Source organism: Pseudomonas syringae group sp. J309-1, from assembly GCF_032582135.1.
In the GTDB taxonomy this organism is placed as follows: domain Bacteria; phylum Pseudomonadota; class Gammaproteobacteria; order Pseudomonadales; family Pseudomonadaceae; genus Aquipseudomonas; species Aquipseudomonas quasicaspiana.
This window is the reverse complement of sequence record NZ_JAWHNU010000050.1, coordinates 1-52,607: the sequence shown is the minus strand read 5'-3', so window position 1 is coordinate 52,607 and position 52,607 is coordinate 1. Positions and strand designations below refer to the sequence as shown.

Sequence of the window (52,607 nt, the reverse complement as noted above, 5' to 3'; positions counted from 1 at the left end):
GCTCACTCCTACAGTAAAAAGCATTCCAAATCAGATAGTTATATTTTGTTTGATAGGAGCGGTGCTTGCCCGCGATACAGGCACCTCGGTGTTTGATCTGAAACCGAGGTGCCTGTATCGCGAGCAAGCTCAGCTCCCACAAGGATAGCGTTCCAAATTAGATGATTGCGGTAATTTCAATCGGTGCAGGCTCAACCCTGCTGTTCCCGTAACCGCTTATAAAAGCGTATTCCTGCTTGCTCCCGGGCGGTTGGCAGATTGATTCGCTGACTTTGATCCTTGCTGTGTTGCTGACACAGCGCGGTCTCGCAGAAGATGCAAAACTTTGTGGGAGCTGAGCTTGCTCGCGATACAGGCACCTCGGTATTTGACCTGAGACCGAGGTGCCTGTATCGCGAGCAAGCTCAGCTCCCACAAGGATGGCGTTCCAAATTAGATGATTGCGGTAATTTCAATCGGCGCAGGCTCAACCCTGCCGTTCCCGCAACCGCTTATAAAGCGTATTCCGGCTTACCCCCAGGCGCTTGGCCAACTGGGAAATATTACCGCCAGCTGCCCGCAACAGCTCTTCCAGATTCTCCACCTCGCGCACCTGTGCTTTATCGCCATGGACCGGCTGCATATCCTGTAAGTCCATCTCCAGATCCGCGAAGAAATCATCCGGAAGATGCTCCGTACCGATCACCTCATCGTCGGCCAGCGCCAATGCCACCTGAATCACATTGCTGAGCTGGCGCAAGTTGCCCGGCCACGGGTGGCGATCAAACAACTCCAGCACTTTCGGCTCGAAGCCTCGAGTCTGCTGCACTTCGCGATGCTGCTCCCAGAGCCGCTGAATCAGTGCCGCCTTGTCAGTACGCTCACGCAGCGGCGGCAGCTCCAGATTCAGCCCGCTGATCCGGTAATACAAATCCTGACGAAAGCGCCCGGCCAGTACTTCGTCGCGCAAGTTGCGGTTCGTCGCGGATATCAGTCGCACATCCACCGGATGCAATTCGCTGCTGCCTAACGGCTGCACGCAACGTTCTTGCAGAACCCGCAACAGACGAGCCTGAACCGGCAGCGGCATGTCGCCGATTTCGTCGAGGAACAGCGTGCCCTTGTCCGCTTTACGAATCAGACCGATGCTGCCTTTATGGTGCGCGCCGGTGAATGCGCCTTTTTCATAGCCAAACAGCTCCGACTCCACCAGTTCGGCCGGAATGGCTGCACAGTTGACCGCGATCAATGGCTTGGTGGATCGGGAGCTGGCGTTGTGCAGCGCTTTGACGAACACCTCTTTACCCACACCGGTTTCGCCATGAATCAACAGGGCAATGTTTTTCTCAAGCAGCCGTTCGGCCTGGCGCACGGCTTTGTCGACTCTTGCATCTCCAAGGCTGACCGCCGACAGAGGGACGCCGTCGTGCGATACCGGTTTCGGTGCGGGCTGAAAAGCGTGAATGTTTAGCGGATTACGTTTGGGCCGTCTCAATACGCCATGAAATCGGTTGTTGCCCGAGGCCAGTAGCGAGAAGGGCAGGCCTTCAGGTTGATTGAGCAGAAAAGCCGTCGGGTTATTGAACAGCGCCTCGATACTGGTCCGCATCAGGCTGACCCCCAACAAATTGTCGGCGCGACGGTTCGCGCTGATGATCCGCCCGCTTTCATCAAATATCAGCAAGCCTGCCCACTGGCTGTCGAGGTTGTTCAGTCCGGTGTTGAAGGTCAGCTGAAAGTGGCTGTCCTGAAACTGGTCGAGGATCAGTCGGTTCTCCACCGACTGACTCATCATTTTCACCATGCCCAGCGTGTGGGAAGGCGGCAGGAAGCTATCGCTGGAAACATCCAGTACCGCAACCAATCGTCGCGCCGCATCGTAAATCGGTGCCGCCGAGCCGGTCATGAAACGGTTGGCTTTGAGAAAGTGTTCGTTGTGCTCGATATGTACGGCCTGTTCGCAGACGAGCGCAGTGCCAATGGCATTGGTCCCCGTGGCGCTTTCGATCCAGCTGGCGCCTGCCATGAAACCATGCGCGTGGGAGGGTTCGACAAAACGCTGGGTGCCCCACGACTTGAGCAACTGACCACGATTATCGGCCAGCATGATCAGGCAGTTGGAATTACTGAGGATGTTTTCGTAAAACGGCAGGACTTCCTGGTGGGTGGTGTGCACCAGCGCCTGATGGCGCTCCAGTAACTGCGATACCTGATCCGTCGGCAACTGGCCGAAAGAGGGTCTGGACTGATGACTCAGACCAAAGTCCCTACAGCGGGACCATGAGTCTCGGATGATGGCGTCATGAGCAACGGATGCACGGTGTATGGCCATGGTGGATCCTGCATGTATTTTTATTTTTCTTATTGATCTGGCACGGGCGTCCAATCCCGTGCGTGCGTCCAGTGTCGCTCAGGATTGTTCAAAGTCAATGTTCAGTTTGTTCAGGTGTTCAGTTTTTATTGTTCACTTTTGTTCAGCACTGAACGCTCGTCAGGCCCGTTATATCGGGCCGAGGCTCTATCTCGGGCCTGTGCGCAGCAATGCCCGGTTTGGCACGATTGTCGCTATCTCCTGACAAGAATTCGCGCACACCCTGAATAAGAACTGACAAAAAAGGGCAAGCCATGTCTCTAACGCTGGAGCACGTCAGCCGTGTGGTCGACGGCCAAACCTGGATCGACGACGCATCGTTGAGTTTCGAACCCGGTTCTTTTAATGTCTTGCTGGGCCGTACACTGTCCGGCAAGACCAGTCTGATGCGGCTGATGGCTGGGCTGGACAAGCCTGATCGGGGTCGCATCCTGATGAACGGCAAGGACGTCACCCAGACGGCCGTTCGCCATCGCAATGTGTCGATGGTGTATCAGCAGTTCATCAATTACCCGAGCATGACCGTTTTCGAGAACATTGCCTCGCCATTGCGTCAGGCCGGTGTCGCCGCTGACGTGATCCAGAGCAAAGTGCTGGAAACCGCAAAGATGCTGCGCATCGAGAAGTTTCTGACCCGCTATCCACTGGAGCTGTCCGGTGGTCAGCAGCAGCGCACGGCCATGGCCCGGGCGCTGGTCAAGGATGCCGACCTGATTCTGTTCGATGAGCCGCTGGTCAACCTCGACTACAAGCTGCGCGAAGAGCTGCGTCAGGAAATGCGTGAGCTGTTCGAAGCACGCCACACCATCGCTATCTACGCCACCACTGAACCCAATGAGGCCTTGGCCCTGGGCGGCACGACCACGGTGCTGCATGAAGGCCGGGTGATTCAGAGTGGCCGGACGCCGGAGGTTTACCACCAGCCGCAAACCGTTCTGGCAGCAGAACTGTTCTCCGAGCCGCCGATCAATTTGATGCCTGGTCGTATTCAGGGCAGTGAAGTCAGCTTTGCCAATTTCGTCCATTTCCCCCTCAACGTTGATCTGCGCAAGATCGGCGATGGCGAGTACCGCTTTGGCGTTCGCCCCAGCCACCTGAGTCTGGTGCCATCCAATGATGATGATCTTGAGCTGGCAGTGACGGTAGAGCTGGCGGAAATCAGCGGCTCTGAGACGTTTCTGCATGTGCGTAACGAGCATTTCCCGCTGGTGCTGCACTTGCCGGGGGTGCATGCCTACGACGTTGATGCGTCGATTCGGGTGTACATCCCGACCCATAAATTGTTTGTGTTCGATGAGCAGGGTCGCCTGATTCAGGCACCCGGCTTGCGTATGGCGAGGGTTGCCTGATGGCCGAGATTCGACTGCAAAACCTCGCTCACAGCTATAGCAAACATCCGAACGGGCCAGAGGATTATGCGATTCGTGAGATGAGCCATATCTGGGAGCAGGGCGGGGCGTACGCGCTATTGGGGCCTTCCGGGTGTGGTAAATCGACTTTGCTGAACGTCATTTCCGGGCTGCTCAGCCCTTCCGAAGGCCAGGTGATGTTTGACTCCAAAGTGGTCAACGACCTGTCGCCGGAGCAGCGCAACATCGCTCAGGTTTTCCAGTTTCCGGTGGTCTACGACACCATGACGGTGTACGACAATCTCGCCTTTCCCTTGCGCAATCAGGGCATGGACGAGAAGAGGATTCAAACCAAGGTTCATGAAATTGCCGATGTGCTGGACCTGCAGCCTTTACTGAAGAAAAAGGCCCGCAACCTCACCGCTGACGAAAAGCAGAAAGTCTCCATGGGTCGTGGTCTGGTGCGTGATGACGTGTCGGCGATTCTGTTCGACGAACCACTTACGGTGATCGACCCGCATTTGAAGTGGAAGCTGCGGCGCAAGCTCAAGCAGATCCACGAGCAATTCAACATCACCATGGTTTACGTCACCCATGATCAGCTCGAAGCTTCGACCTTCGCTGACAAGATCGCAGTCATGTATGGCGGTGCGATTGTCCAGTTCGGTACGCCACGAGAACTGTTCGAAAAACCACGCCACACATTCGTTGGTTATTTCATCGGTAGCCCGGGGATGAATCTCATTGAAGTCACCCCGCAAGCCGGCGGTGTGGGCTTTGGTGATGCTCATCTGCCGCTGTCCGAATCCATGCAGCAGCTCATCGCCGAGAAAAAATGGACCAGCCTGAAAGTCGGCATCCGGCCCGAGTTTGTGCATGTCTGGGACGGACCGGTGGACGATGCGTTATGCGCTGAGGTCAGTCATGTTGAAGACCTTGGCACTTACAAGATTTTGACCCTGCGCCTCGCCGGGCAAGCCTTGAAAGTGCGGCTGCAGGAAGACAAACCGGTACCCGTGGGCCAGGCCTGGATCAGCTTCCCGAGCCAGTGGCTGATGGTCTATGCGGACGATTACTTGCTGGAGTCAGGCCATGAATAATAAGGTTCAGAACAACAAGGCGTGGTGGTTGGTATTGCCGGTTTTCCTGTTGGTGGCGTTCAGCGCCATTATCCCGATGATGACCGTAGTCAATTATTCGGTGCAGGACATCTTCGATCAGTCCAGCCGTTACTTTGTCGGCACCGACTGGTTCAGGCAGGTCCTGCAGGACCCGCGTCTGCATGACTCCCTACTGCGTCAGTTCATCTATTCCGCGTGTGTGCTGCTGATCGAGATTCCGTTGGGGATAGCTATTGCGCTGTGCATGCCGAGTAAGGGGCGCTGGTCCACGGTCTGCCTGATCGTCATGACCATTCCGCTGCTGATTCCATTTAACGTCGTCGGCACCATCTGGCAGATTTTTGGGCGTGGCGATATTGGTTTGCTGGGCTATACGCTCAACAACGTTCTGGGCATCAATTACAACTATGCGGCCAACGCATCGGACGCTTGGGTGACGGTGTTGATCATTGATGTCTGGCACTGGACATCGCTGGTTGCGCTGCTTTGCTATTCCGGCTTGCGGGCGATCCCGGATGTTTACTACCAGGCAGCACGCATTGATCGGGCCTCCAGTTGGGCGGTGTTCCGACATATCCAGTTGCCGAAGATGAAAAGTGTGTTGCTGATCGCCGTGATGCTGCGCTTCATGGACAGCTTCATGATCTATACCGAGCCCTTCGTGCTGACCGGCGGCGGGCCGGGCAACTCCACCACCTTCCTCAGTCAGACCCTGACGACCATGGCGCTGGGCCAATTCGACCTGGGCCCTGCAGCGGCATTCTCGCTGGTGTATTTCCTGATCATCCTGCTGGTGTCGTGGGTGTTCTACACCGCCATGACCCATAGCGAAAAGAACTGAGGAGGCGGACATGAATCTGCGCAAAATCATACCGCTGTGGATTTACCTGCTGTTTCTGCTGGTGCCGATCTACTGGCTGGTGAACATGTCGTTCAAGACCAACACTGAAATCCTCGGCGGCCTGACCCTGTGGCCGCAGGATTTCACCCTGGCCAACTACAAAGTGATTTTCACCGACGAAAGCTGGTACAGCGGCTACATTAATTCTCTGTACTACGTTTGCCTCAATACCGTGATCTCGCTAAGCGTCGCCTTGCCCGCCGCTTATGCGTTTTCCCGCTATCGTTTTCTGGGCGACAAGCACCTGTTCTTCTGGCTGCTGACCAATCGCATGGCACCGCCTGCGGTTTTCCTGCTGCCATTCTTCCAGTTGTATTCGTCCATCGGCCTGTTCGATACCCACATTGCCGTGGCGCTGGCTCATTGCCTGTTCAACGTGCCATTGGCGGTGTGGATTCTGGAGGGTTTCATGTCCGGTGTGCCCAAGGAGATCGACGAAACCGCCTACATCGACGGGTATAGCTTTCCCAAGTTTTTCGCCAAGATATTTGTGCCGCTGATTGGCTCGGGTATCGGTGTGACGGCGTTCTTCTGCTTCATGTTCTCCTGGGTTGAGCTGCTGCTGGCTCGCACCCTGACGTCGGTCAACGCCAAGCCGATTGCGGCGGTGATGACGCGTACGGTATCGGCTTCGGGGATTGATTGGGGTGTCCTGGCGGCGGCGGGGGTGTTGACCATCCTGCCGGGCATGCTGGTGATCTGGTTCGTTCGTAACCACGTGGTCAAGGGCTTTGCTCTTGGTCGGGTCTGAGGAGTCGAAAAAATGGAGTGGATGTCCTGGACACTGCCCACCGCGATCTTCTTTGGCAGCATTGCGTTGCTGCTGGCAGGGATGACGGTGTGGGAATTGCGCTCGGCCAGTCTTGAGCGTCGTGGTTTTCTGCCGATTGCCACTACCCGTGGCGACCGACTGTTCATCGGGCTGTTGGGTAGCGCTTACCTGCATCTGCTGGTGATCGGCGCGACTGACTGGAGTATCTGGGTTGCTTCAGGGATTTCTCTGGTGTGGCTCCTGGTAGTAATGCGGTGGGGTTAGAGAGCGGATGGGCGCAAATGCCTGGCTGATCCGCCAAGTGGTATTCGAAGCGGGACTACATAAGAAACAACACTGGAGGTGTCTATGTTCAATAAGAAAAACAAGCTGCGACATAGCGTGACGCTGGCGACAATGGTGATGCTCAGCGGATTGAGCGTTTCGGCATGGGCCGATCAGTATGAAGATGCGGCCAAGAAGTGGGCGGCCAGCGAGTTCAAGCCGAGCACGCTGTCCGATGCCGAACAATTGAAAGAACTGGAGTGGTTCATCAAGGCTGCCGAGCCGTTTCGCGGCATGGACATCAAGGTGGTTTCCGAAACCTTGACCACCCACGAGTACGAATCTAAAACCCTGGCCAAGGCGTTCACCGAAATCACCGGCATCAAGGTCACCCATGACTTGCTGCAGGAAGGTGATGTGATTGAAAAGCTGCAGACCGCCATGCAATCGGACAAGAGCATTTACGACGGCTGGGTGAATGACTCCGACCTGATCGGTACCCATTTCCGTTACGGCAAGGCGATGTCCCTGACCGATCTGATGGCCAGTCCGGAAGGCAGCAAGGTCACGTCTCCAACGCTGGATCTGAAGGATTTCATCGGTACTTCGTTCACTACAGCACCGGACGGCAAGCTCTATCAATTGCCCGATCAGCAATTCGCCAACCTTTACTGGTTCCGCGCTGACTGGTTTGACCGCGCAGACCTGAAAGCGAAATTCAAGGCCAAGTACGGCTACGAGCTGGGCGTGCCGGTCAACTGGTCGGCGTATGAAGACATTGCCAAGTTCTTTAGCGAAGACGTCAAGGAAATCGACGGCAAGAAAGTCTACGGCCACATGGACTACGGCAAGAAAGACCCATCGCTGGGCTGGCGCTTCACCGATGCCTGGTTCTCCATGGCGGGCAGTGGAGACAAGGGGCTGCCTAATGGTTTGCCGGTGGACGAGTGGGGTATTCGCGTAGAAGACTGCCATCCGGTGGGTTCCAGCATTACCCGCGGCGGCGACACCAACGGGCCAGCAGCTGTGTTTGCAACCCAGAAATACATCGATTGGCTGAAAGCCTACGCACCGCCTGAAGCCGCAGGCATGACGTTCTCCGAATCCGGGCCGGTACCTTCCCAGGGCAACGTTGCTCAGCAAATATTCTGGTACACCGCTTTCACGGCTGACATGACCAAGGCGGGTCTGCCAGTCATGAACGCCGATGGCACGCCGAAATGGCGTATGGCGCCTTCGCCGAAAGGCCCGTACTGGAAAGAAGGCATGAAGCTGGGTTATCAGGACGTGGGTTCCTGGACCTTCCTCAAATCGTCCGACGAGAAAAAACGCCTGGCTGCCTGGCTCTATGCGCAGTTCGTGACGTCGAAAAGCGTCTCTCTGAAGAAAACGATCGTAGGCCTGACGCCGATTCGTGAGTCGGACATCAATTCCAAGGAAATGACCGCACTGGCGCCCAAACTCGGTGGTCTCGTAGAGTTCTACCGTAGCCCGGCCCGCGTTCAGTGGTCGCCTACCGGGACCAACGTGCCGGATTATCCGAAACTTGCGCAGTTGTGGTGGAGTCACGTTGCCGAAGCTGTAACCGGCGAGAAAACCGCACAGCAGGCACTGGACGGTCTTGCCAAGGATCAGGATGCGATCATGACGCGTATCGAGCGCTCCAAGGTTCAGGAGGCCAGCAAGTGCGCGCCTAAAATGAACCCGGAAACCTCTGCAGAAGAGTGGTACACCAAAGCCGAGCAGAGTGGTGGCAAGTTCCTGGCCCCACAACGCAAGCTGGCCAATGAGAAACCGAAGGGCGAAACCATTGCCTATTCAGACTTGTTGAAAAGCTGGGAAGCGGCCAAGAAGTAAGGCTGTCGAGGAATGAAAAACGGCACCCTTGGGTGCCGTTTTTTATTGCATGACGCGGCGCATCAACCGTGCAGGGTTTCCGCTGCGTACAGGGTGTTTTCAAGCAGGCAGGCGCGAGTCATCGGGCCTACGCCGCCCGGTACCGGGGTGATCCAGCCAGCGCGGGGCAGGGCGGTTTCATAAACCACATCGCCAACCAGCTTGCCGTCGTCCTGACGATTGATGCCAACGTCGATCACGATAGCGCCTTCCTTGATCCACTCGCCTTTGACCAGCCCTGGCTTGCCAGCAGCGACCACCACCAGATCGGCCCGGCCAACGTGGCCAGCCAGATCCTTTGTGAAGCGGTGGGTCACGGTCACGGTGCAGCCGGCGAGCAACAGCTCCATGGCCATCGGGCGACCGACGATGTTGGATGCGCCCACAACAACGGCGTCCAGACCATACAAATCAACACCGGTGCTTTCCAGCAGGGTCATGATGCCTTTAGGTGTGCAGGGGCGCAGTAGCGGAATGCGCTGTGCCAGACGACCGACGTTATAAGGATGGAAGCCATCCACGTCTTTGTCCGGGCGAATGCGCTCCAGCAACAGGGAGGCATCCAGATGTTCGGGTAGTGGCAATTGCAGCAGTACGCCGTCGATGTTCGCGTCGTCATTGAGGCGATCGATCAGGCCGGTCAGTTCTGCTTGTGACGTCTGGGCGGGCAGGTCGTAGGCCTGAGAGACAAAGCCGACTTCTTCGCAGTCTTTACGCTTGTGCGAGACATAGACCTGGGAAGCGGGGTCGCTGCCCACAAGAATCACTGCGAGGCCGGGTGTGCGCAGGCCTTGCTCGCGACGTTCGGCGACCCGTTTGGCGATCTGCTGACGCAGGCTGGCTGCGATCGCTTTGCCGTCGATTAGTTTTGCAGTCATTACGCGTGATTAACCATCGAGAGGGATCGGAAAAGAGCGCGCATTCTCGCATGTCATCGCGCGTGGGCAAAGGCGCTTGGTCTGCATATTCTCCTAACTCCTTTATCTAGCTGAATTTTTTTCTAAAAAAGAGTTGACGACCTTTAGGGTCGTCTATAAGATTCGTCGCACTTGCCGGGTACAACCCAGCACTGGTTAAGCTGGCACTCATAACCAAGTCGATGTTTAGATGAGGTTCGGTGTTGAATCAGGCGGAGCGGTTACTTAGCTCAGTGTGATTAAAAAGCCTTTTAATTTGTAATCGTTAAAGAGTACAGATTATATAAGTGCCCGTAGCTCAGCTGGATAGAGCATCCGCCTTCTAAGCGGATGGTCGCAGGTTCGAGTCCTGCCGGGTGCGCCATCAAGGCAGCTTTGGCAAGTGCAAGTAAGATGTCACGGTTACATGCAATATGGTGGGCGTAGCTCAGTTGGTAGAGCACGGGATTGTGACTCCCGTTGTCGAGGGTTCGATCCCCTTCGTCCACCCCATATTTAGAAAGGCGCCAGACTTATAATCTGGCGCCTTTGCTTTAAAAGCTTGTACGCGGATGTGGTGGAATTGGTAGACACACTGGATTTAGGTTCCAGCGCCGCAAGGTGTGAGAGTTCGAGTCTCTCCGTCCGCACCAGGATTAAACGCGTCACAGCTGCTATGCGGTCGTGACGTTTGAAAAAAAGCCGCCTAGTGCGGCTTTTTTTGTTTCAGGATTATTGTTTTTCGTCTCGCTGATCTGCCAGCCTGGCTGCCGTCGGTCGTGCGGGGTGTGCTTCGCGGAATGGAATCGACGCTGAGGCCGGGTGCGTGACGCCTTGTGCAAGGCCGTGCCAGACGCGTTTCGGTCGGTCGAGAGTGGCTGCGGTTACCTGTCGCAGATCGTCTGATTCCTTCCTTTATATGCGCCCTTTTTCAGTAGGGTGACTTCTTGAGTTTGACCCACTAGAATGCATGCCCTTGATTCTGGGGTCGGAAACGCCGGCTAACGTCTGTGCAACGAGGAATATCCATGCAAGTTTCTGTTGAAAATACTTCCGCTCTTGAGCGCCGCATGACCATTGGCGTGCCTGCCGAACGCATCGAGACTGAAGTCAACAAGCGTCTGCAGCAGACCGCACGTAAAGCCAAGATCCCTGGCTTCCGTCCAGGCAAAGTGCCTATGAGCGTGATCCGTCAGCGTTATGAAGACGGCGCGCGTCAGGAAGCGCTGGGTGATTTGATCCAGGCTACTTTCTACGAAGCTGTGGTTGAGCAAAAGCTGAACCCGGCTGGCGCACCTGCTGTAGAGCCAAAGACCTTTGAAAAAGGCAAAGACCTGGAATACATCGCTACTTTCGAAGTGTTCCCTGAATTCACCGTTGCCGGTTTCGATTCCATCGCCGTTGAGCGTCTGTCTGCAGACGTGGCTGATGCCGATCTGGACAACATGCTGGAAATCCTGCGCAAGCAGAACGTTCGTTTCGAAGTGGCTGATCGTGCTGCCCAGAACGAAGACCAGCTGAACATCGATTTTGTTGGCAAGGTTGACGGCGAAGTATTCGCTGGCGGCTCCGCCACTGGCACCCAGTTGGTACTGGGTTCCGGCCGCATGATTCCTGGCTTCGAAGACGGCCTGGTTGGCGCCAAGGCTGGCGAAGAGCGTGTTCTGAACCTTACCTTCCCGGAAGACTATCAGAACCTTGAACTGGCAGGTAAAGCTGCCGAGTTCACCGTTACTGTCAACACTGTTTCCGAGCCTAAGCTGCCTGAGTTGAACGAAGAGTTCTTCAAGCAGTTCGGTATCAAGGAAACCGGTATCGACGGCTTCCGCACCGAAGTTCGCAAGAACATGGAGCGCGAGCTGCGTCAGGCCATCAAGTCCAAGGTCAAGAATCAGGTAATGGACGGCTTGCTGGCCGCCAACCCGATCGAAGTGCCAAAAGCCTTGCTGGAAAACGAAGTGAACCGTCTGCGCGTTCAGGCTGTTCAGCAGTTCGGTGGCAACATCAAGCCTGATCAACTGCCGGCCGAGCTGTTCGAAGAGCAAGCCAAGCGTCGCGTTGAGCTGGGTCTGATCGTTGCTGAAGTGGTCAAGCAGTTCGACCTCAAGCCTGATGACACCCGCGTTCGCGAGATGATTCAGGAAATGGCTTCTGCTTACCAGGAGCCTGAGCAGGTCGTGGCCTGGTACTACAAGAACGAGCAGCAAATGAACGAAGTACGTTCGGTTGTGCTTGAAGAGCAAGTTGTGGATACTGTTTTGCAGAAAGCTAGCGTGACCGAGAAGTCGGTCTCCTACGAAGAAGCAGTCAAGCCGGTGGAAGCACCACAAGCTGACTGATCTGTTTTTTCGTTAGAAAACACCTACAAGCCAGCCTTCGCGCTGGCTTGTGCGTATTCAAGAAATGACTATTTGGGAGTGAATGCGAGACATGTCCCGCAATTCTTATATTCAGCAGCACTCTGACATCCAGGCCGCCGGCGGCCTGGTCCCGATGGTTATCGAGCAGTCCGCCCGTGGCGAACGCGCCTATGACATCTATTCGCGCCTTCTCAAGGAGCGAGTGATCTTTCTGGTAGGCCCGGTAGAAGACTACATGGCCAACCTGATCTGCGCGCAACTGCTGTTCCTTGAAGCGGAAAACCCGGACAAGGATATCCATCTTTACATCAACTCACCGGGCGGTTCGGTGACGGCTGGCATGTCGATCTACGACACCATGCAGTTCATCAAGCCGAACGTATCGACTACCTGTATCGGTCAGGCGTGCAGCATGGGCGCATTCCTGTTGACCGCAGGTGCTCCGGGCAAGCGTTTCTGCCTGCCGAACTCCCGCGTGATGATTCACCAGCCATTGGGCGGTTTCCAGGGCCAGGCTTCGGATATCGAAATCCACGCCAAGGAAATCCTTTTCATTCGTGAGCGTCTCAACACGCTGATGGCCAAGCACAGCGGGCACACTCTGGAAGAGATCGAGCGTGACACCAACCGCGATAACTTCATGAGTGCAGAGGCTGCTCGTGAGTACGGCTTGATCGACGAAGTCATCAGTCAGCGTCCCGCTTAATTAAGCACCTCAAATAAGGCTGGTCGGCTGTTCTGATCACTTGCGGGCTTGAAAAAGCCCGCAATAGCCTTCATCTTGTGTTGCAAGCCTATCGGATTTGGATCGAACGAATGACTGACACCCGCAACGGCGAGGACAACGGCAAGCTGCTCTATTGCTCCTTCTGTGGCAAAAGCCAGCATGAAGTACGTAAGTTGATTGCCGGCCCCTCGGTCTTTATCTGCGACGAGTGCGTCGACCTGTGCAATGACATCATCCGCGAGGAGGTGCAGGAAGCCCAGGCCGAGAGCAGCGCGCATAAATTGCCTTCGCCTAAAGAAATCAGCGGCATCCTTGATCAGTATGTGATCGGTCAAGAGCGTGCGAAAAAGGTTCTGGCCGTAGCGGTGTACAACCACTACAAGCGCCTGAATCAGCGTGACAAAAAGAATGACGACGTCGAGCTCGGCAAAAGCAACATTCTGCTGATCGGCCCGACAGGCTCGGGTAAGACCCTGCTTGCCGAAACACTGGCCCGCTTGCTGAACGTTCCATTCACCATCGCCGACGCAACCACCCTCACCGAGGCGGGTTATGTAGGTGAGGATGTGGAGAACATCATTCAGAAGCTGTTGCAGAAGTGCGACTACGATGTAGAAAAGGCCCAGATGGGTATTGTCTACATCGACGAGATCGACAAGATCTCGCGCAAGTCTGATAACCCGTCGATCACCCGAGACGTTTCCGGTGAAGGCGTGCAGCAGGCCCTTCTCAAGCTGATCGAAGGCACGGTCGCTTCCGTTCCGCCTCAAGGTGGTCGCAAGCATCCGCAGCAGGAATTCCTTCAGGTTGATACCCGTAACATCTTGTTCATCTGTGGTGGTGCGTTCTCTGGTCTGGAAAAGGTTATTCAAAACCGCTCCACCAAAGGCGGTATCGGTTTCAACGCAGAAGTACGCAGCAAGGAAGAAGGCAAGAAGGTTGGCGAATCCCTGCGTGAAGTCGAACCTGACGATCTGGTCAAGTTCGGTTTGATTCCGGAATTCGTGGGTCGTCTGCCGGTTCTGGCAACGCTGGACGAGCTGGACGAAGCTGCGCTGATGCAGATTCTGACCGAGCCGAAAAATGCGCTGACCAAACAGTACGCCAAGCTGTTCGAGATGGAAGGTGTGGACCTCGAGTTCCGTACCGACGCTCTGAAGTCCGTCGCTCGTCGTGCGCTTGAGCGCAAGACAGGCGCACGTGGCCTGCGCTCCATCCTCGAAGGCGTTCTGCTCGACACCATGTACGAGATTCCATCGCAGACTGATGTGAGCAAAGTGGTGATCGACGAAAGCGTAATTGAAGGCACGTCCAAGCCGCTGTTGATCTACGAAAACAGCGAGCCACCTGCCAAGGTTGCGCCCGACGCGTGAGTGATACTGCTGCATGAATAAAATGCTGCACAAATAGAGAGGGGCCTTCGGGCCCCTTTTTGCATTTCCTGCTTAAAGGCTTGTTTTTTCAGGTGTCTACCCCCATCTTGGACTCAAGCTCATTCCAGTCCACGGCCACATGGCCGCCGTAGAGGCGAAATCATGAAAACGACCATCGAATTGCCTCTCTTGCCATTGCGCGATGTTGTGGTGTATCCGCACATGGTTATCCCGCTGTTCGTGGGGCGCGAGAAGTCTATCGAAGCCCTGGAGGCGGCGATGACAGGCGACAAGCAGATACTGCTGCTCGCACAAAGAAATCCTGCTGACGATGATCCTGGTGAAGACGCTCTTTATAACGTCGGCACCATTGCAACCGTATTGCAACTGCTCAAGCTGCCTGACGGCACGGTCAAAGTGCTGGTCGAGGGCGAGCAGCGCGGATCCGTTGATCGCTTTATCGAAGTTGATGGCCACTGCCGGGCCGAAGTTACCCTGATCGATGAGGTCGATGCGCCTGATCGTGAATCTGAAGTGTTCGTGCGTAGCCTTCTGGCGCAGTTCGAACAGTATGTCCAGTTGGGCAAGAAAGTCCCTGCTGAAGTCCTGTCTTCACTCAACAGCATTGATGAGCCTGGTCGTCTGGTCGACACCATGGCGGCGCACATGGCGCTGAAAATCGAGCAGAAGCAGGAAATCCTCGAAATCATTGATCTGCCAGCCCGGGTCGAGCACGTGCTCGCGTTGCTGGATGCGGAAATCGACCTGTTGCAGGTTGAGAAACGTATTCGTGGCCGCGTCAAAAAGCAGATGGAGCGCAGTCAGCGCGAGTACTACCTGAATGAGCAGATGAAGGCCATTCAGAAGGAGCTCGGCGACAGCGAGGAAGGCCACAACGAAATCGAAGAGCTGAAAAAGCGCATCGATGCTGCCGGTCTGCCCAAAGACGCTCTGACCAAGGCCACTGCCGAGCTGAACAAGCTGAAGCAGATGTCGCCGATGTCTGCAGAAGCAACGGTGGTTCGTTCCTACATCGACTGGCTGGTTCAGGTGCCGTGGAAGGCGCAGAGCAAGGTTCGTCTGGACCTGGCTCGCGCTGAAGACATCCTTGATGCCGACCATTACGGTCTGGAAGAGGTCAAGGAGCGCATCCTCGAATACCTCGCCGTGCAAAAACGCGTGAAGAAAATTCGCGGTCCTGTTCTTTGCCTGGTAGGGCCGCCAGGTGTGGGTAAAACCTCCCTTGCCGAGTCCATTGCCAGCGCAACTAACCGCAAATTTGTCCGCATGGCCTTGGGTGGCGTGCGTGATGAAGCTGAAATTCGTGGTCATCGCCGGACATATATCGGTTCGATGCCAGGAAGATTGATTCAAAAGATGACAAAGGTTGGGGTGCGCAACCCGCTGTTCCTGCTCGATGAAATCGATAAGATGGGCAGCGACATGCGTGGCGATCCGGCTTCTGCACTGTTGGAAGTGCTGGACCCGGAGCAGAACCACAACTTCAACGACCATTATCTGGAAGTCGATTACGACCTTTCCGACGTGATGTTCCTGTGCACCGCGAACTCGATGAACATCCCGGCGGCGTTGCTCGACCGGATGGAAGTCATCCGTTTGCCAGGCTACACCGAAGACGAAAAGATCAATATCGCCGTCAAATACCTCTCGCCAAAACAGCTGCAGGCCAACGGCTTGAAGAAAGGCGAAGTGGAGTTCGACGAAGAAGCGATCCGCGACATCGTGCGTTATTACACCCGTGAAGCGGGCGTGCGTAGCCTCGAGCGTCAGATTGCGAAGGTGTGCCGCAAGGCGGTCAAAGAGCATGCTCAGGAAAAACGCTTCGCAGTTCGTGTGACGGCCGACATGCTTGAGCACTTCCTCGGTGTTCGTAAATTCCGTTACGGTCTGGCTGAACAGCAGGATCAGATCGGGCAGGTGACTGGTCTTGCGTGGACGCAGGTGGGTGGCGAATTGCTGACCATCGAAGCCGCTGTAGTCCCAGGTAAAGGGCAACTCATCAAAACCGGTTCGCTGGGTGATGTGATGGTTGAGTCGATCACCGCTGCGCTGACAGTCGTGCGCAGCCGCGCCAAGAGCCTGGGAATCCCTCTGGACTTCCATGAGAAGCGTGACACTCACATCCACATGCCGGAAGGGGCCACCCCTAAAGATGGTCCTAGCGCAGGCGTAGGCATGTGCACGGCCCTTGTTTCAGCGCTGACACAGATTCCGGTCCGTGCTGACGTGGCAATGACCGGTGAAATCACCCTTCGCGGACAGGTTCTGGCGATCGGTGGCCTCAAGGAAAAACTGCTGGCTGCACACCGTGGTGGTATCAAAACGGTGATCATTCCAGAGGAAAACGTGCGCGATCTGAAAGAGATTCCGGACAACATCAAGCAGGACTTGCAGATCAAGCCGGTTAAATGGATTGACGAAGTCCTGCAAATTGCGCTGCAATACGCGCCGGAGCCCTTGCCGGATGTCGCTCCCGAGATGGTTGCGAAGGATGAAAAGCGCGAGTCTGACTCTAAGGAAAGAATTAGCACGCATTAGTCTGGACGGCCTTTCTTGACAGCTTTTTGGAGCCCTTGTTATAAAGCGGCTCTTCTAAGCGCCTGTAGGCCATTCAGCGCTCGTTTTTGCTACACCAAAAAAACTTAGAAACATACTCAAAATAGAGATAAGGGGACTTAGAGTGAACAAGTCGGAACTGATTGATGCTATCGCCGCATCCGCTGATATCCCGAAAGCTGCTGCTGGCCGTGCGCTGGACGCAGTAATCGAATCCGTCACTGGCGCTCTCAAGGCTGGCGACTCCGTTGTACTGGTTGGTTTCGGTACCTTCTCCGTTACTGATCGTCCAGCACGTATCGGTCGCAACCCTCAAACGGGTAAGACGCTGGAAATCGCTGCTGCCAAAAAGCCAGGTTTCAAAGCCGGTAAAGCACTGAAAGAAGCTGTCAACTAAGTTCTCAAAGCCTTTGCCCAACCGATCAGGATTCACTCTGTATCGGCAGCGAAGCGGTAGTGCGGCTGGTCTGAATCCGGCCTGACACACCCGGGTCGTGGGTTTCAGCCCCGTCCGCTTCGCCAGTTACGAGAAGGCGCATCCTCGGATGCGCCTTTCTTCTATCCGCTTTCTACCCACGCTCCGCGGTTGGTTAGTCAGTACAACCGTTTTGGGGGACGCATGCTGCAGAACATCAGGGACAATTCACAAGGCTGGATTGCCAAGACCATTATCGGAATCATCATCGCATTGATGGCGTTGACCGGATTCGATGCGATTTTTACCGCAACCAGTACCGCTCAGGATGCTGCCAAGGTCAACGGTGACGAGATCACCAAGACCGAGCTGAGCCAGGCGATCGATATGCAACGGCGTCAGCTGGTGCAACAGTTGGGCAAGGATTTCGATCCTGCTCTGCTCGATGAAAAAATGCTTCACGACTCGGCCCTGAAAGGTCTGGTTGATCGCAAGCTGTTGCTTCAAGGCGCCGACAACGCGAAGTTCTCCTTCTCGGAAGCTGCGCTGGATCAGCAGATTTTGCAGACGCCTGAGTTTCAGGTAGACGGCAAATTCAACGCTGACCGTTTCGATCAGGTAATCCGTCAGTTGGGCTTCACCCGGATGCAGTTCCGCCAGATGCTGGCTCAGGAAATGCTGATCGGTCAGGTCCGTGCCGGTGTTGCCGGTAGCGCATTTGTCACGGATGCTCAGGTAGATGCATTTGCCCGTCTGGAAAAACAGACGCGTGATTTTGCTTCGCTGACGCTGACTGCCGATGCCTCCGCTGTCAAAGTGACCGACGACGAAGTCAAGGCTCACTACGACGAGCACGCCAAAGAGTTCATGAGCCCCGAGCAAGTGGTGCTTGATTACGTCGAGCTGAAGAAGTCTGACTTCTTCGACAAGGTGAAGGTCAAGGACGAAGACTTGCAGGCGGCTTATCAGAAAGAAATTGCCAATCTCGCTGAGCAGCGTCGTGGCGCGCACATCCTCATCGATGTGAACGACAAGATGACTGACGAGCAGGCCAAGGCGAAGATTGAAGAAATTCAACAGCGCCTGGCCAAGGGTGAAGATTTTGCTGCGCTGGCCAAAGAGTTCTCTCAGGATCCGGGTTCGGCATCCAAGGGTGGCGATCTGGGTTACGCAGGCAAGGGTGTCTACGATCCGGCCTTTGAAGAGGCGCTGTATGCGCTGAACAAGGATCAAGTGTCGGCACCGGTGCGCAGTGATTTCGGTTGGCACTTGATCAAGCTGTTGGGCGTTGAAGCACCTTCAGTGCCGAGCTTTGCCAGTTTGAAAGAGAAACTGACCAATGATCTGAAGTCGCAGCAGGTCGAACAGCGTTTCGTCGAGGCTGCCAAGCAACTCGAAGACTCCGCGTTCGAAGCATCCGATCTGGCTCAGCCGGCTCAGGATCTGGGTCTGAAAGTGCAGACGACTGCGCCGTTCGGTCGTGAAGGTGGTGAGGGCCTGACGGCTAACCGTGCGGTCATTCAGGCAGCTTTCAGTCCGGAAGTGCTGGAGGAGGGCTCCAACAGCACCGCGCTGGAGCTGGATCCTGAAACCATTCTGGTGGTCCGCTCCAAGGAACACCGCATGCCGGAACAGCTGCCTCTGGAAGCTGTAGCCGCTGCGATTCGTACCAAGCTGGTCAAAGACCACGCTGCTGAAGCCGTCAAGGCCAAAGGCGAAGCGCTGTTGGCTGGTCTGCGTGACGGCAAGACGCCGCTCGCTGCCAAGCAGGATGGTCACAGTTGGAAAGTGATGGAAGCGGTTACTCGCGGTCAGGAAGGTGTAGATCCTGCCGTACTGCAAGCGTTGTTCCGTATGCCCAAGCCTGAAGGCAAGGACAAACCGGAATTCACCAGCCTTTCGCTGGCCGATGGCAGTTTCGTGATTGTACGCCTCAATGGCGTCAACGAGGCTGCACCGGCAACGGATGCAGAGAAATCCCAGTACCGTCGCTTCCTGGCGTCGCGTGCCGGTCAGCAGGATTTCGCTGCTTACCGTGCACAGCTGGAAAGCAAGGCCAAGATCGAACGCTTCTGATGGTTTGATTTTTGCGCTAGTAAAGAAGGCCGCTCATTGAGCGGCCTTTTTTTTGTTCGCTTTCGAAGGTGTATTGCCACAGGAAAACGCCCCTCGTGCGCCTACAGATCCAATGTTTGCTGCGCGACAGCGCGGTGTCAGTGACACCGGGGCGGCACCTGCAGGGCTGGGTTCAATCCAGGATTTGCATTTTTTGACAGGTGCTCCCATTCAATCCAGGAGGTGCGATTTCAACATTTCGAATCTGCAAAAACTCTCGCCGCGCCCACAGCTGTACTGCTGCCTTCAATCAGGTTGACCCACTGACGCATTCGTTTAAGGTGCTTTTACTGGATTAAAAGGAGAATCTCATGCGTATTGGCTTGGTCGGCTACGGCAAAGGCGGGCGCTATTTTCACGCGCCATTGATCGCCAGTCTGCGAGAGGCGACTTTTGTCGGCGTTGTCACTCGATCGGCAGAGCGGCGGGCTGAGCTCGCCCAGGATCATCCTGGCGCCCAGGCTTTTGACAGCCTGGCCGATCTGGTCGCTGCAGGTGTTGATGCTGTAGCGATCTCTACGCCCATGGCTTCCAGGCCAGACTTGATCCGGGAGGCTATTGAGTCAGGCGTTGCTGTGGTCAGCGACAAGCCCTTTGCTGCCGATGCGGCGCAGGCTCAGGCGCTGGTGGAACTGGCCGAGCGCAAAGGAGTGATGCTCAGCGTTTACCAGAACCGTCGCTGGGACTCAGACTTTCTGACCGTGCGTAAACTGATCGACGAGGGGAGGCTGGGTGAGATCACACGCTTTGAATCCCGGGTCGAACGCTATTCGCCTAAATCGGTAGGTAAGGCGGCGGGTGGAGGCATGTTGCGTGATCTGGGCAGCCATCTGGTGGATCAAGCGCTGTTGCTGTTCGGACCGGTGGCGAGGGTTTACGCAGAGCTGGAGTTCTCAGCCCCCGATCAACCTTTCGATCATCAGTTTTTCGTCTCCCTGACCCATGCAAATGGCGTGGTCTCGCATTTGTGGGGCAGTTGTCTGCAAAACGCTCCAGGGCCGCGATTCCGGGTCAGCGGGTCCGGCGGCTGTTACACCGTCGAGGGCCTGGACTGTCAGGAAGAGGCCGCGTTGGCGGGGCTGACGCCAGAGTCGGAAGGCAAGCGCTGGGGCGTTGAAGATCAGCAGCGTTGGGGCTGGTTTTTACAAGGTGAACACCGTGAGCGTGTCCCTACGGAGCGAGGCTGTTGGCCGGAGTTTTACCAGCAACTTCAGGCTGCTCTTGCAGGTGAGGGGGTTAATCCGGTCAATCCACACGACGCGGTCGCGTCGGCAAAAGTGCTCGATGCCGCGCGGTTGAGTGCGCTGGAAGGGCGAGTCGTAGGCTTATAGGCCTCAGGCATCCCCCTACCTAATGGCGAATGGCTTTACCTTGATGGCCATTGGCGCTTATATTCGGGAAATCATCAAGGAAGTGGGCATCATTCAGGGCAACTTCGTTCGCACGAGCTGACCAGGACGCTGTCGAATCGCTGCTAAAGGGCCAATCCGGGCCCTTTTTGCTTTGCCGGATTTAATGGAGTGCGGTGATGGCTGGCGTTTATTTGTCGGCTAATTGGCGCTTGTTTAGCAAATGAGTTGCCGACTGCCCAAGGCGGCCTTAGACTGCCGCCCCTCGTAAATTGAGTGCCAGGTGGCGCTTGGAGACTATGGCGCTTTTACGGCATCGCAGAGCCGCTCCTTAATTCGCCTTAATGCACGTTTTTTTTATAGAGAAATCAATGACAAAGGAAAAGTTGCTGGCCATGCCGGCCGATGACTACATGAATGCCGAACAGCATGCTTTCTTCGTCGAGCTGTTGCAGGGTATGAAGGTTGAAATCCACGAGCGCATCGAGCAGAGCCGCATTGCTATCGAGAGCCTGGATACGCCTGCCGATCCTGCCGACGCTGCTTCAGTTGAAGAAGAGCGTCACTGGCTGGTCAATGTGATCGATCGCGATCAGCGCATGCTTCCCCAGTTGGAAATGGCGTTGTCACGCATTGCCGATGACAGCTTTGGCTGGTGTGACGACAGCGGTGAGCCGATTGGTCTCAAGCGTCTGTTGATCAGCCCGACCACCAAGTACTGCATCGAGGCGCAAGAGCGTCACGAGCAGATCGACAAGCATCAGCGTCAAGCCTGATCATGCAGGGCGGTGGGGCCTTATGGCCCCGCCGCCTGTTTGTTCTGCGACGTAAAGCAACTCATACCGCTACGTCCCGGTTTCATCCTCTTCTGTGTTATCCCTCGCCTTCCCGATTGCCAACGCGTAATCAGCCTGTTTTCAGCAACCACACTTTATGGCCTGTTGATCGCCCATCCGTTCAGACCCGAAAGCAATATTGAGTCATGGCGAAAAGCCTTTATCTGGCGTCTAATGCAGACACAATAAAGATAAGCATGACGGAGTCGCGCAAATGGTCGCAAACGGAACTGTGGTCAATTCAACGCCTGAGCATCAGCCCGGGAAGGTATCCGGCAATACGCTGCGCGCTTGGTTGATACCTGCATTACAAAGTCTCGCGCTGGGATGTCTCTTCATCGCCATGGGGCTTGTCGAGGTGTCGACTTATCTTGCGGTGCCATTGGCGCTTTTGTTTATCTGGCTACCGCGCTTTGTTTCAAACGGACCCCAGCCTGTGAATGTGCAGGACGGACGCGCCGATATCAATCGTCTGACCCGTGACTTGTCGCGTTCTACCAGCCATAACGCGTTATCGGCTGCAGGCGTGGCGTTTTCCGTGAAGCAACTGGCCAGCCGGCTGAAATCGCAGCTCAGTGCTGCGGAAAAGATTGTCTCCAGCGCCGATGTAATGATCGCGACCGAGCAACAGGCTGCTCAACTCAGTCAGTTGGCGCTCGACGCTTCCGTGGAGATGCGGCAGAGCAGCGAGGCAGGCAGAGGCGTGCTGGGCGAGTCAATCACCCGTATGCACTCACTCAGCAAGCGTGCGGTCAGCAGTCGCCAGTTCATTGAAGAGCTAAGCCAGCGAAGTGAAGAAATCCAGCGCGTGACGCTGGTGATTCAATCCATCGCCAGTCAAACCAATCTGCTGGCCCTTAACGCGGCCATCGAGGCGGCGAGGGCGGGTGAGCATGGCCGCGGCTTCGCCGTAGTCGCCGACGAGGTCCGCGGGCTGGCAGGACGTACCGCCAGCGCAACCGAGGAAGTCGGGCAGATGGTCGCCGATATTCAGAACCGTACTGTGCAGGTGGTTGAACAGATCCGTCAGTTGTCGTCCGATCTGGACAGTGGGGTCGGTCAGGTCGAGCTTACCGGCCAGCACCTTGAGAACATCGCCCGGCTGGCGGCCGGGGTTGAATCGCAAATAGGCGAAATTGCGCAGGGTGCCGAGACCAATCAGGAGCAACTGTCCAGCTTGTTTGTTGCGGTACAGCAGATGCGCAGCGATCTGGCGATCAGCGACGAGCAGACGCGCAAACTGGCTGATGCTGCGGTACAGATGGAAGGTCAGGCTGAAACGATCAGTGAACGCCTGGCGGAGGTTGGGCTGGACGACTATCACCAGCGTGTCTACGACCTGGCCCGGGAGGGGGCCAGTCAGATTGCGGCAAAATTCGAAGCGGATGTCGACGCAAACCGGATCACGATGAATGACTTGTTCGACCGTAGCTATCAGCCGGTCGCCAATACCCGGCCCGCCAAATTCCAGACCCGCTTTGATCGTTACACCGATGAGGTCTTGCCTGCGATTCAGGAGCCTGTTCTGTCACGTCATGACGGTCTGGTTTTTGTAATTGCCTGCACCCCTGAGGGTTATGTGCCCACCCATAACAAAGCCTTCAGTCAACCGCTGACAGGCGATGTCGCTGTCGATACGGTGAAAAGTCGCAGCAAGCGCAAATTCGATGATCGCACCGGTATTCGCTGCGGCAGTCACCAGCAGGCGGTACTGCTGCAAACCTATACCCGTGACACGGGTGAGCTCATGCATGATTTGTCCGTACCTATTATGGTCAAAGGGCGTCATTGGGGTGGTCTGCGGATGGGCTATAGGCCACAAACGTAACTATCTCTGATTCGCGAACTGTCCAGGCAGGCGATTGAGAAATCAGGCTTTTGTAAAGCACGTCTCATGTTTGGGTTGCCTATTATTGTAAGACTTTGTTGTTTTAATCTTTCAGGGCTGTAGGAGGTTTCTGAAAGTGTTGTGCCCACGTTGACGAAAGTTTATTGCTGCGCAAGATGCTTATATCAAGGTTTTTTAATTGATTTAACGCAGCTTGATGACCTGCTGCGCAATAGGCGGATATGTGATGAAAAATACAAGGAATGTATTGATTGCACAGGGCGCTTCGGGAACTGCAACACTGGGGGTGACCGTACGCGTTGGCGTGTTCTTCGATGGTACAGGGAATAATCGCAGCAACAGCCAGATCGGAGCTGATTGCCGGGCCATGGCCGAGATCAGCGCAAATAAACATATTGCTGAATGTGGTGGGAGGCACAGTGACCCAAACAGCAGTTACAGTAATGATCTAAGTAACATTGCCAGATTGGCGGATCTCTACTGCAATCGACCCGTCGCCAGTAACCTGGGTGACGGTCTTAAAGTGTATTGGCCCATTTATGTGAGCGGGATTGGCACTTTATCGGGGGGGCGTGATTCAGTCTGGCCTGGACAAAGCTTTGGCCGCGGTAGAACCGGCGTTATTTCCAAAGTCTCACGGGCGGTCGAGAAGCTTGGGGCTCTCCTGACGACATTTTCCCAGCTCAACCCTGGCTGTTTTATCAGCACTCTGGAACTGGACGTATTTGGTTTCAGTCGGGGGGCTGCTGCTGCCAGGCATTTTGCCAATGAGGTGCTCAAGGAAGATAAAGGCGAGCTGGAGCCCATGCTCAATCGGCGTCGAGTACCACTGAGTCCTGGCTTTTCCTGGCAGAACGGCAGCGTCAGAATGAAAGTGATCGGCCTGTTTGATACCGTTGCAGCAGTTGGCGGTATCCGGGATATGGGGAATCTTGGAGACGCCCACAATGACAAAGTTAATCTCTACTTGCCCCCCGGGTGCGCCGAGCAGGTTTTGCATCTGGTCGCCCGCGACGAGGAGCGCCGCAACTTTGCGCTCAACAGTGTCCTGCCACATTGGCCAATGGAAATTGTGCTGCCGGGAGTGCATTCGGATATCGGCGGTGGCTACCATCCGCAGATGATCGAGAAGGTACTGTTGACCCGACCGATCTGGAGTTTTGTAGAGGGTGCGACTCCCAACGAATCAACCCAGGCCTGGCAGCAGGCGTTTGCAGAAATGAAGGGCATGGATCAGGCTGCGTTGATTGATCCAAAAGACGCTGAAGCTTCACTGTCTATAGCCTGCAAGGAACGCCCGACCAAAGGACCTTACAACAGGGGCGTCGGCAAGGCGGTGATGGCTGCTGTTTGCTTGCAGCGTCAGGTGTTCGGACACCTGTCCAGAGTCCATCTGCGTGTCATGCATGCGCTTGCGTGTGATGAAGGCGTTCCTTTCAACCCCATTCCTGGCTCACAGGATTTCCTGATCCTGCCTGAACTGCAAGGTGTCGCCCGCAAGCTGATTGCCTATGCACGAGGGGCGGCTTACTCACTTGATGCAGAAGAGGAACAAATGCTGCGTCATCGTTACATCCATCGATCTGCGCACTGGGATGCATTGATCGACAGCCGTCACAAATTCAACGACGCTCTGTTTGTGCATGCGCCGCAAAGTGGGGGGCGTGTTCGTTGGCCGAATCAGGAGGGGCGAGGTTAGTTTCACTGGAGATCTTATAGCTGCAAAAGCAATGGCCCCGGTTAACCGGGGCCATTTTTTGCGAGAGTTTACTTGGCTTCGTGGAGCAGCGCGTTCAACTCGTCAACTACTGGGGCCCAATCGTCATCCAGCAACAATTTCTCCTTGAGGCAGTCGCGTTGCGGCTGCGTCCAGAACTCTGCCTCGGATACCTTGGCGTCACCATGCAGCGGACCATGCTTATCAACAAACGCATCGATGCTCTCCTGGTCTGAATTCAGGCCCAGTTGTTCAAACAAGGTGGCCAGGGTCGGTGTTTCCAAATCCATATCATCTCCTCGGCGGGCTTGACCCGATCTTTCGGTTGCACGCTTGAAGCTGCGTAAAGCATCTGAGCGTATCCATGACCCAAGAGTTCGACGCAAATAGCGTCAGGTGTTCAATGCGCCGGCATCAACGGCATCTTTCAGTTCCCTGGCTGACTCCTGGGCCGCTTTGGCCGCCAGGTCTGCGGTTTTGAACCAGCGGTCTTTTTCTACCTGATGACAGGAAATGGTATTTACAGATTGCTTGGCGCGCATGACGATGACGGCCTGAAACTCACCCTCTACTTCTCTGGATTCACCCCAGATAAAAAACTCGCCGATATCAAATTCAGTCACTGCTTATCTTCCCCTGGATGACGAGTTGCTTTCGACCTGAGCTTGCGTGCGCAGGACAGCATTCTTGATGCAGGCGAGTATGGCAGTTGTTGACCGTCGCTGGCCGCCTTTAGTCGCAGCAATTAGAAATGCTCTGTCGTCTCGCATGAAGATTGGAGTAGGAATGTGCCCTGAAGGGCGAGGCATAATGCTCTTCTTGTTGTCTGAATGGACTACATCTGTCGATATGCACAAAACGGATATAGGCGGCAGGCATCTCCAACCGGTAGAATCCACCGAATGCCAGCGCTCATCGCGCTTTCGGTATCGTCGACGTTCTCTGCACAAGCACCCCTGGCCTGGGTTGGCGGTGCCATGTGGCTGCAATTGCTGCAAGAGCACGCAAGGGAACTGCCCGTCTGATGCGCTACAACAAGGTAGCGATAGCTTTTTCTGACCGTCCGGTTGTCTCCGGACGGGATCATTTTCAAGTTGGGGGTTTTAACTTTGGCAGTAAGTAATCTGGAGACACACGCGCTGTTCGTGCTTGGTGATCTGCGGGCGAAGTTGGTAAAACAGTTCCAGTCCCGTTTTGTTTATGTCTGCGAGCAGTCTGCTGAAGGCATTTACATCGCTGAAATCGATACTGAAACAGCGCTGGTTGTCGACGACAAGCCGCGGCTTGAGCTGAAGGTCGGCGATCATTTTCGCGCAGCCGTATTGCCCAGCCGAGAAGGCGGAAAATTCGAAATCAAGTTTCGTGAAATCAAACTGACCGTCTATGGCCTTGGCGAATATGCCTATGTCGATATTCCTGAAGGGCACGGTATCGTGTTCAAGGAAGGTCAGAGCATCATGATGGTCTTTGCAGCCCACGAGCAATTGCAGGGCGGATTGACCAAGACCCTGAAGACTGCGACCACCAAAGCCGCAAAGTGGCGCAAGGGCGAGCTGACCTTCAAGGCCAGCGAGTAAACCCGGCAGGCAGCGACTCAACTGCCGCTGGAGTCACCTTGCTGACCACCACTGCTGACTTCCGGTGGCACATCGTCGCCCGCCATGCGCTTACGAAACAGCCCGGTGCGGGCGAGCAGCAGAGTGGTCACCGGGACGGTGATAGCAAGCAGCACCGGAATCAGCCACGCGTGGATCACCGGTTCTGACTTGAGCGCCGAGAAGTACACAATCGAGGCGAGCGCAACACACCAGGCACCCAGTGTCGAGGCCAGCGCAGGCGGATGCATGCGTTGAAAAAAGTCCTTCAGGCTCAGCAAGCCCAGTGCGCCGGTCAGGGCGAACAGACTGCTGGCGATCAGCAGTATGGCGGTGAGGATTTCGACCCAGAAGGGCAGCACCACTGTCGAGTTCATTCGATCACTTCTCCACGCAGCAGGAATTTGGCCAGGGCAAAAGAGCCGACAAAGCCAAACAGTGCAATCAACAAAGCCGCCTCGAAATAGGTATCACTGGCATAACGAATGCCCAGTACCAGCATCATCAGCATGGCGATGATGTAGAGGTAATCCAGAGCCAGTACCCGATCCTGAGCCGAGGGGCCCTTGAAAAGGCGAATCAGGGTGAAGACCATGGCCAGAGCGAAGATGAACAAGCTGGCCAGAATGGCATTGCCGAGCAAGGCACTCATTGGAAAATCTCCATCAGCGGGCGCTCATAGGTAGTTTTGAAATGCTCGATAAACTGCGACTCATCTTCCAGATCGAAAACATGCATGAGCAGTACGCTGCGGTCCAGCGCAAGTTCTGACCAGACGGTCCCTGGAACCACCGTGGTGATAATGGCCAGGGCTGCCAGACCATTGGCGTTGTGCAGGTCCAGCGGGACTTTTACAAAGGCCGAGCGCGGTGGGCGTCGTTTTACATTCCAGACTCTCCAGCCCACCTCCAGATTCGAGCCAATGACATCGCGACCCACAAGAAAGAACAGTTTGAAGATCACGCCCGGTCGTTTGATGCTCACAGGCAACGGGCGAAGTGGAGACATCAGCAGAGGGGCGAGGAAACCCAGCACGGCTGCCAGAATCAGATTGCCGGGACTGATCGAGAGATTCAGTACCAGCCACAGCACCGCCAGTGCAAGGGAGAACCACGGAGCAGGGAAATAACGCTTCATGGTTGCACCGCCGAGACTGCAGTGTCACTGACCGGCCCGGGCAACGGCCGGGTGGCCATTACCGACTGAATGTACTGTTTGGGTTCGTGCAGCGCGGCGGCCGTGTCGCGGGTATAACGCAGCAGTGGTTCGGCCTGGAATGTCAGGGTGATACACAAGCCCAGCAGGATCACGATGGGCACGCACTCATAGTGCCGCAGCAGCGGCGAAGGGCGTTCCTGTGGGGTCCAGAAGCGCTGGATGCCGATCCTGGAGAAGGCCATCAGCGAAGCAAGGCCGGAGAAAATCAGCAAACCCACCAGCAACCAGCCCTGGCTCGAAATCGTTTCGTCCTGGGCCACATCCAGTCCAAGCGGGTTAAGCAGCGCGCTGAGCAACGTCAATTTGCCGATAAATCCGGAAAGCGGCGGCATGCCGATGATCAGCAAGGCGCAGGCAATGAAGCTCAAGCCAATAAATGCCACGGTCATCGGGATTACCTGACCGACCACGGCTTTCTGCTGGTCATCAAGGTTGGTGCCTGGCGGTGGATTCAATGATTCCACGGTCCGCGGTAACTGGTCGGCATCGTCTTCCAGTGGCAACTCATTGGCTGAGCGCGAGCGTTCGATGAGTTCAGCGATAAGAAACATGGCGCTGAGTGCCAGGGTCGAGCTGACCATGTAAAACAGCGCGCCTGCTGTGAGGCTTGGCTGGGCGAAACCGATGGCGGACAAGAGAATGCCGGCCGAGACGAGAATGCTCAGCGCTGCCATACGCTCCAGGCGTTGTGCCGCGATGATTGCCACTGCTGCGGTAAGAATTGTTGCCATACCGCCATAGATCAGCCAGTCGCCGCCAAAGAACGCAGAAGGACCAGCCTGCACTGAAAACAGCAAGGTCCAGAGCCGCAGCAAGGTGTAAATGCCGACCTTGGTCATGATCGCGAAAATAGCTGCCACGGGCGCACTGGCGGCGGAGTAGGCGGGCACCAGCCAGAAGTTCAGCGGCCACATGCCAGCCTTGGTCAGGAATGCCACCGCAAGAATCGCGGCGCCGGCGTGCAGCAGGCCCAGATCGGCCTCCGGTACCTGCGGAATCTTGATGGCCAGGTCAGCCATGTTCAGTGTGCCGGTCACGCCATAGATTAGGGCGGCGCCAATCAGGAACAGCGAGGACGCCAGCAGGTTGATCGCAATGTAATGCAAGCCTGCGGAGACGCGGGCACGGCCCGAGCCGTGCAGCATCAGGCCGTAGGAGGCCGCGAGCATGACTTCAAAAAACACGAACAGGTTGAACAGATCGGCGGTGAGGAATGCCCCATACAGGCCCATCAGTTGAATCTGGAACAAGGCGTGGAAGCTGGAACCGGCGCGGTCCCAGCGAGCCAGGGCGAAGAGCAGGGCGCACACACCGACGATGCCAGTCAGCACCAGCATCATTGCCGACAGGTGATCCACCACCAGCACAATGCCAAACGGCACTTCCCAGTTGCCGGGCAAGTAAACGCCGATCGAGCCCGTAGTGCCGGTTTTCTGCACCCACATGAACAAGGTGACAGAAATGGCCAGGCCGAGGATGCTCGAAAGCAGATTGATCCGCGCTTTGAGCGGGCGGTGTTTCTCACCGAGCCAGAGCATGATCGCAGCCGTCAACAACGGCAGCAGAATCGGTGCCACGATCAGTTGATTCATCAACGTCATTCTTTGGGCTCCCGGCCGTCAACGTGGTCGGTGCCGGTCAACCCTCTGGACGCCAGCAGCAGCACCAGAAACAGCGCGGTCATGGCAAAGCTGATTACGATGGCGGTCAGCACCAGTGCCTGGGGCAGCGGGTCGGTGTAATTCAGCAGGTCCTGAGGAACGCCGTCCTTGATGATCGGCTCCCGGCCGATGAACAGGCTGCCCATGCTGAAGATGAACAGGTTGACGCCGTAGGACAGCAGGCAAAGGCCCATGACCACCTGGAAGGTCCGCGGACGCAGGATCAACCAGACGCCCGAGGCCGCCAGTACGCCGATGGCAATCGCGATAACTTCTTCCATCAGGAGGCTCCTTGTTGTGCGGCGACAATGTCGGCGATTGGGTTCGGCACCGGTTTGGGCAGCGAAGTAGGTCGGTGGCTACGCACCGACTGGTGCGCCAGTGCCGTGAGAATCAGCAGTGTCGATCCCACGACAACCGCGTAGACCCCTACATCAAAAAACAACGCGCTCGCGACATGGATATCGCCCAGCAACGGCAGGTCCAGATGCGCGGTGTGGGTGGTCATGAACGGATAACCCAGGAACATCGAGCCCAGACCGGTGCCAATCGCAAACAACAAGCCGGTGCCCATCCAGCGCAGTGGCCGCAGGCTCATCTGAGCCTCCACCCACTGCGTACCCGCGACCATGTATTGCAGAATAAAGGCCACGGACATCACCAGACCGGCGACAAAACCGCCCCCCGGCTGGTTGTGCCCACGCATGAACAGGTACATCGAAATCACCACAGCAATCGGCAGCAGCAGGCGCACCAGTACTGCCGGAACCATCATGAAGCCCAGCGCGGTATCACTGGCGCTGCGCGGATTGACCAGGTCAGTTACCACATCCGGAGCCAGCAAACGCTGCTGGGCGGGTAACGGAATACTTTCCTTGGGCGGACGGAAGCGGCGCAGCAGGGCAAACACAGTCAAGGCCACAGCCGCCAGCACGGTGATTTCGCCGAAGGTGTCGAAACCCCGGAAATCCACCAGCATCACGTTCACCACATTGCTGCCACCGCCTTCGGGAATGGCGCGGCTGAGATAGAACGAGGAAATGGTGTTGGGCGTCGCACGCGTCAGCATCGCGTAGGACAGCAGCGCCATGCCACCGCCGACCAGTGCCGACAGAATGAAGTCGCGAACCCGACGATTTCGTGCACGGACCCGGCTGCTGAGCGAAGGCGCCACGTTCTCGTTACGTCGTGGCAGCCAACGCAGCCCCAGCAGGATCAAGACTGAGGTGACTACTTCCACCACCAGTTGTGTAAGGGCCAGATCGGGTGCGGAGAACCAGACGAATGTCACGCAGGTCATCAGCCCGCAAACACTGACCATCACGACGGCCGCCAGGCGGTGGTACTTGCCTTGCCAGGCCGCGCCCAGTGCACAGGCGATTGCGATCAGCCACAACGTGACGAAGACGCCCGAACCCGGAATCTTCGGCCGGTCGCCCCACGTCAGGCCACTGAAATACATCGGGATAAAACCGCCAATCAGTGCTGCCAACACCACCAGAAATAACTGAGGTTGCAGGCGACGGGTACTGATGAGACTTTCGAAACGCCGTGCCCAGCGGGTCATGATCACCAGCGAACGCTCGAAGAAGCGCTTGCCGTTCATGCGCTGCACCAGCGGCGGGCCAGTGAAGCGGTTCTGTTTGAACGAGTTGCGCAGCAATAGATAGAGCAGCACGCCGCCAGCCATGGCAATCAGGCTCATGATCATGGGGGCGTTCCAGCCGTGCCAGATGGCCAGGCTGTACTCAGGCAGCGTGCCGCCTACGACAGGTTGCGCCGCGGCAGCCAGCAGCGGTGCCACGGATTGCGAAGGGAAGATCCCGACGATCACACAGGCGATCACCAGAAACTCCACTGGCGCACGCATCCAGCGCGGAGGCTCATGAGGTGTGTGGGGCAGATTGGTCGCTTTCGGACCGAAGAAGACATCGACGGTGAAGCGCAATGAATAAGCAACACTGAACGCCCCGGCGATGGTGGCGATCACCGGCAAAGCCATCTCTACCCAGGCCGAGGAGCTGACGAATACTGTTTCAGCGAAAAACATTTCCTTGGACAGGAAACCGTTCAACAGGGGTACGCCCGCCATCGACGCGCTGGCGACCATGGCCAGCGTCGCGGTATAGGGAATCAGGGTGACAAGTCCACTCAGTTTGCGGATGTCCCGCGTGCCGCTTTCGTGGTCGATAATCCCTGCGGCCATGAACAGCGAGGCTTTGAAGGTCGCGTGGTTGAGAATGTGGAAGACTGCCGCGACCGCTGCCAGCGGGCTGTTCAAGCCCAGCAGCAGGGTAATCAACCCCAGGTGGCTAATGGTCGAATAGGCCAGCAGGCCCTTGAGGTCATTCTGGAAAATCGCTGCGTAGGCACCGATGATCAGGGTGCAGGCACCTGCACCGCTGACGATCCAGAACCATTGCTCGCTGCCGGAAAGGGCAGGCCAGAAACGGGCCAGTAGAAACACGCCTGCCTTGACCATGGTCGCCGAGTGCAGATACGCCGACACCGGCGTCGGGGCCGCCATCGCGTGGGGTAGCCAGAAGTGGAACGGGAACTGCGCACTTTTGCTTAATGCGCCTATCAGGATCAGGGTCAGCAAGACTGGGTACAAGGCGTGGGCGCGGATCGCTTCGCCTGAGGCCAGCACGCGGTCCAGATCATAGCTGCCCACGACATGACCGAGCAGCATGACGCCTACCAACAGCGCGAGACCGCCTGCACCGGTGACCATCAATGCCATATAAGCACCGCGTCGAGCGTCTGCCCGATGGTGCCAGTAGCCAATCAGCAGGAATGAGAAAAGACTGGTCAGCTCCCAGAAGAACACGATCTGAATCAGATTGCCGGAAATCACCAGACCCAGCATGGCGCCCATAAACGCCAGGAAGAACGCAAAAAACCGCGGCACCGGATCATCCGGAGACATGTAGTAGCGGGCGTATAACGAAACCAGCGTGCCGATGCCCAGCACCAGCATCGAGAACATCCAGGCGAAGCCGTCCATGCGCAGGACGAAATTCAACCCCAGACTGGGTAGCCAGAAATATTCTTCGCGGATCACACCGCCGTCGACGATTTGCGGGTACCACAAGGCAACCTGAATCGCGCCGGTAACGGCCACAAGGCCGGCGAGAATGGATTCAGCGTTACGCGCGTTGTGCGGCAAAAATGCCGCCAGACAGCTGCCGATGAAAGGCAGAAGCAGTAGAACTATCAGAGACATAGGCTTCTAATCTGCAGGGAAATGTCAAGGATCATACGTGCTGGACTGTGTAACACCAAACGCCAAGGTGTCGCAGAATCCTACAGACCTTGTAGGCAGAAGCTGAGTTCTGTTTATTTATAGCCGGATTTTTCGCGTGTTAATCCGTTTCTTTAAACACCGGGTCGGTTCCGGTCTGTTCTTCAGTGGATGCCGTGGTCGATGCAGTGCGGCGTTTCATTTCACTGACGATCACCGCCGCGACGATGAGCGCTGCGCCAATTAACGCGACGCCGGGTAGGCGCTCACCGGCAAGGCGACCAAAGATTCCGGCCCACACCGGCTCACCGGCATAGATTACAGTGGCGCGGGTTGGGGAAACGGTCTTCTGTGCCCAGTTCATGGCCACTTGAATCACTGCGCTCATGGCCCCGAGCCCCACCGCGCTGATAACCAGCATCCAGGAAAAATCCGGCAAGGCCTCGCCCGTCGGTGCGATCATCAGGAATGACAGCAATGAAGCGGTAGCCAGTTGCACCACGGTGACCCGGCGCACATCGACCTTGCCACCGTAAGCACTGATCATGATGATCTCGGCGGCCACTGCAATCGCGCAGATGATCGTCGCTATTTCCCCCGCGCTGAATTGCAGACTTGCTCCGGATGGCCCCGACAGCAAGATCAGCCCGGTAAAGGCCAGACAGATCCCCACGCTGGGCATCAACCCCGGCCGACGTCCCAGTACCAGCCATTGCAGCAGCGGTACGAAAGGGACATAAAGCGCCGTAATAAAAGCTGACTGGCTGCTGGGAATAGTTTGCAAACCGATGGTCTGTAATCCGTAGCCAAGCATGATGGCCGCACCGATCGCGACCCCGGCTTTTATTTCAAGCAGGGTCATGCCGCGCAACACGCTTAACGAACACAGCGCGACGATGATTGCCGCCGCTGCAAAGCGCAGGCCTACGAAAAACATCGGGCCGCTGACGGTCATGGCGTGTTGTACGATCAGGAATGTGCCGCCCCACAGCAGGGTGATCAGGATCAGTACAACTTCAGCTTTGCTGATACGGGGCTTGATAGAGGTAGACTTCATGCTTCTCACTGGCGTTTACAGGCTTGCGTGATACATCGACCTGAGTTTTAAAGCTGGGCAGTATACTGCGCAATGATTTCGAGAGAATAAAATATTGAGCAACGATAATTCGCAACGCGCCCCGGTTTTGCAGCACGTCAGTCAAAACGTGCGACGGTTGCGCAACGGGCAGGACATGAGCCAGACCGCGCTGGCGGAAAAATCCGGGGTCAGTCGGCGCATGCTGGTGGCCATTGAGGCGGGGGAGAAAAACGTCAGCCTTGCGACCCTTGATCGCGTCGCCGAAGCGCTGGATGTAGCGTTCAGCGATCTGATTCAGGCTCCTGAGCATCGTGACCCCAGTCGCATCAACGAGGTGGCCTGGGCCGGATCGATACCGGGCAGCCGTGCAGTCCTTTTGGCCAAAGCCACAGCCAGACGTGAAGTCGAACTCTGGGAGTTCTGTCTGGAGCCGGGAGAGGCGTATCAGTCCGAGGCCGATCCTGACGGCTGGAGTGATCAGGTTTATGTGGTCGAAGGGCACCTGACCGTCATTCTGGTGGAGCGCACACAGGCAGTCGGTCCGGGGGAGTTTTTCATGTTTGCCAGCAACCAGGCCCACAGTTATCGCAACGACGGGCAGGTCCGGGTGCGATTCGTCCGTAACGTCGTGCTGTGAGCTGTTGCCTGATAAACAGGTAATCAACAGTTGTGTTGGCTCAGCATCTTATTCAATAACGGCGCGCGGCTGATCTGTCGTGAACAGCGGGATTGAGCCGCGGGCACGGGCTGTGCATTGAACGCACTGTTGATATCGACCCCGGCTTGAGATTTTAGAAGAGCGAACCTGATCTATGAGTTCCAGCGACAAACACCCGGCTGACGTTTTGATTATTGGCGGCGGCCTGAGCGGCAGCATGCTGGCGGTTCAGTTGCTGCGCCTGCCGGGCAACCGGCGCATCTCTATCATTGAAACGCGTAGCGAACTGGGCCGGGGCGAGGCCTACAGCGCCACGGAGTTGGGGCATACGCTCAATGGCAACGCGGCGCGCATGAGTGTCGATCCGGACAACGCCGACGACTTGACCCAATGGCTGACGCAATTCATCGCGGAAGGTGGCTGGCCCGAATCCTTTGAGCAGGATGTGCCCGTGGCTGAGCTGTTTCCGCCACGGGGTATTTTTGGCCTGTATGTGCAGCAGCGTCTGGCCGAGGCTCGATCAATTGGCTCGCGTTACGGTTCAAGTGTCGAGCATGTGCGCGGTGAGGTGGTCGACCTGGAAACCCAGGCGCAGGGGGTGACGCTGAGTCTGGCGGACGGTCAGTCCCTGCACGGGCGTTTTGCGGTTTTGGCTACCGGAATGTACGCCGCGTCCCGCACCCCGCAACGGCAGTCCGACGGACTGAATGCTGCTGCGGTAGATCCGTGGGATGTCAGCGCGATGCGGCAACTCGATCCGCAGGCGCGGGTGCTGATCATTGGTTCCGGGCTGACCATGGTCGATGCGGTGGTGTCGTTGCAGCAGTCAGGGCATCGCGGCCCTGTCGATATATTTTCCCGGCATGGGTTGCTGCCTCATGTTCGTCGGCAGCCGCCAGTCTGGGTGGATTTTCTCGGCGAAGATCACACCCTTCGCAGCCCTCGGCAGTTGCTGCGCAAAGTGCGCGAGCAATGTGCGCAGGCGATTGAAAGGGGAGTCGACTGGCAAGCGCCACTGGATACCGTGCGGGCTAACATCGGCCGGTTATGGCATCAGGCCCCGGATGTGCAGCGCCGCCAGTTCGTGCGCCACGTGCGGCCATGGTGGGAAAGCCATCACCATCGCTCACCGCCGCTGAGCGCTGCACTGCTTGCGCAACTGATTGATCAAGGACGAGTGACGATTCAGGCCGCTTCGTTGCAAGGGTTTGAGGTCCTGCCTTCGGGCCAATTACAAATTCGTATTCGACACCGTGGTCAGGGTGAAACTTCAACGATCGTGGGGGATGCGCTGATCAATTCCACGGGCATCGAATACGACTGGCGACGCGTGGATCGGCCTTTGCCTCGACAACTGCTGGCGCGAGGTCTGATTCAACCTGGCCCGCTGGCGCTGGGCATCGCCGCCGACCAGGGCGGAGCGGTGCTGGATGCGCAAGGGCGGGTGTCTGACCGGTTGTTCGCCATGGGCCCGCCATTGCGGGGGCTGTGGTGGGAAAGTACGGCCGTGACGGATGTAGCGCTGCAAGCCAAGGCGTTGGCGGGGCGGTTGGTCGGAACTCATTTGGCTTAAGACCTTACGCCTATATCGTCCGGATGCGGCCCAGACCAAGCCCTGCTCCAACGAAGTAACGCCTGTTGGAGCGGCCTCAGGTCCGGAAACGATACAGGCGCTGAAACTCTTCAATCCTGATCCAGCAAAACCGGGCCATTTCCCTGTTCGCCCAGTTTGTCCCCCCAGTTGCGCAGCGGGCAGGCTTGCATCGACAGGCAGCCACAGCCGATGCAACCGGTGAGCTGATCGCGCAGGTCTGTCAGGCGCGCGATGCGGTCGTCGAGTTCTTCCTTCCACTGGGCCGACAATTTGTTCCAGTCAGCCGCAGTCGGCGTGCGTTTTTCCGGCAGTGTTTGCAGGGCGGCATGGATGCTGGCCAACGGGATACCCAGTCGCTGGGCGACCTTGATCAGAGCCACTCGCCGCAGCATTTCTCTGGGGTAGCGGCGTTGATTGCCCGCATTGCGCTGGCTGCTGATCAACCCCTTGGTTTCATAAAAGTGCAGGGCGGTGACCGCAACCCCACTGCGGGCCGCCAATTGGCCGACGGTCAACTGCTTACTCGCAGGGCCAGATTTTTTGCTGGTTATCATAAGTGACTGCTTGACCTCTAGTTAAGTAGAGGTTTTACCCTTCGAGGCCTCGGTTGGCAATACTCCGTTATCACGGCAAACACAGTCCCCTGCAGGAGCCAACGTGTTGGCGAGACGATCTGCCTGATGAACCACGTCATGCGTCTCGCGAACAAAGTTCATCCTGCTGGACCGGGGACACAGTGCTGTCGCACAGCCAATATGGGGTTCTGTAGGAGTGAGCCTGCTCGCGATAGCGGTAGATCGGTTGAGAAATTATCGCCTGCCCCGACGCTATCGCGAGCAAGCTCACTCCTACAGTAAAAGCAATTAAAAATCAGGTAGTTATATTTTTGTTTGACGGGAGGCAGTCATGGCGTCAGCAGAAGAGAATCTTCGCTTCAACCAGCTCATTGAATTCACCGTAAGTCCCGCTCAACAATCCGGACTGGTAACGGCCCTGACCGAGCAAGTCGAGCGCTATACCTGCACGTATCCCGGTTTTATCAGTGCCACCGTTCAGGCCAGCGATGACGGCTGCAGAGTGCTTGGGCAGACGCTCTGGCGATCACGGCGAGCCAGTGAAGAGGCGCTGCTCAATGCCGAGGCGAATGAGCAGGATTTCATGACGTTGCTGCGTCGGCATCAGGTCAGTGCAGTGACCTTCAATAGCTGGCAGGTCTCTCGGACTATCCAGGCCAGAAGCTGACAGGCAGAGCACTGTTCAGACTGAAACCTGCATCACCCGGTCACCCTGCAAGTTTTCGCCGGGCCGTCGTTTGTTCACCGCCAGTTCCCCGATCTTGATCAGGCGGGTGCGAGTGACATTGCGGGTCAAGCCCAGCAATGCGGCGGTGTGAACCTGGTTGTAGTGACTGAAGCGGTAGGCTGCCCGCAGCAACGCGTCTTCGACTTTTTCGTGCAGCGCCCCAGCCTGTTCCTCGAACAGTTTATGGAAGGCTCGCTCCAGTAGTGCGTCGACAGATTCGTCGTTTGCAGGTTGATCGTCCTGGCGCTCGATACGCAAATTCGACAGACGCAGGTCATCACGTTGAATCAATCCATCACGGCAGATCAGCAGCGTGTGATGAATGACGTTTTCCAGCTCGCGAATATTTCCGGGCCAGCTATAGCTTTGCAGTTTGCGCTCGGCTTCGGCGGTAATCCGGATCGGCCCATATCCCAGCCGAAGGCTGTAGGCGTCGATAAAGTGCCTGACCAGCGGCAGGATATCGCCGGGACGTTCGCGCAACGGTTGCAGTTCGAGGTTGACCACATCCAGTCGGTAATACAGATCCTCGCGGAAATGCCCGGCATTGATCGCTTTCTCCAACTGCACGTTGGTTGCCGCCAGTACCCTGACATTGATGGGAATACTTTTGCGCGAGCCCAGCCTTACGACCTCCCGCTCTTGCAGCACCCGCAGCAGCTTGACCTGAATCGGCATGGGCAGATCGCCGATTTCATCGAGAAACAGCGTGCCGCCATTGGCCTCTTCGAACCAGCCGGCCTTGGCGTTCAAGGCGCCAGTGAACGCACCTTTCTCGTGGCCGAACAGCTCGGCCTCCACCAGTGACTCGGCAAATGCGCCGCAATTAACGGCAACGAACGGCTGGTTACGACGTTCGCTCAGGCTATGGATATGCCGCGCAACCAGCTCCTTGCCGGTGCCGGTTTCGCCAATGATCAATACGCTGGCGTCGCTGGGTGCGACCTGCTTGAGGTGAGCCAGCAACGCTTTTGATTTCGGGTCTTCGAACACCTGGGCCGTGGCGCGGATTGAAGTCGCCAGTGCGGGGTTCGGCGGTAGGGTCAGTAGCTGCATGGTGATCACTTCTTGTATGAGGCAAGCTTGTGAAAGCGGCCGGGATAGCGCTGTCGACGAATCTCCAGCGGATGTACCGGCCTCTTCGCGAATGAATTCGCTCCCACCGGATCGCGTTTACCCGGCTGGCGACGCTATCCGAAAGCGCGATGTCAGTTCTCGTTAACTGCCTATTTCTGCGGCGGTAAATCGTTGGCAATCATTTCCCCGAACGGTCCGGTCAGGTTGGTGATTCCACGTCCGGCCAGGCTGCGATACGGCTCGGGCAGCAACGGGAAAACCAGTTCGGCAAAACGGTAGGCTTCTTCCAGATGCGGGTAGCCGGAGAAGATGAAGCTCTCGATTCCCAGATCGGCGTATTCCTTGATGCGTTCGGCGACTTCCTGCGGATTACCGACCAAAGCAGTACCCGCGCCACCCCGAACCAGGCCCACGCCTGCCCACAGGTTTGGAGCGATTTCCAGGTTGTCCCGACGGCCATCGTGCAAGGCTGCCATGCGGCGCTGGCCTTCGGAGTCAAAGCGCGAGAAGGATTTCTGTGCAGCCGCGATCGTTTCGTCGCTGATGTGCTCGATCAGCGTGCTGGCCGCTTTCCATGCTTCTTCACTGGTTTCGCGGACGATAACGTGCAGGCGAATACCGAATTTCACCGTGCGACCTTTACGTGCTGCGCGCTCGCGGACATCGGCGAGTTTTTCAGCGACAGCGGCTGGCGGTTCGCCCCAGGTCAGGTAAACATCCACTTGATCTGCAGCCAGTTCATGGGCGGCTTCGGACGAGCCCCCGAAGTACAACGGCGGATAAGGTTTCTGAATCGGCGGATACAGCGCCTTGGCGTTTTGTACGCGCAGATGCTTGCCTTCGAAATCCACGGCTTCGCCTTGCAAAACACGACGCCAGATCTGCAGGAATTCATCGCTGACTTCGTAGCGTTCGCTGTGATCGAGGAAGCTGCCGTCACCGCGGTTTTCGTCCGGATCACCGCCGGTTACCACGTTGATCAGCAGGCGGCCGCCAGACAAACGATCCAGGGTTGCCGCCATACGCGCCGAGACAGTCGGTGAAATGATCCCCGGACGAATCGCCACCAGATACTTCAGCTTTTCAGTCAGCGGCACCAGCGCAGAAGCGATCACCCAAGAGTCTTCACAGGAGCGCCCGGTCGGGATCAGCACGCCGTAGTAGCCCAGATCGTCCGCTGCCTGAGCCACCTGCTTGAGGTAGTTCAAGGTCACCGGACGAGCACCTTTGGTGGTACCCAGAAAATGGCCGTCGCCGTGAGTCGGAAGAAACCAGAAAACATCCATGACAAAACCCTTGAGCCGCACGCGGCGCTGATGTGTTGGATGGCTGTTGCTCAGCCAGCAGTAGGTGGCTAGTTATAAATGCAAGGATTTATTCCTCAAAAGAACGGATATCCATATTTTTATATCTTTATCGAATATGAGCTTTCTTGGCACGCAGCGTCCATTTTTTAAGGGGGCAAACCAAACGAGCAGGTTGACAGTTTGGCAACGAATATCTAAGGTTGCCAAAAATTCAACCGGGATGATGGATGAGGGTTTTCAAGAAGATTGCGTTTGATGACGCTTCAAGGCGGTATCCCAATGATGCTGCGAACCTTGATGCCACCTATCGCTTGCTGTGCAGGTCAATAGCCGAGACTTCCAGCGAACTCAAAAGTACATTCAATACGCTGGATCGCTTCACCCACAGAAACGGCTGGTACGTGATCGATATCGGCGGCAACAATTTGCGTTTGATTGCCGCTATTGAATTCAGCAAGCAACTTGTTTTCGTGAAGCACATCTACACCCATGCCGAATACACCAAGGCCAACAAGTGGTACCAAAAGCAGAAGACGGGGATCCGACCATGAGTCCTGCATCAGCTGAACGAACCGTAGATAAAACAGCCATTCGCGAATTGGCACAGCGTATGGAAACACTTCGCCTGGACATGGATCGTCTGGGCGCGCACTTCATGCATCACATTGATTCGCCCGAGGACTATCAACAGGCGTTGAAGGTTATCGATGAACTCACCGATGGTCAGGAACTGACATCTGTCGAAAGCAATTTACTCGAGATTCTTTGTGACACCGTTGAGCGTTATGAAAGCAAAGCGCCGCAGTTTTCAGCGTTTAATGCGCGTATAGCCGGGTTGACGGAAGTGGACCTGCTCAAGGCATTGATGCTGCAAAACCAGTTAACCGGTGCAGATCTTCCGGAAATTGGTGATAAAAGCGTGGTGTCGCGCATTCTCAGCGGCCAGCGTCGTTTGACCATCGAGATGGTCGCCCGGCTTGCAGCGCGGTTCCACGTCGATCCCGGAGCATTCGTGCCCCGCGTCGGGTAAGGTCATAGCTGAATGCGTTGAAGAAACCCGCTGAGGCGGGTTTTTTCGTGCTTCACAACACCCCGTCACTCCCCTCGAAACTTTTGTCCCATCGCCCCGGTCACTCTAAACACCTCATAAAGGGAATCAGGCGATGGCAAGGGCAATCTGGAAGGGCGCGATCAGTTTCGGGCTGGTGCATATCCCCGTCGCGCTGGTTTCGGCGACCTCTTCACAGGGGGTGGATTTTGACTGGCTGGACAAGCGCAGCATGGATCCGGTGGGCTACAAGCGCATCAACAAGGTCACCGGCAAAGAGATGACCAAGGAGAACATCGTCAAGGGCGTGCAATACGAGAAGGGCCGCTACGTGGTCCTCAGCGAAGAAGAGATTCGCGCCGCCCACCCCAAGTCGACCCAGACCATTGAAATTTTCGGTTTCGTCGCGGGTGATCAGATTCCGCTGCAAAACATCGAGACACCTTACTACCTTGCCCCCGACAAACGGGGTGAAAAGGTTTATGCATTGCTGCGCGAAACCCTCGTGCAAACCAAAAAAGTCGCGCTCGCCAATGTGGTCCTGCATACCCGCCAGCATCTGGCTGCAGTGATGCCGCTGGAATCAGCCATGGTCCTGGTTTTACTGCGCTGGCCGTCGGAAGTGCGTGGTCTGGACACTCTGGAACTGACCGATGCGGTGACCGACGTGAAGCTCAATAAAAGCGAGCTGGCCATGGCCAAGCGGCTGGTGGAAGACATGAGCGCCGACTGGACGCCGGAGGACTACCGCGACACGTTCCAGGATCAAATCATGGGGCTGGTGGAAACCAAGGCCCGGGAAGGCAAGCTCGAAAGTGTCGAAACCGAGCCTGAAGACACTGATCGCAAAAGCGCTGATGTCATCGACCTTACCGAATTGCTTAAACGCAGCCTTGCGGGTAAAGGGTCGGTCAGCAAAAAACCGGCAAAACCTGCCGCCAAAAAAGCCGAGCCTGCAGAAAAGGCCCCGGCCAAACGTCGTACACCACCTCGCAAGAAAACCACCAAGGCATCTTGAGGAGTATTGCCTGACGTCGCAGAGGATCATCCATGGCCAAGCAGCCCAGCGAATACGCACGCAAACGTAATTTTGATATCACCAGTGAACCTGCCGAGGCACCGGTCAATGCTAAAAAAGGTAAATCGGCTCACGCCCTGAGTTTCGTGATTCACAAGCACGATGCGCGCAACCTGCACTACGATTTTCGACTGGAGCTGGATGGCGCCCTGAAAAGCTGGGCGGTGCCTAAAGGGCCGAGCCTTGACCCGACCCATAAACGTCTGGCGGTCCACGTTGAGGACCACCCGCTGGGTTACGGCAGCTTCGAAGGCAGTATTCCTGAAGGTCAGTACGGTGCCGGTGACGTGATCGTCTGGGATCGCGGAATCTGGCAGCCCCATGGTGATCCGCAGCAAACCTACAAAGACGGCAAGCTCAAGTTCACCCTGGTCGGGGAGAAACTCACCGGTGAGTGGGCGCTGGTCCGCACTCGCCTTAAAGGCAGTAGCGACAAGCAACAGTGGTTGCTGATCAAAGAGAAAGACGAGATTGCCAGGCCCGGCGCTGAGTACGACATAGTGGCCGATCAGCCGCAAAGCGTGATCAGCGGCAAGCTGGTGGGCAAACCGGTGGCGAGTAAAAAAGCGGCCCCGGCTGAAGCGACGACGTCTAAAACCAAAGCTGCCAATGCCAAAACTGCAAAGACTAAACCTGCAAAGGCCAGCAAGGCCGCGAGCGTCGTGCCTGAAACGCTCGCCCCGCAACTCGCCACGCTGGTGGATGCGCCACCCGCCGGCGACTGGCTTTACGAAATCAAGTTCGACGGTTACCGGATCATGACCCGGATTCTTGACGGGGAGGTGCGGCTGTTCAGTCGTAATGGCAATGACTGGACCGACCGTCTACCGTTGCAGGCCAAAGCGCTGCAGTCGTTGGGGCCCAAAGACAGTTGGCTCGACGGCGAAATGGTCATGCTCAACGACGAAGGCTTGCCGGATTTTCAGGCTCTGCAAAATGCTTTTGAGGTCGGGCGCAGTAAAGACGTGGTGTATTTCCTTTTCGATGCCCCCTTCATTGAAGGGCAGGATCTGCGGGAAACCCCGGTGGAGGAGCGCCGCGCTGCGTTGAAAAAGCTGCTCGGCAAAAGCCGTAGCAAGCTGTTGCGCTTTTCGGATGCATTCATGTCCCGTCCTAAAGACATTGTCGAGAGCGCAAGCGCCATGGGGCTGGAGGGCGTTATTGGCAAGCGGGCGGGCAGTCTATATCTGAGCAAACGCAACCCGGACTGGATCAAGCTCAAATGCCGCTTGCGCCAGGAGTTCGTCATTGTCGGCTTTACCCAGCCACAAGGTTCCCGCAGCGGCTTTGGTGCATTGTTGCTGGCGGTAAACGGAGACGATGAGGACTCGGGGCTGGTGTATGCCGGTCGAGTCGGCACGGGCTTTTCCGAGCGGACACTCAAACAGATAAGCGAACGCCTGAAAAAGCTGGAGCGCGAATCCTCCCCGCTGGCAAAAAAACTCACCAGTGCTCAAGGGCGTGGCGTTCACTGGATTGAGCCTGAACTGGTCTGTGAGGCGGAGTTTGCTGAATGGACGCGGGAAGGGATTATCCGGCAGGCCGCGTTCATCGCGCTGCGCAGTGACAAGCCTGCCAGTGAGGTCTTTCATGAGTATCCGCAGGCGGCAAAAAAACTCAAAAAGCCATCTCGATCCAAACCCGCAGAGGCTGACAAACCCTCGGTTGTGAGCAAAGGCCGGGTAGTGATTGCCGATGTGAATATCAGCCACCCAGAGCGGGTGATCGATACAGAAAGTGGCGCGCAGAAAGCCGAGCTCGCGCATTACTACGAAGAGATTGCCGACTGGATCCTGCCGTATCTGAAAAGTCGTCCGGTATCCTTGTTGCGCTGCCCGGAAGGTGTCGCGGGAGAGCAGTTTTTCCAGAAGCATTCTGAAAAGCTCGCCATTCCCAACATCAAGCAACTTGAGCCTGAACTGGACCCGGGACATGCACGCCTGATGGAAATCGATACCGTACAAGCACTGGTGGGCGCTGCGCAAATGGGCACTATCGAATTGCACACCTGGGGCGCGACCAGTGATCGCATCGAAACCCCTGACCACTTCGTGCTCGACCTTGACCCTGACGACGCGCTGCCGTGGCGTAGCATGATCGAAGCCACGCAAATGACCCTGGCAGTGCTGGATGAGTTAGGCCTGCAGGCGTTTATCAAGACCAGTGGCGGCAAGGGCATGCACATTATCGTGCCATTACAGCGTCAGGCAGACTGGGAAACAGTGAAAGCATTCGCCAAGGCCATCGCTGAATTCATTGCCAGGCAATTGCCGGAGCGCTTTACCGCGACCATGGGGCCGAAAAACAGGGTCGGGAAAATCTTCATTGATTACCTGCGCAATAGCCGGGGCGCGAGCACCGTGACCGCCTATTCGGCGCGCGCCAGGCCTGGATTGCCGGTTTCGGTCCCCGTGGCCCGCGAGGAGCTGGAAGGCTTGAAGTCAGCGCAGCAATGGAACATCGGCAACCTGCAACAGCGCTTGCGCAAGCTCAAGGCCGATCCGTGGAAGGGCTATGCCAATCGTCAGCGGATTACCAAAAAGATGTGGAAGCAGTTGGGCGTTGAAGGGCGGTGAGTTTTTTATTTTTAATTATTGTTCCCTTTTAATATCAATAATTTGGATAAAAATAGATTTGAAACGCGTTTCTATGTGGGAGCTGGGCTTGCCCGCGATTGGGTTTACAGATTATCGCGGGCAAGCCCAGCTCCCACATAGAATCGCATTTCAATTGATCTACGCGATTCTGTTACCCGCGCGTATTCGCCTGCTCCGCCGGATAAAATTCACCCTCCATGCCCATGTTTTTCAGCAAATCCCGGACTGTGGCCTCAATGTCGAACACGGTTGGCTGATCCTCGGTGTCGCCCACTTTCACCCACAGGCGACTGCTGTTCTGGTCGTGAGTGCCTTCGCTGAGCATATCGTGGGTGAACACCTGTTCGGCGCGCCATAAACACAGTTCGGTGGATCCACTCAGCCAGATTTCATTGATTGTTCTAAGGTCAGTGGTAGCCAGCTGATCCGCAGTGATCATTTTGTCCATGGTCTTGTACCTGTCAGTGAGTCGATAAAGATCTGACGTGCCGCTGTCGCCCGTCGTTCAACCTTTCGAAACAGTTACTGCTGAACCGGTACTCGTCATTCGAGTCGATCACTCAAACGGTGCCAGGACAGGCATCAGCAAAAAAGGGGAACTCCATGACGCACCCTGTTGTTTTTACACGAAGAAAAATACTGACTCTGGCCGCTGGTGCTTCGGCGGTGTTCACTTTCGATTCGGCTGCTGCGCAGTCCAGTCCACCGTCGTTATCGTCACCAACGTCGCCAACGTCGCCCTCGACCCTGGATACAGGAGCAAACACCATGCTGACCCGAGCCATCCCGTCGAGCAACGAACCGCTGCCCATGGTCGGGCTGGGTACTTACCGCGGTTTTGATGTCGCTACTTCAAGTCCGGCCTACAAGAGTTTGGCCGCTGTGCTCGATGCGCTGTTTGAAAAAGGCGGGACGCTGATCGACAGCTCACCCATGTATGGTCGTGCCGAGCAGACCACCGGTGAACTGCTGTCGATACACAAACCCCGTTCTCCTGCATTTCTGGCCACCAAGGTCTGGACCCGCGGTCGTCAGGAGGGGATTCAGCAGATGGAGGAGTCTTTCAAACTGCTGCAGACTGACCGTATTGACCTGATGCAGATTCACAACCTGCTGGACTGGAAAACCCACTTGCCGACGTTGCGTAAATGGAAGGAAGAAGGGCGCATTCGTTATGTCGGCATCACCCATTACACGTCGTCGGCGTATGACGATGTGGAAGCGGTGCTCAAGGCTGAGCAGATGGATTTTTTGCAGATCAATTACGCGCTGGATGATCGTGCGGTCGAGAAGCGAATCCTGCCGCTGTGCAGGGAGAAGGGCGTAGCGGTGATCTGCAACCGGCCGTTTGGCGGTGGTGGCTTGCTAGGCCGGTTAAAGGGCAAGCCTTTGCCCGGCTGGGCTGCGCAAGTGGGTGTGACCAGTTGGGCGCAGCTGGCTCTGAAGTTCCTGCTGGCAAACCCGGCCGTAACGTGTGTCATCCCCGGCACTGGTAACCCGAAATACATGCTGGAAAATGCGGGCGCCGGTTTCGGCCCGATGCTGACCGGCGCGCAGCGTGAGCAATTGATTGATTTGGTGGGGTAGCGCAGTCGTTCAGCAAACGAATGACCGGTAGGAGCCAACTTGTTGGCGAGGCTTTATCTCTGTGTTCGCAGGTCTGGCGTCTCGCGAACAAGTTCGCTCCTACCGATATTTGGTGTGGCTCATGACCTCAGCGATTCACTAGCTTGGCTGGCAGCGCAATCACCAGAAAGCTGCTCAAAATCAGGCACCCGGCGAAGAACCACATGGCGCCAGCGCTGCTGCCGGTGATGTCGATGGCCATGCCCATCAGCGAGTTGCTGACCAGCCCGGCGATGTTCGCCAGTGAGCACGCCAGCGCAAAGCCTGTAGCGGCGGCGCGGCCTTTGAGGAAGGTAGCAGGCAAGCTGAAGAACACTGGCACCGCACCGATAATCGCTGCCGAAGCGATAGCAAACAGCGCCACCGTTGCCACCAGGTTGTGAGTGAAGAATGTGCTGCTTGCCATGGCCACCGAGCCGATCAGGAACGGCACGATGATGTGCCAGCGACGCTCGCGATGGCGGTCCGAACTGGCCCCGATCAGCAGCATGCCCAGCAATGCCGCGATACTTGGCAAAGCGGTCAAGACGCCAATGTGAAAGGTATCGACGACGCCAGCGTTGCGAATGAACGTCGGCATCCAGAAACCCATGGCATAGGCGCTGAGCAGGATCGAGAAGTCGATACCACCGAGCATCCACACTTTCAGATTGAAGAAGCCGTCGCGGAAGCTGTGCTTGCTGTCTTTGGCTTCGGCCTCGTCCAGACGCAGTTCGCTTTCCAGCAAGGTCTTTTCTTCGGCGTTCATCCATTTGGCTTCATTGTGGTTATTCGGCAATGCCCAGAACGTCAGGATGCCCAGCGCCACACTCGGGATCGCTTCAAGGATGAACAGCCACTGCCAGCCGCGCAATCCGGCCGTCTGATCAAAGTGACCCATGATCCAGCCGGACAGCGGACCGCCGATCACACTCGACAAGGGCAGGCCGATCATGAACAGGGCAATGATGCGTCCGCGTCGATACGTGGGGAACCACGTGGTCAGGTAAAACAGCACACCAGGCAGAAAACCGGCTTCAGCGGCACCCAGCAGAAAACGCAGAATGTAGAACTGCATGGGCGTAGTGACCAGCATGGTGCAGGCCGAGAGCAGACCCCATGTGATCATGATCCGGGCGATCCAGATCTTCGCCCCGACCTTTTCCAGCACCAGGTTGCTGGGCACTTCGAAGAGGATATAGCCGACGAAGAACAGCCCGGCACCCAGGCCAAACGCGGTTTCGCTGAAGTGCAGTTGATCGAGCATCTGCAGCTTGGCGAAGCCAATGTTGATCCGGTCCAGATAGGCAGCCAGATAGCAGAAGCACAGGAACGGAATCAGCTTCCAGGTGATCTTGCGGTACATCGCTTTGATGGGGTCAGCGATGTCAGTCGCCGTGGTATTCACATTCGCAGAGGGCATGGTGGTCTCCTGGCGGAACCTATCGTTTTTGTTTAGCCGCATGTATCAGGCACTTCGGCAGCGCTGGCATGCGGCTTCCAAAGGCAGTGTCAGAAGACTGGAAAGCGCTCTTGCGAAGCGTCTGCCCAGTGGGTTTGGCCAGTGTCGGCCTGACCAGCGCTCTATGGCCTGGTTCTTAACGGTTCATGAGTTTTCTGTAGGAGCTGCCGAAGGCTGCGAAAGGGTTTTCCTGATACTCCGCGATTCGCAGCCTTCGGCAGCTCCTACAGGTGATCCATTACTTCGAGAACTGCTTCATCGCCTCCACCTTGTTAACCACATCCCCATACTTGCTGTCGATGTCGAACAGGTTCGCTTCATGCGGAGCGGGGTGGCGGTCGCCAACACATTCGCGGACCACGATGGTTCGGAAACCGTGTTGAACCGCATCCACTGCCGTTGCCCGAATGCAGCCGCTGGTCGAGCAACCGGCCAGCACCACGGTGTCGATCCCTTGTGCGTGCAGCATCGATGCCAGACTGGTGCCGAAAAACGAACTGGCGTACTGCTTGCTGATCACCACCTCGTCGGCGTTGGGCAAAACCTCTTCACAGAACGCTGCCAGCGGGTTGCCTTCCACCATGTCTTTCATCACCGGTGCCTTCTTGACCCAGATACCGCCGTCAGCAAAATGCCCGGCATGGTAGCGGATATTGGTGTGCACCACCGGTATCCCGTTCTGTCTGGCACAGGCCAGCAATTCGACGCTCTCGGCCACGGCACTCACCACGCCCGTTGCATACAACGGCGCGCCCGGTTGGGTGTAGCCTTGCATGAAGTCGATCATCAACAAGGCTGGCTTGTTGCCAAAGCCAATACGCTGACCCCAGACGCCCTGATAGTTGGCATCGGCAGATTGTTGCTCGCTCATATCGTGCACTCCGTTTTCGGTTCCGCTCAAGGCTGCAGATTCAGGCGATGGTTTCACCGAGGAAGTCACCGAAGGCTGCAAAGAACCCTTCCAGATCATCCCAGGGGATCATGTGCCCGGCGTTCGCCACGTGAGCGATGCGCATGTCCGGTTGCAGTTCAAGGATTTCCGCTTCGTCTTCGGCCAGTATCACACCGCCACGGCCTGCGACGATCAGCAGTGCAGGCACCGGCAGCTTTGGCAGGTCCTGATGAAAATCGACCTCATGAAAGTCATTGAAGGCGCGGACGATCGCCGGTTCGTAACAGGTGTGCAGCCATTCGGCGCGCAGTTGCAGTTGCTCATCGGTCCAGGTCGCGCAAAACGCACGCATGGCCTCTGCGTCCATTCCCAGTTGCGCCTGACGAATCGAGTCCACGTACCACGGCAGTTTTGACGGATATTCGCGACGGCCCGGGCCTGAGACGGGTGGGTCAATCAACACCAGCTTTTGCAGGCCTTTAGGTTGGCGCACAGCGCTGCGGGCGATAAAACGTGCGCCCATGGAATGACCGACCAAATGATAGGCATCAAGATTCATGGCAGCAGCAAACGCCGAGATGTCATCGGCGCAGGTGTCGACGCTGTAATCAAGTTCCGGGCCCGTGGAGGAGAGCCCACGCCCTCGGGCGTCCAGCACGTAAGTGTCGAAATGCTGACCCAGCCGTTCAGCAACGAAGCCCCAGGTGATCGCCGGGCTGGTGATGCCTGGTATCAGAATCAGCGCGGGCTTGTTGCTGTGCGCCTGGCCGCCGTAGCGCAAGTAATGTTGACGGATACCGTTGGCCTGGACGTTGCCGCCGTGGATAAAAGTACTCACGCTGGCACCGCCGATTTCAGTTCGTGGCCATACAGGTCGTAACCAAACACCCAGGCCGGATCTTCCTGAGTGCGCAGCCAGGTATTGGCGTTGGAGACGGCTTGAACACGCGAAGCACGGTCCTTGCGGGCGGTTTCGTAGAGGTCGAACGCGGTGCTGTAATCGCTCAGGCCGGTGGCTTGCAGGCAACGGGTCAGCATAGCGGCGTCTTCAATGGCCATGCCTGCGCCCTGGGCCATGTGCGGCTTCATGGGGTGGCAGGCGTCGCCCAGCAGCACCATGCGCCCGCGACTCCAGATTGGCAGCGGATTGCGATTGAGCAGCGGCCACTTGGTCACCGTTTCGCTGGACTCAATCAACGCCTGCACGGTGGGGTGGTAACCGGCAAACGCTTCGTACATTTCCTCGCGGCTGCTGTCGATCCAGTTGCCCTCGAACTCCCACGCAGGATGCGGCACGCCGGTGACGTAGTAGTACTCATCGCGTTTGCCTGTGGTGTGGTAGACCATCATGTGCCGGTCGGCACTCCACCATTTCACGCAGTTCTCGAAATCCAGGTTGTACTTGCTCAGCACGTGGTTGGGAATCAGCGCCCGGTGAGCTACCCAGCCGCTGTACAGCGGTGCTTCCTGACCGAGCAACTCTTCGCGAATTTTCGAGTTGATGCCGTCGGCACCGATCACGATATCCGCCTCGGCGGTGGTGCCGTCGGTGAAGCTCAGGCGCACGCCATTGGCGGTTTCCTCCAGGGTGCTCAGACATTTGCTGAAGTGCACGCTGCCGGGCGCAATGCTCGACATCTGCAAGGCATGCAGGTCGCCGCGATGCACGGTGATGTAGGCCGCGCCGTATTCCTTGAGCGCGAATTCACCCAGCGGGATGCGTGACATGTAATCGCCGCTGGCACCGTCACGGCTGAACCAGAAGTCAGGGTGCGAGCCCATGTCGCTGAGCTGTTGTTCGATGCCCATGCGGCGAAAGATTTTCATGATGTTCGGGCCCATATGGATCCCGGCACCGATGCGCGAGAACTCGGGCGCCTGCTCGTAGATGTCGACTTTGAAACCCGCCTGCTGCAACAGCGTGGCGGCTGCCGCCCCACCCAGGCCTGCACCGACGATGGCTATCTTTTGCGTATCTGGCATGGGCTGTTTCCTTCGTAGCAGAGTCTTTGACGGTCGGGGGCGTTGTTCGTCCCGAGGTGTTTTTAAAGTGTATACGCTCTTTTTTTCTGATTGGAATAGCTTTGCCGAAAAAAATAATTCGCGGGTTATTTTTCGATGTCACCCAATGTAACCTTTGTTTTATTGGTTTGTGTGGCTGGGTAACAATATGGCGTGGCTATTGCAGACCGCTTCCGATTGATGTCTTATCGTAAATATAGGGTGTACACACTATAAAAATGCACTGACTTGTAGCGCTGCGCCTTTCTTTGGTGCGTGAGGGCGGCGAAAGCAGATACGAAACATCACAGCGTCGAGGCACGACGAAGGAGAAATGAAATGGCGGTAAGCGATTGCGAATTGACCCAGATGTTCGAGCACGTGCTGGCCTTGTCGAAGGTCGATGCGACCCAGAGCGTGGCGGTGCTCAAGAGCCATTATTCAAACCCCAGAACCGTGCGCGCTGCGATGGAGGCTGCCCAGCGTCTGGGCGCGAAGGTGTACGCCGTTGAACTGCCGTCGTTCAACCACCCCAAGGCCATGGGCAACGACATGACCGCTTATTGCGGCGACACCGCGCTGACCGGCAACCTCGCAGCGCAACGGGCGCTTGAGGCGGCGGATCTGGTGATCGACACCATGATGTTGCTGCACTCACCGGAACAGGAGCAGATCCTCAAGACCGGCACCCGGATTTTGCTCGCGGTAGAGCCCCCGGAAGTGTTGGCCCGCATGCTGCCGACCCTGGCCGACAAGGAGCGGGTCATGGCCGCTGAGCAGGTCCTCAAGGAGGCCCGTTCCATCCATGTGAAGTCCAAAGCGGGCAGCGATTTCCGCGCGCAGCTCGGACAGTATCCGTCCGTCACCGAGTATGGGTTTGCCGATGAGCCGGGGCGCTGGGATCACTGGCCCAGCGGCTTTCTGTTCTCATGGCCGAATGAGGAAACCGCCGAAGGCGTGCTGGTTATTGACGTCGGCGATATTCTGTTGCCGTTCAAGAATTACTCCCGGGAACAGATCATTCTGGAAATCGACAAGGGTTTTATTACCGAGATCAAGGGTGGTTTCGAGGCCGAATACCTGCGCGATTACATGAAGTATTTCAATGATCCCGAGGTGTACGGCATCTCCCACATTGGCTGGGGCCTGCAGCCCCGCGCGCAGTGGACTGCCATGGGCCTGCACGACAAGAACGACGGCATGTGCATGGATGCCCGGGCGTTCTACGGCAACTTCCTGTTCTCCACCGGCCCCAATACTGAAGTTGGCGGCACCCGCAAGACGCCGTGCCACATGGACATCCCGCTACGCCGTTGCGATATCTATCTGGATGACAAGGCCGTGGTGCTTGGCGGGGAAGTGGTTGCGCCAGAGGCTTCTTTGGCGCAATAAGTTCATGAGAAGCAGTTCCTCCTGTGGGAGCTGGGCTTGCCCGCGATAAGGACACTGAGGTTTGTCATGAGACCGTGTGGCCCTCATCGCGGGCAAGCCTCGCTCCCACATGAGCCTGCACTCTCTAAGATTTTCTAATTCCGCGTCCACAGGTTAACGTAACCCTCTTTTCCTCCTGCCCCGAGCCACGCCGTGCCCGATCCAACACCAGACACCCAGAACAATTACACCTTCTCCGAACAGGTCGGCCATTTGCTGCGCAAGGCCTATCAGCGGCATATGGCTATTTTTCAGCAGAACGTCGGCGACTCGCAGCTGACCGCTGTGCAGTTTGTCACCCTGTGCGCCGTGCGTGATCGCGGTCCCAGTTCCCTGACTGAACTGGTCAAGGCGACGGCGGTGGATCAGGCCACGATTCGCGGGATCGTCGAGCGACTGAAAGCGCGTGATCTGATTACCCTGCAGCCCGATCCCGAGGACCGTCGCAAAGTCATCGTTGGCCTGTCCGACAGCGGCCGGCAACTGGTCCAGGAAACCGTGCCTCACGCCGCGCAAATCACCGAGCTGACCATGAGGAACCTCAACCCAGCCGAGCGTGTGGCGGTGCTGTTTTTGCTGCGCAAGATGATTGGGGATGGGGAAGATTGATTGCGTGGACCTGTAGATACTCTGTTGCCGGTCAAGCTTTCACGAAGTGTTTTTCGCTGAATAGCTTGGCCGTATCAAAATCCTCTCCCGAGCGCATGCATGCCCAGAGTCCGGTCAGATACTTGCGCATCACGGCGCAGATCGCCTGCATTTTTCTCTTGCCGCGACTCACTAGCGCCTCGAAAAACGCCTTCACGTAAGGATCACAACGCACCGCTGTCATAGAGGGCATAAACATCGCAGACCTCAAATAGGCGTTCCCAGCCTTGCTCATACGACCAGG

The 52,607-nt window shown here is 56.7% G+C and carries 46 protein-coding genes, 3 tRNA genes and 2 pseudogenes; 31 read left to right on the top strand and 20 right to left on the bottom strand.

Going from position 1 to position 52,607, the window contains the following annotated elements; all coding sequences use genetic code 11:
• Positions 1 to 466: 466 nt before the first annotated feature.
• Positions 467 to 1,375, bottom strand: a pseudogene (locus RX972_RS29605) (sigma-54-dependent Fis family transcriptional regulator); the annotation flags it as partial.
• 1,229 nt (positions 1,376 to 2,604) lie between these two features.
• Between RX972_RS29605 and RX972_RS22470 the strand changes: the two are divergent.
• The 6 genes from RX972_RS22470 (at position 2,605) to RX972_RS22445 (ending at position 8,614) form a co-directional block, all read left to right on the top strand.
• Positions 2,605 to 3,699, top strand: coding sequence for an ABC transporter ATP-binding protein (locus RX972_RS22470; RefSeq protein WP_027898459.1), 1,095 nt, complete (start codon positions 2,605 to 2,607; stop codon positions 3,697 to 3,699).
• Positions 3,699 to 4,799, top strand: coding sequence for an ABC transporter ATP-binding protein (locus RX972_RS22465; RefSeq protein WP_027898460.1), 1,101 nt, complete (start codon positions 3,699 to 3,701; stop codon positions 4,797 to 4,799). The genes RX972_RS22470 and RX972_RS22465 overlap by 1 nt, the downstream gene beginning before the upstream one ends.
• Positions 4,792 to 5,661, top strand: a complete 870-nt coding sequence (locus RX972_RS22460) for a carbohydrate ABC transporter permease (RefSeq protein ID WP_027898461.1) — start codon at positions 4,792 to 4,794, stop codon at positions 5,659 to 5,661. The genes RX972_RS22465 and RX972_RS22460 overlap by 8 nt, the downstream gene beginning before the upstream one ends.
• 10 nt (positions 5,662 to 5,671) lie before the next feature.
• A complete protein-coding gene (locus tag RX972_RS22455) occupies positions 5,672 to 6,472 on the top strand; it encodes a carbohydrate ABC transporter permease (protein ID WP_027898462.1) in 801 nt (266 codons plus the stop codon).
• A 12-nt stretch (positions 6,473 to 6,484) separates the two neighbouring features.
• Positions 6,485 to 6,757: a DUF2160 domain-containing protein gene (locus tag RX972_RS22450; protein ID WP_027898463.1), complete on the top strand. Its 273-nt coding sequence runs from the start codon at positions 6,485 to 6,487 to the stop codon at positions 6,755 to 6,757.
• Positions 6,758 to 6,841: 84 nt separating this feature from the next.
• A complete protein-coding gene (locus RX972_RS22445; protein WP_027898464.1) occupies positions 6,842 to 8,614 on the top strand; it encodes an ABC transporter substrate-binding protein in 1,773 nt (590 codons plus the stop codon).
• Positions 8,615 to 8,676: 62 nt separating this feature from the next.
• On the opposite strand, the gene folD is transcribed toward RX972_RS22445, so the two are convergent.
• Positions 8,677 to 9,531, bottom strand: coding sequence for a bifunctional methylenetetrahydrofolate dehydrogenase/methenyltetrahydrofolate cyclohydrolase FolD (gene folD, locus RX972_RS22440; protein ID WP_027898465.1), 855 nt, complete (start codon positions 9,529 to 9,531; stop codon positions 8,677 to 8,679).
• 326 nt (positions 9,532 to 9,857) lie between these two features.
• Here folD and RX972_RS22435 point away from each other — a divergent pair.
• From RX972_RS22435 to RX972_RS22375, 13 genes and pseudogenes are all read left to right on the top strand, one after another.
• Positions 9,858 to 9,934, top strand: a tRNA-Arg gene (locus RX972_RS22435).
• A 52-nt stretch (positions 9,935 to 9,986) separates the two neighbouring features.
• Positions 9,987 to 10,062: transfer RNA gene (locus RX972_RS22430), tRNA-His, on the top strand.
• Between the two features lie 55 nt (positions 10,063 to 10,117).
• Positions 10,118 to 10,202, top strand: a tRNA-Leu gene (locus RX972_RS22425).
• 375 nt (positions 10,203 to 10,577) lie between these two features.
• Positions 10,578 to 11,888 (top strand): trigger factor, encoded by a 1,311-nt coding sequence (gene tig, locus RX972_RS22420; protein WP_027897812.1) that lies wholly within the window; start codon positions 10,578 to 10,580, stop codon positions 11,886 to 11,888.
• A 91-nt stretch (positions 11,889 to 11,979) separates the two neighbouring features.
• Positions 11,980 to 12,615 carry an ATP-dependent Clp endopeptidase proteolytic subunit ClpP gene (clpP, locus tag RX972_RS22415; RefSeq protein ID WP_027897813.1) on the top strand — a complete coding sequence of 212 codons (636 nt, stop codon included), beginning with the start codon at positions 11,980 to 11,982 and terminating at the stop codon, positions 12,613 to 12,615.
• Positions 12,616 to 12,725: 110 nt separating this feature from the next.
• Positions 12,726 to 14,009 carry an ATP-dependent Clp protease ATP-binding subunit ClpX gene (clpX, locus tag RX972_RS22410; protein ID WP_027897814.1) on the top strand — a complete coding sequence of 428 codons (1,284 nt, stop codon included), beginning with the start codon at positions 12,726 to 12,728 and terminating at the stop codon, positions 14,007 to 14,009.
• 162 nt (positions 14,010 to 14,171) lie between these two features.
• Positions 14,172 to 16,568, top strand: a complete 2,397-nt coding sequence (gene lon / locus RX972_RS22405; RefSeq protein ID WP_027897815.1) for an endopeptidase La — start codon at positions 14,172 to 14,174, stop codon at positions 16,566 to 16,568.
• 142 nt (positions 16,569 to 16,710) lie between these two features.
• Positions 16,711 to 16,983 carry an HU family DNA-binding protein gene (locus tag RX972_RS22400; RefSeq protein ID WP_002552737.1) on the top strand — a complete coding sequence of 91 codons (273 nt, stop codon included), beginning with the start codon at positions 16,711 to 16,713 and terminating at the stop codon, positions 16,981 to 16,983.
• A 222-nt stretch (positions 16,984 to 17,205) separates the two neighbouring features.
• Positions 17,206 to 19,077, top strand: coding sequence for a SurA N-terminal domain-containing protein (locus tag RX972_RS22395; RefSeq protein ID WP_027897816.1), 1,872 nt, complete (start codon positions 17,206 to 17,208; stop codon positions 19,075 to 19,077).
• A 350-nt stretch (positions 19,078 to 19,427) separates the two neighbouring features.
• Entirely contained in the window at positions 19,428 to 20,447 is a 1,020-nt protein-coding gene (locus RX972_RS22390; RefSeq protein ID WP_316878558.1) for a Gfo/Idh/MocA family oxidoreductase, read from the top strand.
• A 389-nt stretch (positions 20,448 to 20,836) separates the two neighbouring features.
• Complete coding sequence (locus tag RX972_RS22385) at positions 20,837 to 21,241, top strand: TraR/DksA family transcriptional regulator (RefSeq protein WP_027897818.1); 405 nt, start codon at positions 20,837 to 20,839, stop codon at positions 21,239 to 21,241.
• 868 nt (positions 21,242 to 22,109) lie between these two features.
• Positions 22,110 to 23,129, top strand: a pseudogene (locus RX972_RS29600) (methyl-accepting chemotaxis protein); the annotation flags it as partial.
• A gap of 247 nt (positions 23,130 to 23,376) precedes the next feature.
• Positions 23,377 to 24,849: a DUF2235 domain-containing protein gene (locus RX972_RS22375; RefSeq protein ID WP_316878550.1), complete on the top strand. Its 1,473-nt coding sequence runs from the start codon at positions 23,377 to 23,379 to the stop codon at positions 24,847 to 24,849.
• Between the two features lie 68 nt (positions 24,850 to 24,917).
• On the opposite strand, the gene RX972_RS22370 is transcribed toward RX972_RS22375, so the two are convergent.
• On the bottom strand, positions 24,918 to 25,157 hold the full coding sequence (locus tag RX972_RS22370; RefSeq protein ID WP_316878549.1) for a DUF2789 family protein: 240 nt from the start codon (positions 25,155 to 25,157) through the stop codon (positions 24,918 to 24,920).
• 102 nt (positions 25,158 to 25,259) lie between these two features.
• On the bottom strand, positions 25,260 to 25,490 hold the full coding sequence (locus tag RX972_RS22365; RefSeq protein ID WP_027899362.1) for a hypothetical protein: 231 nt from the start codon (positions 25,488 to 25,490) through the stop codon (positions 25,260 to 25,262).
• 279 nt (positions 25,491 to 25,769) lie between these two features.
• Between RX972_RS22365 and RX972_RS22360 the strand changes: the two genes are divergently transcribed.
• Both RX972_RS22360 and RX972_RS22355 read left to right on the top strand, forming a co-directional pair.
• Complete coding sequence (locus tag RX972_RS22360) at positions 25,770 to 25,892, top strand: hypothetical protein (RefSeq protein WP_255879230.1); 123 nt, start codon at positions 25,770 to 25,772, stop codon at positions 25,890 to 25,892.
• Between the two features lie 84 nt (positions 25,893 to 25,976).
• A complete protein-coding gene (locus RX972_RS22355) occupies positions 25,977 to 26,444 on the top strand; it encodes a hypothetical protein (protein ID WP_027899363.1) in 468 nt (155 codons plus the stop codon).
• A 17-nt stretch (positions 26,445 to 26,461) separates the two neighbouring features.
• On the opposite strand, the gene RX972_RS22350 is transcribed toward RX972_RS22355, so the two are convergent.
• The 7 genes from RX972_RS22350 to RX972_RS22320 all read right to left on the bottom strand — a co-directional run bounded on the left by RX972_RS22350 (position 26,462) and on the right by RX972_RS22320 (position 33,642).
• A complete protein-coding gene (locus RX972_RS22350; protein ID WP_027899364.1) occupies positions 26,462 to 26,839 on the bottom strand; it encodes a Na+/H+ antiporter subunit G in 378 nt (125 codons plus the stop codon).
• Entirely contained in the window at positions 26,836 to 27,114 is a 279-nt protein-coding gene (locus RX972_RS22345; protein WP_027899365.1) for a K+/H+ antiporter subunit F, read from the bottom strand. The genes RX972_RS22350 and RX972_RS22345 overlap by 4 nt, the downstream gene beginning before the upstream one ends.
• Positions 27,111 to 27,599 carry a Na+/H+ antiporter subunit E gene (locus RX972_RS22340; RefSeq protein WP_316878547.1) on the bottom strand — a complete coding sequence of 163 codons (489 nt, stop codon included), beginning with the start codon at positions 27,597 to 27,599 and terminating at the stop codon, positions 27,111 to 27,113. Before RX972_RS22340 ends, RX972_RS22345 begins: the two co-directional genes overlap by 4 nt.
• Positions 27,596 to 29,281: a monovalent cation/H+ antiporter subunit D gene (locus RX972_RS22335; protein ID WP_027899367.1), complete on the bottom strand. Its 1,686-nt coding sequence runs from the start codon at positions 29,279 to 29,281 to the stop codon at positions 27,596 to 27,598. Before RX972_RS22335 ends, RX972_RS22340 begins: the two co-directional genes overlap by 4 nt.
• Positions 29,278 to 29,622, bottom strand: a complete 345-nt coding sequence (locus tag RX972_RS22330; protein WP_027899368.1) for a Na+/H+ antiporter subunit C — start codon at positions 29,620 to 29,622, stop codon at positions 29,278 to 29,280. Before RX972_RS22330 ends, RX972_RS22335 begins: the two co-directional genes overlap by 4 nt.
• Positions 29,622 to 32,567 (bottom strand): monovalent cation/H+ antiporter subunit A, encoded by a 2,946-nt coding sequence (locus RX972_RS22325; protein ID WP_027899369.1) that lies wholly within the window; start codon positions 32,565 to 32,567, stop codon positions 29,622 to 29,624. The genes RX972_RS22330 and RX972_RS22325 overlap by 1 nt, the downstream gene beginning before the upstream one ends.
• 139 nt (positions 32,568 to 32,706) lie before the next feature.
• Positions 32,707 to 33,642, bottom strand: coding sequence for a DMT family transporter (locus RX972_RS22320; protein WP_316878546.1), 936 nt, complete (start codon positions 33,640 to 33,642; stop codon positions 32,707 to 32,709).
• A 94-nt stretch (positions 33,643 to 33,736) separates the two neighbouring features.
• Here RX972_RS22320 and RX972_RS22315 point away from each other — a divergent pair, with 94 nt between their 5' ends.
• Together RX972_RS22315 and RX972_RS22310 are read left to right on the top strand one after the other, a co-directional pair.
• Complete coding sequence (locus RX972_RS22315) at positions 33,737 to 34,300, top strand: helix-turn-helix domain-containing protein (protein ID WP_122397959.1); 564 nt, start codon at positions 33,737 to 33,739, stop codon at positions 34,298 to 34,300.
• 175 nt (positions 34,301 to 34,475) lie between these two features.
• On the top strand, positions 34,476 to 35,894 hold the full coding sequence (locus RX972_RS22310; protein ID WP_263271528.1) for an FAD/NAD(P)-binding protein: 1,419 nt from the start codon (positions 34,476 to 34,478) through the stop codon (positions 35,892 to 35,894).
• Positions 35,895 to 36,004: 110 nt separating this feature from the next.
• Here the strand turns inward: RX972_RS22310 and soxR are convergent, their stop codons facing one another.
• Entirely contained in the window at positions 36,005 to 36,469 is a 465-nt protein-coding gene (gene soxR / locus RX972_RS22305) for a redox-sensitive transcriptional activator SoxR (protein WP_231677200.1), read from the bottom strand.
• 352 nt (positions 36,470 to 36,821) lie between these two features.
• Between soxR and RX972_RS22300 the strand changes: the two genes are divergently transcribed.
• A complete protein-coding gene (locus tag RX972_RS22300; protein WP_316878545.1) occupies positions 36,822 to 37,157 on the top strand; it encodes an antibiotic biosynthesis monooxygenase in 336 nt (111 codons plus the stop codon).
• Positions 37,158 to 37,172: 15 nt separating this feature from the next.
• On the opposite strand, the gene RX972_RS22295 is transcribed toward RX972_RS22300, so the two are convergent.
• Positions 37,173 to 38,273: a sigma-54 interaction domain-containing protein gene (locus RX972_RS22295; RefSeq protein ID WP_049826831.1), complete on the bottom strand. Its 1,101-nt coding sequence runs from the start codon at positions 38,271 to 38,273 to the stop codon at positions 37,173 to 37,175.
• Positions 38,274 to 38,443: 170 nt separating this feature from the next.
• Entirely contained in the window at positions 38,444 to 39,580 is a 1,137-nt protein-coding gene (gene ssuD / locus RX972_RS22290) for an FMNH2-dependent alkanesulfonate monooxygenase (RefSeq protein ID WP_231667530.1), read from the bottom strand.
• Between the two features lie 248 nt (positions 39,581 to 39,828).
• Here ssuD and RX972_RS22285 point away from each other — a divergent pair, with 248 nt between their 5' ends.
• From RX972_RS22285 to ligD, 4 genes are all read left to right on the top strand, one after another.
• Positions 39,829 to 40,152, top strand: coding sequence for a type II toxin-antitoxin system HigB family toxin (locus tag RX972_RS22285; RefSeq protein ID WP_122705022.1), 324 nt, complete (start codon positions 39,829 to 39,831; stop codon positions 40,150 to 40,152).
• A complete protein-coding gene (locus RX972_RS22280) occupies positions 40,149 to 40,631 on the top strand; it encodes a type II toxin-antitoxin system HigA family antitoxin (protein ID WP_122705020.1) in 483 nt (160 codons plus the stop codon). Before RX972_RS22285 ends, RX972_RS22280 begins: the two co-directional genes overlap by 4 nt.
• Positions 40,632 to 40,764: 133 nt before the next feature.
• The gene (locus RX972_RS22275; protein ID WP_027899379.1) at positions 40,765 to 41,667 is read left to right on the top strand and encodes a Ku protein; all 903 of its coding nucleotides are present in this window, start codon (positions 40,765 to 40,767) and stop codon (positions 41,665 to 41,667) included.
• 32 nt (positions 41,668 to 41,699) lie between these two features.
• Entirely contained in the window at positions 41,700 to 44,303 is a 2,604-nt protein-coding gene (gene ligD / locus RX972_RS22270) for a DNA ligase D (protein WP_316878541.1), read from the top strand.
• A gap of 172 nt (positions 44,304 to 44,475) precedes the next feature.
• Here ligD and RX972_RS22265 read toward each other — a convergent pair whose 3' ends face one another.
• A complete protein-coding gene (locus tag RX972_RS22265) occupies positions 44,476 to 44,772 on the bottom strand; it encodes a hypothetical protein (RefSeq protein WP_231667532.1) in 297 nt (98 codons plus the stop codon).
• Between the two features lie 155 nt (positions 44,773 to 44,927).
• On the opposite strand from RX972_RS22265, the gene RX972_RS22260 reads away from it, so the two are divergent.
• Positions 44,928 to 45,911 carry an aldo/keto reductase gene (locus tag RX972_RS22260; protein ID WP_099269844.1) on the top strand — a complete coding sequence of 328 codons (984 nt, stop codon included), beginning with the start codon at positions 44,928 to 44,930 and terminating at the stop codon, positions 45,909 to 45,911.
• A gap of 127 nt (positions 45,912 to 46,038) precedes the next feature.
• On the opposite strand, the gene RX972_RS22255 is transcribed toward RX972_RS22260, so the two are convergent.
• The 4 genes from RX972_RS22255 to RX972_RS22240 all read right to left on the bottom strand — a co-directional run bounded on the left by RX972_RS22255 (position 46,039) and on the right by RX972_RS22240 (position 50,266).
• A complete protein-coding gene (locus tag RX972_RS22255; RefSeq protein ID WP_027900727.1) occupies positions 46,039 to 47,352 on the bottom strand; it encodes an MFS transporter in 1,314 nt (437 codons plus the stop codon).
• A 277-nt stretch (positions 47,353 to 47,629) separates the two neighbouring features.
• Positions 47,630 to 48,262 (bottom strand): N-carbamoylsarcosine amidohydrolase, encoded by a 633-nt coding sequence (locus tag RX972_RS22250; protein WP_316878536.1) that lies wholly within the window; start codon positions 48,260 to 48,262, stop codon positions 47,630 to 47,632.
• A gap of 40 nt (positions 48,263 to 48,302) precedes the next feature.
• Complete coding sequence (locus tag RX972_RS22245; RefSeq protein ID WP_027900729.1) at positions 48,303 to 49,121, bottom strand: alpha/beta fold hydrolase; 819 nt, start codon at positions 49,119 to 49,121, stop codon at positions 48,303 to 48,305.
• Positions 49,118 to 50,266, bottom strand: a complete 1,149-nt coding sequence (locus RX972_RS22240) for an FAD-dependent monooxygenase (RefSeq protein WP_122805569.1) — start codon at positions 50,264 to 50,266, stop codon at positions 49,118 to 49,120. The genes RX972_RS22245 and RX972_RS22240 overlap by 4 nt, the downstream gene beginning before the upstream one ends.
• A gap of 357 nt (positions 50,267 to 50,623) precedes the next feature.
• Between RX972_RS22240 and RX972_RS22235 the strand changes: the two genes are divergently transcribed.
• Together RX972_RS22235 and RX972_RS22230 are read left to right on the top strand one after the other, a co-directional pair.
• Complete coding sequence (locus RX972_RS22235; protein WP_255886568.1) at positions 50,624 to 51,676, top strand: 2,5-dihydroxypyridine 5,6-dioxygenase; 1,053 nt, start codon at positions 50,624 to 50,626, stop codon at positions 51,674 to 51,676.
• Between the two features lie 192 nt (positions 51,677 to 51,868).
• A complete protein-coding gene (locus tag RX972_RS22230; protein ID WP_316878530.1) occupies positions 51,869 to 52,324 on the top strand; it encodes a MarR family winged helix-turn-helix transcriptional regulator in 456 nt (151 codons plus the stop codon).
• Between the two features lie 31 nt (positions 52,325 to 52,355).
• On the opposite strand, the gene RX972_RS22225 is transcribed toward RX972_RS22230, so the two are convergent.
• A partial coding sequence (locus RX972_RS22225) for a transposase (RefSeq protein ID WP_316878527.1) occupies positions 52,356 to 52,607 on the bottom strand: 252 nt, incomplete at its 5' end.

Excerpts from the sequence above, each read along its gene's own strand:
- RX972_RS22470 (WP_027898459.1), top strand. The coding sequence starts at position 2,605 with ATGTCTCTAACGCTGGAGCACGTCAGCCGTGTGGTCGACGGCCAAACC.
- RX972_RS22465 (WP_027898460.1), top strand. The coding sequence starts at position 3,699 with ATGGCCGAGATTCGACTGCAAAACCTCGCTCACAGCTATAGCAAACAT.
- RX972_RS22460 (WP_027898461.1), top strand. The coding sequence starts at position 4,792 with ATGAATAATAAGGTTCAGAACAACAAGGCGTGGTGGTTGGTATTGCCG.
- RX972_RS22455 (WP_027898462.1), top strand. The coding sequence starts at position 5,672 with ATGAATCTGCGCAAAATCATACCGCTGTGGATTTACCTGCTGTTTCTG.
- RX972_RS22450 (WP_027898463.1), top strand. The coding sequence starts at position 6,485 with ATGGAGTGGATGTCCTGGACACTGCCCACCGCGATCTTCTTTGGCAGC.
- RX972_RS22445 (WP_027898464.1), top strand. The coding sequence starts at position 6,842 with ATGTTCAATAAGAAAAACAAGCTGCGACATAGCGTGACGCTGGCGACA.
- folD (WP_027898465.1), bottom strand. The coding sequence starts at position 9,531 with ATGACTGCAAAACTAATCGACGGCAAAGCGATCGCAGCCAGCCTGCGT.
- tig (WP_027897812.1), top strand. The coding sequence starts at position 10,578 with ATGCAAGTTTCTGTTGAAAATACTTCCGCTCTTGAGCGCCGCATGACC.
- clpP (WP_027897813.1), top strand. The coding sequence starts at position 11,980 with ATGTCCCGCAATTCTTATATTCAGCAGCACTCTGACATCCAGGCCGCC.
- clpX (WP_027897814.1), top strand. The coding sequence starts at position 12,726 with ATGACTGACACCCGCAACGGCGAGGACAACGGCAAGCTGCTCTATTGC.
- lon (WP_027897815.1), top strand. The coding sequence starts at position 14,172 with ATGAAAACGACCATCGAATTGCCTCTCTTGCCATTGCGCGATGTTGTG.
- RX972_RS22395 (WP_027897816.1), top strand. The coding sequence starts at position 17,206 with ATGCTGCAGAACATCAGGGACAATTCACAAGGCTGGATTGCCAAGACC.
- RX972_RS22390 (WP_316878558.1), top strand. The coding sequence starts at position 19,428 with ATGCGTATTGGCTTGGTCGGCTACGGCAAAGGCGGGCGCTATTTTCAC.
- RX972_RS22385 (WP_027897818.1), top strand. The coding sequence starts at position 20,837 with ATGACAAAGGAAAAGTTGCTGGCCATGCCGGCCGATGACTACATGAAT.
- RX972_RS22375 (WP_316878550.1), top strand. The coding sequence starts at position 23,377 with ATGAAAAATACAAGGAATGTATTGATTGCACAGGGCGCTTCGGGAACT.
- RX972_RS22370 (WP_316878549.1), bottom strand. The coding sequence starts at position 25,157 with ATGGATTTGGAAACACCGACCCTGGCCACCTTGTTTGAACAACTGGGC.
- RX972_RS22360 (WP_255879230.1), top strand. The coding sequence starts at position 25,770 with ATGCCAGCGCTCATCGCGCTTTCGGTATCGTCGACGTTCTCTGCACAA.
- RX972_RS22350 (WP_027899364.1), bottom strand. The coding sequence starts at position 26,839 with ATGAACTCGACAGTGGTGCTGCCCTTCTGGGTCGAAATCCTCACCGCC.
- RX972_RS22345 (WP_027899365.1), bottom strand. The coding sequence starts at position 27,114 with ATGAGTGCCTTGCTCGGCAATGCCATTCTGGCCAGCTTGTTCATCTTC.
- RX972_RS22340 (WP_316878547.1), bottom strand. The coding sequence starts at position 27,599 with ATGAAGCGTTATTTCCCTGCTCCGTGGTTCTCCCTTGCACTGGCGGTG.
- RX972_RS22335 (WP_027899367.1), bottom strand. The coding sequence starts at position 29,281 with ATGACGTTGATGAATCAACTGATCGTGGCACCGATTCTGCTGCCGTTG.
- RX972_RS22330 (WP_027899368.1), bottom strand. The coding sequence starts at position 29,622 with ATGGAAGAAGTTATCGCGATTGCCATCGGCGTACTGGCGGCCTCGGGC.
- RX972_RS22325 (WP_027899369.1), bottom strand. The coding sequence starts at position 32,567 with ATGTCTCTGATAGTTCTACTGCTTCTGCCTTTCATCGGCAGCTGTCTG.
- RX972_RS22320 (WP_316878546.1), bottom strand. The coding sequence starts at position 33,642 with ATGAAGTCTACCTCTATCAAGCCCCGTATCAGCAAAGCTGAAGTTGTA.
- RX972_RS22310 (WP_263271528.1), top strand. The coding sequence starts at position 34,476 with ATGAGTTCCAGCGACAAACACCCGGCTGACGTTTTGATTATTGGCGGC.
- soxR (WP_231677200.1), bottom strand. The coding sequence starts at position 36,469 with ATGATAACCAGCAAAAAATCTGGCCCTGCGAGTAAGCAGTTGACCGTC.
- RX972_RS22300 (WP_316878545.1), top strand. The coding sequence starts at position 36,822 with ATGGCGTCAGCAGAAGAGAATCTTCGCTTCAACCAGCTCATTGAATTC.
- RX972_RS22295 (WP_049826831.1), bottom strand. The coding sequence starts at position 38,273 with ATGCAGCTACTGACCCTACCGCCGAACCCCGCACTGGCGACTTCAATC.
- ssuD (WP_231667530.1), bottom strand. The coding sequence starts at position 39,580 with ATGGATGTTTTCTGGTTTCTTCCGACTCACGGCGACGGCCATTTTCTG.
- RX972_RS22285 (WP_122705022.1), top strand. The coding sequence starts at position 39,829 with ATGAGGGTTTTCAAGAAGATTGCGTTTGATGACGCTTCAAGGCGGTAT.
- RX972_RS22280 (WP_122705020.1), top strand. The coding sequence starts at position 40,149 with ATGAGTCCTGCATCAGCTGAACGAACCGTAGATAAAACAGCCATTCGC.
- RX972_RS22275 (WP_027899379.1), top strand. The coding sequence starts at position 40,765 with ATGGCAAGGGCAATCTGGAAGGGCGCGATCAGTTTCGGGCTGGTGCAT.
- ligD (WP_316878541.1), top strand. The coding sequence starts at position 41,700 with ATGGCCAAGCAGCCCAGCGAATACGCACGCAAACGTAATTTTGATATC.
- RX972_RS22265 (WP_231667532.1), bottom strand. The coding sequence starts at position 44,772 with ATGGACAAAATGATCACTGCGGATCAGCTGGCTACCACTGACCTTAGA.
- RX972_RS22260 (WP_099269844.1), top strand. The coding sequence starts at position 44,928 with ATGACGCACCCTGTTGTTTTTACACGAAGAAAAATACTGACTCTGGCC.
- RX972_RS22255 (WP_027900727.1), bottom strand. The coding sequence starts at position 47,352 with ATGCCCTCTGCGAATGTGAATACCACGGCGACTGACATCGCTGACCCC.
- RX972_RS22250 (WP_316878536.1), bottom strand. The coding sequence starts at position 48,262 with ATGAGCGAGCAACAATCTGCCGATGCCAACTATCAGGGCGTCTGGGGT.
- RX972_RS22240 (WP_122805569.1), bottom strand. The coding sequence starts at position 50,266 with ATGCCAGATACGCAAAAGATAGCCATCGTCGGTGCAGGCCTGGGTGGG.
- RX972_RS22235 (WP_255886568.1), top strand. The coding sequence starts at position 50,624 with ATGGCGGTAAGCGATTGCGAATTGACCCAGATGTTCGAGCACGTGCTG.